Origin of the sequence: Lysinibacillus sp. 54212, assembly GCF_036662795.1 — a bacterium.
In the GTDB taxonomy this organism is placed as follows: domain Bacteria; phylum Bacillota; class Bacilli; order Bacillales_A; family Planococcaceae; genus Lysinibacillus_B.
The window spans coordinates 57,672-115,342 of the sequence record NZ_JBAFWZ010000011.1; the positions used below are offsets into that span (position 1 = coordinate 57,672).

Genomic DNA, 57,671 nt, shown 5'->3' on the forward strand with positions numbered 1-57,671 from the left:
GTATTGTCCAACCCATCCATCCTGTGCATACAGAGTTGTCAAAGCAATCCCCGCAACTGCTGTTGGCAGAGCAAAGGGTAAATCAATTAGGCCATCGATGATGCGTTTGCCAGGGAAGCTATAACGTACTAGCACCCAAGCAATCAAAAAACCAAAAAGGCCATTAAATAATGCTGCAGCAAACGAAGTTGCAAATGAAATTTTATAGGCATGCATCATTCGCGGGTTCGTAACAACTTGCCAAAACTCCGACCAACTAAGCTGCGAGGATTCTATAAATACCATTGACAATGGAATGAATATAAACAAAGAGATATACAACGTCGTTATCCCCATCGAAAGACCAAAACCAGGTAATACATTCTTTTTTCTATGCTTTTTCTTCATATGTTTTACCACCTAACTTAACGATCTCCACTACTCATAAATGGAGTCAAACACACCACCATCGTCGAAATGCTTTTCTTGCGCCTCTCTCCAGCTACCAAACTTTTCATCTATAGTAAATAGCGTAATTTCAGGGAAAATAGCCTTATACTTTGCAGCTACCTTTTCTGAACGAGGACGGTAATAATTTTTTGCAGCAATTTCCTGACCAACATCTGAATATAAATACTCTAAATAGCCCTCTGCAACTTCTCTTGTACCTTTTTTATCTACTACACTATCAACTACCGCTACAGAAGGTTCAGCTAAAATACTAGTTGAGGGTGAGACAATTTCGAATTCTTCTTTCCCGAGTTCATTCAACGCTAGGAATGCTTCATTTTCCCATGCGATCAAAACATCACCAATCCCTTTTTCAACAAAGGTTGTTGTAGAACCACGTGCGCCAGAATCTAATACCTCTACATTCCTATATATTTTCGTTACAAACTTCTGTGCCTTCTTTTCATCATTATTATATTTTTGGAGTGCATAGCCCCAAGCAGCTAAATAGTTCCAACGTGCACCACCAGATGTTTTAGGGTTCGGTGTAATAACTGATACATTTTTTTTCGTTAAGTCGTCCCAATCCCTAATGTTTTTTGGATTACCTTTCCGTACTAAAAAAACAATGGTCGACGTGTAAGGAGCTGAGTTATTTTCTAATCGTTCAATCCAGTCACGATCGATTAATGCTTGATCAGCAATAGCATCAACATCGTAAGCTAGAGCGAGTGTCGCTACATCTGCCTCCAAGCCATCTATAACCGAGCGCGCCTGACTGCCCGAACCTCCATGGGATTGCTTAACTGTGACCTCTTGCCCCGTTTTCTGCTCCCAATACGTAGCAAATTCTTCATTGAACTCTTGATATAGCTCCCTCGTTGGGTCATATGAGACATTTAATATCTCTACAGAATCAGACTTTGCTCCATTCACGCTTTTTGAATCCTGCCCACAAGCGGTTAATAACGCCAAAGAAGTTAATAGTACTGCTGCATGTTGAACAATCCCTCTTTTTTTCATATTGTTCCCTCCAGTTTTAAAATAGTGATTATCTCCATGTCTTTAGGTCATCTAATCAGCAAATAAATTAAACCTATTAGTAAAGTATGTTTTAAGAAAAATAAAAAACTGCCCAATTTCACAGTGGTAGACCCTCTGAGTAATTGAGCAGCCTCTAGTTTCTCTAGTGAGCTACTTTTAATTCTTAGTATTTTTATATGTATTATATTATTTTATCCCTTTTACTTTGTCAACATGGAATTTCAATTTTTCAGATAAATAAATAAGACCGAATTTTTTCGAATGCAAAGAAAAAACATCTGTATCATTAATGTTGGAGAAACACCAACCCTAGGGCTAATACAGATGTTAATTTATCTTATTATAAAAGAAATTTACTCAAATAAGCCTTCCATACTTAAATAGCGCTCGCCATTATCAGGCGCTATACATAATACGCGTTTCCCTTTCCCAAGTTTTTTAGCCTTTTGAATTGCTGTCCAAACAGCTGCCCCAGAGGAGGGTCCTACTAAGATTCCTTCTAGCCTAGCTAAATCACGAGTTGTTTGCAAAGCATCCTCATCCTCAACTCCAACAATTTCATCGTAAATATCGGTATTTAAAATTTCCGGGATAAAACCTGGACTAGTTCCGACAAGCTTATGGCTTCCAGGTAGTCCACCTGAAAGCACCGGAGAGCCTTTTGGTTCCACAACAATTACTTCTAAGTTAGGTAAATGCTCTTTTAACACCTCACCAGTTCCTGTAATCGTCCCTCCTGTGCCAGCAGTTGCAATAAATACATCTAGCTTCCCACCTGTTTGCGCTAAAATTTCTGGAGCGGTCGTTACTCGATGAATCGCAGGATTGGCTAAGTTTTCGAATTGCTGTGGGATAAAGCTATTAGAGATTCTACTATGCAGCTCAAGCGCTTTTTTTACAGCACCAGGCATTTTTTCAGCTGCTGGAGTTAATACAACCTGAGCACCATACGCCTTTAAAATAGCAATACGTTCCTTTGTCATATTATCAGGCATAACAAATATCGCCTTATAGCCTTTTGCAGCAGCATTCATCGCTAGCCCTATTCCGGTATTTCCACTCGTTGGCTCAATAATCGTCGCACCTGGTAGAATTAGTCCTTGTTTTTCAGCCGTATCGATTAAAGAATAGGCAGCTCGATCTTTGACACTGCCACTTGGATTAAAATATTCGACTTTTACTAATACTTCCGCACAATCCTCACCGACAAGCCGGTTTAATTTAATTACAGGTGTATTTCCAACAAGCTCGAGTATCGAGTTATATATTTTGTTTGACATATATGACACATCCTTATTCTAATGTAGTTTTCCTTATATTACATAAATCCTTACCTGTTTACAAGGTTTTAAAATTGCAGTATGTTATGAATAGTAATATCATATGGTAGGTTAATGTTTTCTAAATCTATGGAGGTTTTTTTATGAAGAATTTAAATTCTATTGAAGAATTCGAAGGACTGAAAAACGGAGAACGTGTGCTATTCGTTTTCTCAGCAGATTGGTGTGGAGATTGCCGTTTCCTAGACCCCATTTTACCAATAATTGAAGAAAAATATGCACAGTATGAATTTATTCAAATAGATCGTGATGAATTTATCGACCTATGTGTTAATATGGACATTTTTGGTATACCAAGCTTCGTTGCCTATGAAAAAGGAGTAGAGCTTGGACGATTTGTAAGTAAAGAACGAAAAACACAGCAGGAAATCGAAGCATTTATTGATAGCTTATAGGAATAGGAGATCTTCGCAAAAAGAGGTGATTTCGATTAAAAAGAATCTTATCATTTTTATCGTGCTTTTTGCATTTTTCCTATTTGCGCTTTATCCAGAACAGCCTCTACATCGAGTTAGTAATATCGCTCATCGTGGAGCTTCCTATTACGAAGTCGATCATAGCTTTGCAGCGTATGATTTAGCCCTCTCCCACAAAGCAGACTACCTTGAGCTTGATGTTCAAATGACAAAGGATGGAGTGGTAGTAGTTGAACATGATGAATCGCCTCCTTACGCTAAAGGTCGAATGATTTCTAGCTATTCCTATAAGGAGTTAGCCTCTTTAGAACGGAAAAACGATAAAGGATCAACGCCAATTTTAACCCTACGTGAAGTGATCGCTCGATACGGAACGTACCCCCTATACATCGAAACAAAAAATAGACGTCCGGGCATCGAGCAAGCGTTAATTGATGTATTAGTGGAGAGTGGTAGAATTAACGACCCTCAAACTTTACTTTTCCAATCCAAATCAGAGGAAAGCTTAAGAATTTTAAAGCGCCGATTCCCCTCTATTCCTACAATGAAGATTTTTTCAAAGGTAGAGAGCGAAAACCTAACAGTGGATGATTTACGTAAGGTTAAGCAATACGCGGATGGCATCATTGTGAACTACAAAACCTTCCCAATCGACCTCATCTCGATTGCACACGAGGAAAAATTATATGTTCATACTTATACGGTGAATAGTAAAAGTGATATGAAACGATTAATCCAACTTGGGGTCGATGGCATTATCACAGATCGACCGGATGTCTTGCGAAAATTATATAAATAGTACTGGAAGAAAAATGAAAGTATCGTTTATGTGCTAATTGTAAAAGCAGGCTACCCACTACGGTGTAGCCTGCTATAATAATTACGATAAACTTATCAGCATAAAATAAATAATTATCATTAAAATCAATACGATTAAAAAATAAGATATCCAAACAATATGTCTATTCGAAGGGATAAATACTTCATTTAATATTTGTTTTCTTTTTGTAGAATAATTAATTGTTGCTGTGAAAATAATTAATAGCCCAAATAAACAAGCGACCATACCGATCATTACTGATAACAAATCAACCCAGAAATGCCGAACAGTCCCTATAGTAAAGTGCAAGCTTGTTGCTAAGAAAGCAACACCTAATATTGAAATAGCCGTTCTAATCCATGCTAAATATGTTCTTTCATTGGCTAAATGTTGCTGGGCATACTTTAATTGCTTACTTATTGTTTCCTGATCTAATTCGTTATTTGTCATCCTAACACCTACTACCTCAATAAAGTCATATTTTTAGTTTAAAGTATACTAGTACTTATCATAAAATATGAAGCATTATCCTTCTGGCCATTTTATATTGAAATTAATAAGGTGCTTTCAACACAGCGGGATAATAAAAAATCGAGCGCGCTTTGCACTCGATTTTTGTAATTATCCGATAGAACCTTCCATCTCGAATTTGATAAGGCGGTTCATTTCTACTGCGTATTCCATTGGTAATTCTTTTGTGAATGGCTCGATGAAGCCCATTACGATCATTTCTGTTGCTTCTTCTTCAGAAATACCACGAGACATTAGGTAGAATAACTGCTCTTCAGATACTTTTGAAACTTTTGCTTCGTGCTCTAGTGATACGTTATCGTTAAGGATCTCATTGTATGGAATTGTGTCTGACGTAGACTGGTTATCCATAATTAATGTGTCACATTCGATGTTTGCACGCGCACCTGTTGCGTTTTTACCGAACTTCACTTGACCTAAATACGTTACCTTACCGCCTTGCTTTGCAATCGATTTTGAAACGATTGTAGAAGACGTGTTAGGCGCTAGGTGAATCATTTTTGCACCCGCATGCTGGTGTTGACCTTTACCAGCTAATGCAATTGATAATGTCATACCACGAGCACCTTCACCTTTAAGGATACATGCAGGGTATTTCATTGTCAGCTTAGAACCGATGTTACCGTCAATCCATTCCATTGTACCGTTTTCTTCAACGACAGTACGTTTTGTAACTAGGTTGTACACGTTGTTTGCCCAGTTTTGGATTGTTGTGTAACGGCAGTAAGCATCTTTTTTAACGATAATTTCTACTACAGCTGAGTGTAGAGAGTTTGTTGTGTAAACAGGAGCTGTACAACCTTCTACGTAGTGTACTGATGCGCCTTCGTCTACGATAATTAATGTACGCTCGAATTGACCCATGTTTTCAGAGTTAATACGGAAGTACGCTTGTAGTGGTGTATCTAATTTAACGCCTTTAGGCATGTAAATGAATGAGCCACCAGACCAAACTGCTGAGTTTAATGCAGCAAATTTGTTGTCAGTGTAAGGGATAACTGTACCCCAGTGCTTTTTGAAGATTTCTTCGTTTTCTTTTAACGCAGAGTCTGTATCTTTAAATACTACACCCATATCTTCTAAATCTTGCTTCATGTTGTGGTAAACTACTTCAGATTCGTACTGAGCAGATACACCAGCAAGATATTTTTGTTCTGCTTCAGGAATACCTAATTTATCAAATGTTGTTTTGATTTCTTCAGGTACTTCATCCCAAGAACGTTGTGTTGCTTCAGATGGCTTTACGTAGTACGTAATTTCATCGAAGTTTAACGATGCCAGGTCGCCACCCCATTGAGGCATTGGCATTTCGTAGAATTTTTCAAGAGCCTTTAAGCGGTAGTCAAGCATCCACTGTGGCTCTTCTTTCATATTTGAGATTTCACGAACGATTTCTTCTGTTAAACCACGCTCAGAACGGAAAATAGATACGTCCTTATCATGGAAGCCATACTTGTAATCGCCGATATCAGGCATTTTTTTAGCCATTTTTTCTCCTCCGTTCAGTTTTATTTACTTTCTTCATTTTTAACGCCTTTTTCCATCGCTTTCCAAGCTAGCGTTGCACATTTAATACGTGCTGGGAATTTCGCCACACCTTGAAGTGCCTCTACGTCCCCTAAATCATATTTATCCAAATCGAATTCTTCACCTAGCATCATTTTCGAGAAAATATCTGCTAGCTCAAGTGCCTCTTCGATTTTTTTACCTTTAACGATTTGTGTCATCATAGAAGCAGAAGACATTGAGATGGAACAACCTTCACCATCAAACTTTGCATTTTGGACAATGCCACCTTGGACTTGAAGCGTTAAATGAATACGATCTCCACACGTTGGGTTGTTCATGTCAATCGTTACGCTATTTTCCTCTAAAGACCCTTTATTTCGTGGGTTTTTATAGTGATCCATAATAACAGAACGGTATAATTGATCTAAATTATTAAAAGACATCGTTGAAATACTCCTTCGCTGTGCGCAGTCCTGCAACTAGACGGTCAATATCCTCTTCGTCATTATACATATAGAAGCTAGCTCGTGCCGTTGCTGTCACTTGTAGCCACTTCATTAGCGGCTGTGCACAATGATGACCTGCACGAACTGCGATACCATTCATATCTAGCACTGTCGCAACATCATGTGGATGTACATCATCTAAATTGAATGTAACAAGTCCGCAACGCTTCATCGGATCACGTGGACCGTAAATTGAAAGCCCATCGATTTTTTCCATTTCATCCATTGCGTACTGCACTAGCCTATGTTCATGAGCTTCGATTTTATCTAGACCAATCTCATTTAGATAATCAATCGCTGCACCTAAACCGATTGCTCCTGCAATGATTGGCGTACCACCTTCGAATTTCCAAGGTAGCTCCTTCCATGTTGATTCGTAAAGGCCTACGAAGTCAATCATTTCGCCACCAAATTCAACAGGTTCCATATTTTCTAATAGCGCCTTTTTACCATAAAGTACACCGATACCTGTTGGTGCACACATTTTATGTCCAGAAAACGCTAAGAAGTCACAGTCTAAATCCTGCACATCAATTCTCATATGTGGTGCGCCTTGAGCAGCATCGACTACCATAATTGCGCCATTTTCATGTGCAATCTTCGCCGTTTCTGTAATAGGATTAATCGTGCCCATAACGTTTGAAGCCATACCCATTGAAACAATTTTCGTTTGAGGCGTAATTGATTCACGAATTTTTTCAATCGATAATGTGCCATCAGCTTCAAGATCGATATATTTTAAAACTGCGCCTTTTTCTTTTGCAAGCTGCTGCCACGGAATAATGTTTGAGTGGTGTTCCATGTACGTAATGACAATTTCATCACCCTCTACAAGATATTGACGACCGTAGCCTAAAGCAACTGTATTTAAAGCCGTTGTTGTACCACGTGTAAAAATAACTTCCTGCGTTGAATTTGCATTGATAAATTTACGAACCTTTTCACGTGCACCTTCATATGAATCTGTTGCACGATTTCCTAACGTATGAACACCACGGTGTACATTTGAGTTATCGAGTTCATAATAGTTTTTTAATGCTTCAAGGACAGCAATAGGTTTTTGTGATGTCGCTGCGCTATCAAGATAAACAAGTGGATGCCCGTTTACTTCTTGATTTAGCACAGGAAAATCACGTTTAATAGCTTTTATATTCATTATCGAACTTTCCTTTCGATAACCTCCGTCAGCTGCTTTTTAACACCTTCGATTGGCAGGTTAGTAACAACTGGCGCAAGGAATCCATGAATTACAAGGCGCTCTGCTTCTGCTTTCGAAATACCACGGCTCATTAAATAGTAAAGCTGAGTCGGGTCTACACGTCCAACAGATGCTGCGTGTCCTGCTGTTACATCATCTTCATCAATTAATAGAATTGGGTTTGCATCACCACGAGCTTTTTCAGAAAGCATTAATACGCGAGATTCTTGCTCCGCGTTGGCTTTCGTACCACCGTGCATAATGTGACCAATTCCGTTAAAGATTGATTGTGCGGCATCCTTCATAACGCCGTGCTTTAAAATTTGACCGTCTGAGTTTTTACCCCATTGACGAATTAACGTTGTAAAGTTTAATTTCTGCTCGCCACGACCAACTGTTACCATCTTGAAATCAGAAGTAGAGTTGTCACCGATTAGGTTCGTTGTGTTTTCGTAAATTGTATCTGAGTCATTCATTAAACCTAATGCCCAGTCAATTTTGGCATCGCGTAATGCGTGCCCACGACGGTTTACATACGCAGTGAAGCCAGTTGCTAATGTATCTACCGCACCGAATGTAACTTGAGCATTATCTTTTGCAATAACTTCAGCAATAATATTTGCTTGTCCTTTTGCTTTTTCAAATGTAGAAATATATGTTTCTACATATGTTACAGCCGACGATTCTTCTGCAACGATTAATACGTGGTTAAATAGTGAAGCTTCTTCATTGTCGTTTACGAATACAACTTGAATTGGCTCTTCAATAATTACGTTACGTGGTACATAAACGAAAACCCCACCGTTTACAAGAGCAGCATGGTAGGCTGTTAATTTATGCTCATCAGCCTTTACAGCCGTTGTCATGAAATATTTTTCTACTAAGTCCGCATGATCACGAACTGCAGTTTGAATATCTGTAAAAATTACACCTTTTTTCACTAGTTCTTCTGAAACTTTAATGAAAGCAGGCGTGTTGTTACGTTGGATATAGAGGTTTTGTTGTCCTTCCTCATCAATGATTGCCTTTACTTCTTCTGGTAGTACATCAAGAGAAGCATAAGCAGCACTTTCCACCGTATGAACTGGGAAATCAACGAAGTTCCATTTTGTAATATTCGTTCTATCTGGCTTTGGTAACTGAATCGCAGTAGCTTTTTCTAATGCGCTTACGCGGAAATCAGCGAAAGCTGCTGGTTCATTGTTCATTTCAGAGAACGAGCGTACTTCTTGTGCTGATAACGCTAATTTTGTTTCAACCGTCATCTTATTCGTCCTCCTTAATTATGCTTCCTCTGTTACTGCGTCTGTGTCTTCGATTCCTAATTCTTGTTTAATCCATTCGTAACCTTCAGCCTCTAATTTATGAGCTAATTCTTGGCCACCAGATTTAACAACTTTACCTTGCATCATTACGTGTACGTGATCAGGTGTGATGTAGTTTAATAAACGTTGGTAGTGTGTAATCATTAGGCAGCCAAAGCCTTCGCCGCGCATTTCGTTAATGCCTTTTGATACAACCTTTAGGGCGTCAATATCTAAACCTGAGTCGATTTCATCTAAAATACCGAAAGTAGGCTTGATCATCATCAATTGTAAGATTTCGTTACGTTTTTTCTCACCGCCAGAGAAGCCTTCGTTTAAGTAACGTTGTGCCATCTCTTCTGGCATTTCTAAAAATGCCATTGTTTTATCTAATTCACGGATAAATTTCATTAATGAAATTTCATCGCCCTCTTCACGTCGTGCGTTAATCGCAGAACGTAAGAAGTCAGCATTTGTTACACCAGCAATTTCAGATGGATATTGCATCGCTAAGAATAGACCAGCTTTTGCACGCTCATCTACTTCCATTTCTAAAACGTTTTCGCCATCAATTAAAACTTCACCTTGTGTTACTTCATATTTAGGGTGACCCATAATTGCAGATGCTAACGTAGATTTACCTGTACCGTTAGGACCCATGATTGCGTGTACTTCGTTTGTGTTAATTGTTAGGTTTACACCTTTTAAAATCTCTTTTCCGTCGATTTCAACGTGAAGATCTTTAATTTCTAAAGTTGCCATTAAACTACCTCCATAAATTCATCGCATGGTTTTTCCATTGCTATTTTATTATCATAAACAATCTTAACTGAAATGAGAATCAGTTGCAAATAGTTTAGAATGATTTTAATTAAATTAATATGTTACATCGCTAGGAAACGTTATTACAACTTGAATTTTCTTAAAAAAACGGATTACTTTTTCAAGTTTCATATTTTCAATAAGTAATATTTAATTGAGAATCGATTTCAATAAGACTGATAATGCTATAAGTGAATACTCAAAAATCTCTCAACGTTGAAGCCCTTCATTTTAATTCATAGAAAAATCCTAAGAACACATTTATTGTGCCTTAGGACTTATTAAGCTTTTATATCCTGTTTGCATTCATTTGGAGCTCTTTCATATAGTAATCCACACTTGCTGCAACCGCGCGCCCTTCTTTTATCGCCCAAACAACTAAGCTTTGACCACGACGTGCATCTCCTGCTGCAAAAATACCCGGTACATTCGTTTCAAAATCTTTAATTGATGCACGGACACGGTTGTTTGCTACTTCAACACCAAAATGCGCTGGTAGTGCTTTTTCTACCCCTTCAAAGCCGATCGCTACAAATACGTGCTGAGCTGACCATACACGCTCTGTGCCAGGCAACTCTTTAAAGTAATGGAAGCCATCATCACCTAAAATCTTCTCCATTTCAATTGTATGGAGCTCCTTTACATGACCGTTCTCATCCTTTACAATCCTTTGAGTACTAATACAATATTCACGTGGATCATAGCCTTTTACATCATTTACCTCTGAGTATGCATAATCCAGCATAAAGACATTTGGATCCTTTGGCCATGGATTTTCATCCGTACGCGATATCGGCAAAGCGGGGTGTTTCCCGAATTGATGCACTGATTTACAGTTTTGACGAATCGCTGTTGCTACACAATCAGCGCCTGTATCACCACCACCAATAACGATAACATCCTTCCCTTTTACGTCTAACGCCTTACCATCTTTTAAGTTTGAGCGGAGTAAGCTTTTTGTTACGTCTGTTAAATAATCCATCGCTAAACTAATGCCTTGTGCGTCACTGCCCTCCATATGAAGCAGGCGCTGCTTTTGAGCACCGATACATAGCACAACTGCATCGTACTGCCTCTTTAATTCATCAGCAGAAATATCTACACCGACATCTACATTACATTTAAATTCAATACCTTCTAAATTTAATAAGTTTACTCGTCGCTCAATTACCTCTTTTTCTAGCTTCATATTAGGTATTCCGTACATTAATAAACCACCCGGACGATCACTACGCTCATAAACTGTTACTGAATGTCCCATTCTATTTAATTCGTCCGCTGCCGCTAAGCCCGCTGGACCTGAACCGATAATTGCCACTTTTCGACCCGTTCTTATTTGAGGCACACGGGGCACGACCCATCCATTTTCAAAGCCTTTATCAATAATTGTACGCTCAATCGATTTAATCGCCACGGCAGGATCTGTAATGGCTAAAGTACAAGAACCCTCACAAGGTGCTGGACAAACACGCCCCGTGAATTCTGGAAAGTTATTCGTCAAATGAAGACGATCTAGCGCTTCCTTCCATTGACCTTTGTATACTAAGTCGTTCCATTCAGGGATAACATTATTAATTGGGCAGCCTGCAGCCGTTCCGCGAATTTCAATTCCCATATGGCAGAACGGTGTACCGCAGTCCATACAACGCGCACCCTGCTCCTGAAGTGATTCATCTGATAGCCGTGTAGTGTACTCTTTCCAGCTTGAGACGCGCTCTAGTGTTGGCTTTTCCTTTGTTTTTTCTCTTCTATATTCCATAAATCCAGTCGGTTTACCCATCCTCTAGAACCCTCCTCTTATTTGAAAATCGCTAACTCTTTGCTACCAGTCTTTTCAACAAAAGCTTGCATCGCGGCATTCTCTTCTGTTAGGCCCTGTAATTTAAGATTATTAATTTTATCAAGCATATTTCTATATTCAGTAGGTACAACCTTTACAAATTCCGACACAGTTTGCTCCCATTTTGCTAATATATCAAGCGCTACTGAGCTATCCGTTCTTTCTAAATGCCCAATAATCATTGAACGAACAGATTCGATTTCATCTTTATCTACAAGTTTCGAAAACTCGATCATTTCTGTATTACATTGTGCCTTAAAAGCTTCTTTATTCGAAGGAAGCACATACGCAATACCACCTGACATACCTGCACCAAAGTTTTGACCAACATCACCTAATATAACGATACGTCCACCCGTCATGTACTCACAGCCATGATCCCCAATTCCTTCAACGACAATGTTCGCACCCGAGTTACGAACAGCGAAACGATGCCCTGCTCGCCCATTTATAAACGCCTGACCGCTTGTTGCACCATATAAGCACACATTCCCTGCAATTACGTTTTGCTCCTGCTCTCCTTTAATTGGTGCAATAGCAATGACCTTTCCGCCTGATAAACCTTTACCGAAATAGTCATTAACGTCACCAACACAGCTCATTGTCATTCCACGTGGGATGAAGGCACCAAAGCTTTGCCCAGCATGACCTGTAAAGCGTAAATGAATCAAATCCTCCGGTAAACCTTGCTCGCCGTATCGCTTCGATATCTCACTTCCGATAATTGTCCCCATTACACGATTTGTATTTTTAATTGGGAATTCTAACTCAATTTTTTCTTTTTCTCTTAAGGCTTTTTCAACTTTCGGCAATAAATGCACAGTATCAAAGCTTTCCTCAATATGATGATCCTGCTCTTGCTGCTTTGTCCGTGCGCCTTGTACTTGATGTAGTAGGGTCGTTAAATCTAACTGGCTCGCCTTCCAATGAGCTTTTGTTCGTTCAGAAATCGTTAATACATCTGTACGACCAACCATTTCTTCGATAGTTCGGAAGCCAAGAATCGACATATATTCACGTATTTCCCCGGCAATAAATCGCATAAAGTTCACTACATGGTCCTCATTCCCCATAAATTTCGCTCGAAGCTCTGGGTTTTGTGTCGCTACACCAACTGGACACGTATCTAAATGGCAGGCACGCATCATTACGCAACCCAATACAATTAACGGCGCTGTTGCAAAGCCATATTCCTCAGCACCAAGTAAAGCAGCCATCACGACATCTTTGCCTGTCATTAATTTACCATCAGTTTCTAAAACGACACGATCTCGAAGGCCATTTAACATTAATGTTTGATGTGCCTCTGCTAAGCCAAGCTCCCATGGCAGACCTGTATGCTTTATCGAAGTTTTTGGTGATGCACCTGTACCTCCGTCATAACCTGAAATAACAATAACATCTGCCGCTCCTTTTGCTACCCCAGCAGCAATCGTACCAACACCCGCCTTTGCCACAAGCTTTACAGAAATACGAGCGTGGCGATTTGCATTTTTCAAGTCATGAATAAGCTCTGCCATATCTTCAATAGAATAAATATCATGGTGTGGTGGTGGTGATATTAACCCTACACCCGGTGTTGAACCACGCACATCTGCTACCCATGGGTAAACTTTATTCCCCGGCAGCTGCCCGCCTTCTCCAGGCTTTGCACCTTGCGCCATTTTAATTTGTAATTCATCCGCATTGACTAAATAATGTGATTTTACGCCAAAACGACCTGAAGCAATCTGCTTAATGGCACTCCGACGATTATCTCCATTTGCATCTAGTGTATAACGAGCTGGGTCTTCTCCACCCTCACCAGAGTTCGAGCGTGCACCTAATTTATTCATTGCAATCGCCAACGTTTCATGCGTTTCTTTTGAAAGCGAGCCAAATGACATCGCTCCTGTTTTAAAGCGCTTCACAATAGAATTTACCGACTCCACCTCATCCAACGGTACAGGGCGATCAGCTTTTTTGAAATCAAATAAATTGCGTAAAAAACCGATTCTTTCATTATTAGCCATTTCAGCATACATACGATATAAGCCAATATCATTTTTTCGAGCCGCCCATTGCAGCGTATGAATTGTTTTTGGATTAAAGGCGTGGTGCTCACCGTCTGCACGCCACTGGAAATCACTTCCAGAATCTAACTCAGCACGTATAGATGCTAGCGCTTCTTCGTGACGACGTTTTGCTTCCTTACCAATTGTGTCAAGGTCAATCCCGTCAATTTGAGAAGCTGTACCTGTAAAATGCTCATCGATGACTTGCTTGCCTATACCCACTGCTTCAAATACTTTGGCACCTCGGTAGGACTGTACCGTTGAAATACCCATTTTCGACATTACCTTTACAACACCTTCTGCCGCACCTTTACGGAATTTCTTCACTGCCGTTGCGTAATCGATTGTTATATGCCCCTTTTCAATTGCCTCCCCAATCGTTGCATAAGCTAAATAAGGATGGATGGCCTCCACACCAAATCCTATTAAGGCTGCAAAATGATGTACTTCACGTGCTTCGCCACTATGAGCAATTAAGCTTACCTTTGTTCGAAGACCTTCACGTATTAAGAATTGATGTAGGCTGCTAACCGCTAGTAGCATTGGGAGTGTCGGTATCGATGCATCCTCCATAAAGTCCGTTAATACAAGCAGGGTTTTTCCTGCCTCGATTGCCTGTTGTGCCTCCTCACGAATTCGATCTAACTCACTATCAATACTCCCTGATAATTGAAGTGAAAGTATAGCCGATTGGAATTCTGGTTGGTTTAGTTCTAGTAATTTTTCAAATTCGCCATTCGTTAACACAGGCGTATCCAACATAATTCGACGAGCATTTTGAGAGGTCGGATGTAGTAAGCTGCCCTCTGCTCCAAGTAAAGTCATTGTCGAAGTGACTACATGCTCTCGAATCGAGTCAATCGGGGGATTTGTCACTTGGGCAAATAACTGCTTAAAGTAATTAAATAGCGATTGAGGTCGATTTGATAACACAGCTAGCGGTGTATCATTTCCCATAGAGCCTAGTGGATCCTTACCATCCTTCGCTAGTGGGACGATATATTTTTGCACATCCTCGAACGTATAGCCGTATATTTTTTGACGTAGCGTTAAGCTCTCCACTTTAACCGACTCTTCCTTCTGCACCTCTACCTTTAGCATATTTTCTTCTAGCCATTCTCTATAAGGCTGTGCTGCCGCCATTTCTGCCTTTAACTCATCATCAGAAATGATTTTACCTTGCTCTAAATCGATAAGTAGCATACGCCCCGGGCTTAAACGATCCTTATACAAAATATCTTCTTCCGCATAGTCAACTACACCCGTCTCAGATGAAAAGATGACATGATCATCCTTCGTTACATATAATCGACCCGGACGTAACCCGTTACGATCTAAAATAGCACCAATCTGTTTCCCATCGGTAAAGGAAATGGCTGTTGGACCATCCCAAGGCTCCATTAAGCTTGCATGATATTGATACAGTGCTTTACGTTCGTCTGAAATTCGTGGATTTTCTGTCCATGGCTCTGGAATCATCATCATTGCCGTTTGTGCAGGAGTTCTACCTGCTAACACGAAAAACTCAAAAGCATTATCTAGCATTGAGGAATCAGATCCCGTTGTATCAATAATAGGTAACAGTTTTTGTAAATCGTCACCGAATGCCTCTGAAATAAACTGCCTCTCACGTGCTCGCATCCAGTCTATATTGCCGCGAAGTGTATTAATTTCTCCGTTATGGATAATATAACGATTCGGGTGTGCTCGTTTCCATGACGGGAATGTATTTGTAGAATAACGTGAATGCACTAGGGCAAAAGCAGAAATAAAGCTTTCATCCTGTAAATCCTCATAGTAGTCACTAACTTCTTCTGGAGCTAATAATCCTTTATATACTATCGTTTGGCTTGACATGCTTGGGCAATAAAATTCATAACCTTGAGTGTTTGCCCAGTGCTCGGCTTGCTTACGAATACAATACAGCTTACGTTCAAAAGCTAAACGATCCTTTACGTTCGTCGCGCGAATAAACACTTGTCGAACAAGAGGTGCGGTTGATTTTGCTAAGTCACTTAAATTCCCTTTATTTGTAGGAGCAGTTCGCCAGCCGATTAACGTTTGCCCTTCTTGCTCAATAAGCTCATTAATTTTCGCTTCAATAGCTAGGCGCTCATCTTCTACCTCAGTAAAGAATAGCTGCCCTACAGCATACTCCCCTTTTTCCGGTAAGTTCCATTCCGTACAATTTAATTTGAAAAATGCATCTGGGATTTGCACCATAATTCCTGCACCATCGCCAGTTTTACCGTCTCCTCCACGTCCCGCGCGATGCTCTAGACGACATAACATTTCTAAGCCGTTTTTTACGATATCATGTGATGCACGCCCTTTAAAATTTGCGTACATTCCGATCCCACATGCATCATGCTCAAACTCTGGATTATAAAGACCTTGTGCTTCAGGTAATTGATGAAAAGTCATTAAAATTCCCCCCAAATCTTTCAATAGCGTATTTACATTTTAAAGTTTTCGAAATAATATAAACAATATATAGTTTGGATGGAATCAATCTACTTTTTAGATAAAAGGGGTGGAATTATTGGAACTACGCCAATTACGTTACTTTGTTGAGGTTGCGGAGCGTGAACATATTTCTGAGGCAGCTGAACATCTACACGTAGCACAATCAGCCATTAGTAGGCAAATTGCTAACTTAGAAGAAGAATTGGGGACTCCTCTTTTCGAAAGAATCGGAAGAAATGTAAAGCTAACGCCAATAGGTAAAATTTTTTTAGAGCATACAATTACCGCATTGAAGGCAATTGATTTTGCAGCAAAGCAGGTCGAGGAATTTTTAGATCCTGCAAAAGGAACGATAAAAATCGGTTTCCCAACTAGTCTAGCAAGCTATGTTTTACCGACTGTTATTTCTGCATTTAAAAAGGAATATCCTGATGTATCATTTCACTTAAGACAAGGCTCTTATAAATATTTAATTGAGGCTGTTAAAAATCGCGAGCTCAATTTAGCATTTTTAGGGCCACTTCCTCCAAAGGACGAACTTATTAATACGACGATTTTATTTAGTGAAAATGTGCATGCACTCTTACCTGCAAATCATTCTTTAGCTAAAAACGAAAAATTAAATTTAGTAGACTTACGAAACGATAATTTTGTTCTTTTCCCAGAAGGCTATATACTGCACAAAGTAGTACTAGATGCTTGTCGTTCAGCAGGCTTTGTTCCAACAATTACTTCTGAGGGTGAGGATATGGACGCATTAAAAGGCCTTGTTGCTGCAGGAATTGGCGTTACATTGCTACCCGAAAGCTCCCTTTATGATTCGACTGCTCGATTTACAGTGAAAGTACCAATTGCAATGCCAGCCATCCGCAGAACTGTTGGAGTGATTTCTCCTACAAATCGTGAATTAGCACCATCCGAAAAAGTATTTTTAAATTTTGTCACAAACTTCTTTTCACGTTTATCACAATTTCAATAAATAAACTTATTACTCTTATAAAATGGAGATTTCGTATATGAATCAAAAAGTTATGATTGTAGACAACGATCTTACATTCGCACAAAGTCTTCAAAATTTTTTAGTTGAACAGGATTTTGATGTAATTTTGGCAGCATCCGCAGAAGAGGCACAGCAAAAATTTCAAATAGAATATCCATGTATGATTTTGTTGGAGTTGGAATTATCCCAAATGTCTGGTGAAGTATTTTGCCATTGGGTACGAGAGCAGGATGTGCAGGAAGTGTCCATTATTATGGTGACACACAAGCATTTAATTGAGGATAAAATTAATGGATTAAAGATTGGGGCCGACGATTACTTAGTAAAACCAATACATTTTGAAGAGTTGCTTGCCCATATGGAGGCTGTATTACGTAGAACCGGACTATTTTGCCAAAAAATTATTCATAACGGGCTTTGCATTAAGCCACGTAAAAACGAGGTACTACTGAACGGTGAAATCGTTAGATTAACAAAGCATGAATTCCTATTGCTGTACTACTTTATGGAGCGCCCCCATGCATTAATTACTCGGGAGGATTTAATCACCTTCCTTTATCCGAATGTCGAAAAAGAAATACTTGACCGAACGATCGATGCACATATTAAAAAATTACGAAAAAAAATCGAGCACGACTCAAAAAATCCTGAGCGTATTATTACAATACGAGGCCTTGGCTATAAATTTATTCCATAAGAAAAGCGGAAGCGCATTGGTTAACCCCGACAAGCGCTGGATGCTAGACCATCCTCTAATTCAACAATTGTATACTTCCTTATAATTTCACGCGTGTTGATTTACCTCTTATTGTTAAAGAGAAAATTGGAATACGTTGATTTCCGCTACGGCTGACTCGCTTTCCGCAGGCACGGCTTCAACTAATTTCTTTCGGCTAATGCCGAAAGAAATGGATTTTCAGCTCGTGCTGTTCCTGCTGGAGTCGAGTCGCCTTCGCTCCAATCAACGAGCAAGCGCCTTTTTATTAATCATTTCACTAAAAAGCACGTTTACGATCTACTAGTATTTGTATAATCAACACATCTGTTATAATTTTAAAGAAGCCCCTCATATTAAGAGGGGCTCTTCTGTTTATTGGAAATCCTTTAATACTTCTTGCCAATTAATTGTTCCTTGCTGTGCTTGCTCTCGGCGCTCTTTCGTCATGATATCTGAAGGTTTGCCACCTTTCGGCCAATCTTTTTCATGGCCACCCCATTCAGGTCGATCCTGTGAAAGAATATATGCTGCTAAATCTGCCGCATCTTGATCTGTTAACGTTCCTTCCTGACCTAACGGCATATACGCTTGAATATAACCTGCCATTTTTGACATTCGCGCTAACCCCGCGCCATCGTTAAATGAATTTTCTCCCCATAGGGCTGGACCTGTATTCGCACCCGTCCCTGCACCATCTGCCGCATGACAGGCAATACAAGATTTTTCTGAGAATAGTCTTTCACCATCTGTCACGCTTGGTGTTGGTACTTGCTTCATATCAGCGGATTTCGCCCATGGTCGCTCTTCACCAATTTTTACACCTTTAGAGATGTACTTGAAATAAGCAACCATTGCTTCAAGCTCATCGCTACCGACATCAAACTTTTTGCCGTCCATACTACGAACCATACAGCCGTTAATTCGTTCCTCTATCGTTACAATATCTCCTGAACGCGCAATATACTTTGGATAATCTGCCATTACTCCAACAAGTGATGCATTTGAAGGTTCAAGCCCTGCCCCTGCATGACAGCTTGTACATGATAGCTGATTGCCAACATATTCTTCTGCATAAACATGTGTTTCATTTACTAAATTATAACCGAGTAAAATATCCTCTTTCATTTTGTTGTCATCTGGAATAGCGTCCATTGAAATTTCAGGGAAAATTTGACCTGTGCTTGCTACTTGCATCACCTGCTCAGAATTCTGGACAAGATTCTCCTTTACCGGTTCTGGATCATTTACCTGCACTAAATTTTGATTAATACCTACGCCAATAAGCACTGCAGCTCCAACTCCAATACCTGCTGCTATTATTTTCGATAAACTCATGCTCCTCAGCTCCTTTCGTTACCCTTATTGTATCGCTTATCCATTTACCTGAAAGGAATACCGAGAAACATTCAAATATCAGCCGTAACATTAAGGATTTTCTCTCAATATTTTCAAATTTTCTTCATATTTTCACATTGGTTTGAGATAATAAAAAAGTGCCCTAAAATTTAGGACACTTTTTGTTTATTATTTTGAAACTGGTACGACTGCACCCTTCCATTCTGCTAGGATGAAGTCTTGGATTTCTTTTGAATGTAATACTTCGATTAATTTTTTGATTCCTTCATTGTTTTCATCACCATTGCGTGTTGCAATTACGTTAACATACGGAGACTCAGAGCCTTCGATTGCAATTGAATCTTCAATTGGGCTAATGCCTGCATCAATCGCGAAGTTTGAGTTAATAACAACTGCGTCCCCTTCACCATTTAAGTAGTATTGAGTTAACATTTCTGGTACAGAGTTCGCATCAATTTTTAATTTTTTCGGATTTTCTACAATATCATCCACAGTTGCTTCAATTTTATTAATGCCATCTTTTAATTTAATTAATCCTTCTACTTCAAGCATTGATAAAATACGACCTTGATCTGTTACCGAGTTTGAAATAATGATTGTAGCTCCTTTTGGAAGCTCATCTAATGATTTATATTTTTGAGAATACACTGCGATTGGCTCAATATGAATACCACCCGCATTTACAAAATCGTAGCCCTTTTTAGCAATTTCATCTTCTAAATAAGGAATGTGTTGGAAATAGTTTGCATCTAAGTCGCCAGAATCTAAATCTTGGTTCGGCATAATATAGTCTTGGTACGGTTTAATTTCTAGCTCTACGCCTTGCTCCGCTAGGATTGGCTTCGCTTCTTTTAGAATAATTTCATGCAAACCATTTGAAGCTCCAACTACTAATTTTGTCGGTTCTGTTGCATCTTCTTTGTCGCCTGTTTCTCCACCACTTGATGTTTTCCCATCATCAGCAGTACCACAAGCTCCTAAAGCTAGTACGAATACTGATAAAAATAAAAATGATAAAAGCTTTTTCACGTTGTTCTCTCCCTTTCCTTTACACTTCTTTTTTATGCAAACGGCTCATTGCCAGATACATCTAACGTTTGTCTACTTTTGTAGCGATTGTATCCCCTATCCACTGAATAATGAATACAATAATTAAAATGATAATTGTCGCCATTAACGTTACATCAGTGCGAGTACGCATAAACCCTTCTATATATGCTAGGTTCCCTAAGCCACCAGCACCGATTACACCAGCCATTGCCGTATAACCAACAAGTGCAACGGCTGTTACTGTAATACCTGAAATTAGAGCTGGTAAACTTTCAGGAAGTAAAACTTTAAAAATAATTGTCGATGTTTTAGCGCCCATTGAACGCGCTGCCTCAATGACACCTTTATCAATTTCACGAAGCGCAATCAATACCATTCGTGCATAGAAGGGTGCAGCACCAATAATTAAGGCTGGTAGGGCTGCGTTTGTTCCACGAATCGTCCCGATTAAAAGCTTCGTAAATGGAATCAGTAAAATAATCAATACGATAAATGGAATTGATCTGAAAATATTTACGATTGAGCCCGTTAAAAAGTTAACAAGCTTATTTGCCCATATTTGATTTGGACTCGTTAAAAATAAGATAACCCCAATTGCCAATCCTAAAATAAATGTCGCTACTGTTGAAATGGCTGTCATATAAATTGTTTGATACGTAGCCTCAGCCATCGTATCCCAGTTCACATTCGGAAATAATTGATTAAGCATGCTCAATCACCTCCGTTTGAATTTCATGCCTCTTAAGAATCTGTAAAGCTATATCAACTTTGCTTTCATCACCATCTATATGAACAATTAATGTCCCGTAAGGTCCGCTCGTTGTATGTGAAATCGTTCCGTGTACGATATTAACATCCACACCATACTGCTGAATGATTTGCGAAATAATTGGCTGCTCTGTTTGTTGACCAATAAATGTTACTTTTACAAGCTTACCTGAAGGGTAATTGGCTAAGATTTGCTCGATAGACTCCTTCGTATCGCTTGTACCAGAAACCTGTGAAACAAATTTTTTCGTTATCTGTGCCTGTGGATTTTGGAATACGTGTAGAACATCTCCAGACTCTACTACCTTTCCAGCCTCCATAACAGCTACACGATGACATACTTTGCGAATCACGTGCATTTCGTGTGTAATAAGCACAATCGTTAATCCTAGACGTTTATTAATATCTAGCAGCAGCTCTAAAATTGAATCAGTTGTCTCAGGATCAAGTGCTGATGTTGCTTCGTCACAGAGTAGTACCTCTGGATTATTAGCAAGCGCTCGAGCAATACCGACACGCTGCTTTTGACCACCAGATAGCTGAGATGGATAAGCCTTACCACGACCAGCCAATCCGACTAATTCGATTAATTCCCCTACACGCTTTGATCGCTCCGCTTTTGGAACACCCGCAATTTCTAATGGGAACTCGATATTTTCCTCTACCGTACGTGACCACAATAAATTAAAGTGTTGGAAAATCATGCTTATTTTTTGCCGTGCTGCCCGAAGCTTACTGCCTGAAATTGCAGAAATATTTTGACCATTTACTACAACAGTCCCACTTGTCGGCTTCTCTAAACCATTTAACAGGCGAATCATTGTACTTTTTCCGGCACCACTGTAGCCGATAATGCCATAGATTTCTCCCTTTTGAATCTCTAAGCTTACCCCATCAACAGCCTTTAGCTCGCCGTTTTTCGTGCTGTAAACTTTCGTTATATTACTTAACTCAATCATAATTGACTCCTTTATAGTTTTAGACTTACTAAAAAAACCTTTCTACATAAGATAAGTAGAAAGGCTTTCGCACGAAAATATACGTTACCGTTCTCTCATCTTCCAAAGAATAACTTTGAGTGACTTGGCACCTTTTCACAATTGTGATGGTTGCCGGGCTTCGTAGGGCACTTCCCTCCACCGCTCTTAATAAGAGTAACAATATTAAATTTAGATTATTATGAATGTAAATGTACCATGCTTGCAATTGTCCGTCAATTACTTTTTCAATATTTCATACAAATTTAGTACGGATTGAAATGCATATACTTTTTGAGCTATTTCCCCATCCCGTGCAACAAGTAAACATGGGACACTTTCAATCTCGTTTTCATATGCTAAATCTTCCATAAAATTTAAATTCGCTTTCCCAACTGGGAGTAGTGGAAGAAGTTGCTCGACTACATCCATCATTTTAGAAGCCACCGCGCACGTGCCACACATTGGTGTGTATAAATAAAGTGCAGCTAACTCCTCATCCTCTACGACTCTCTCCCATTGTTGCTTTGTCCATTCTTTCAATTTTACTCATCCTATTTCATCATAAATTTTGCTTTACGGAGTATTTCTGTCAGTATGTCTGCTGGTGTTTTGGCAACCTCTAAATATTGCTTTGGTATCGTAAGTTGAGTTGCCTCACTGTAGCAGCGTTTCATCGTTTTGCGTAGCCGGTCACCAGATTTATCAGCATCAAATAATGTAAAAAGATCGCACTGCTCAAAGGGTTCAATAATATCAATTAATACTTCTTCATCTACTGTGCCATTCGTACAGACGATAGCCACATCCTCAGCAAATAGTGGGGCTATTTTTAATTTATCAGAGCGACCTTCAACAATTATACACTTTTCTGTATCCATGTGCTCCCCTCCTACTTTACGTTGCTTTCTAATTAAAAACGCCAAAACCCACTAACGGATTTTGACGTCTAAAGATTATTCTTGAATTAATTCTTCGTATGCTTCTGCAGATAGAAGTTCTTCAACTTCTGCTGGGTTCGAAAGCTCAACAACAATCATCCAAGCTTTTTCATATGGAGATTCGTTTACGAATTCTGGGTTATCAGAAAGCTCTTCATTTACTTCAACTACTTTACCTGAAACAGGTGCATATAATTCAGAGACAGTTTTAACAGATTCTACACTACCAAACGGCTCATTAATAGTTACTTCATCGCCTACTTCTGGAAGCTCTACGAACACGATATCGCCTAGTTCACTTTGAGCGAAATCTGTAATACCAATACGTACTTTTCCATCTTCATTTTTTACCCACTCATGTTCTTCTGAGTAGCGTAAATCTTTAGGAATACTCATCCAAAATCCCTCCAACTATATATATTACATTCACTTTTAGTTTGACATATTTCGTAGTTAAAAACAAGTTTCGATTACCTTTATTTCCACGATTCTAAGAAGTCAGACTCCTTAAAGCCAAGTGTAATTTTTTTACCGTCAGAAACTATTGGACGCTTAATTAACATACCATCCGAAGCTAGTAAATCTAGTTGCTCCTCCTCCGTCATATTGTCTAGCTTGTCCTTTAAGCCAAGCTCTCGATACTTTATTCCTGACGTATTAAAAAATTTCTTTAATGGTAAGCCACTTAGTTCATAGTATTCCTTTAGCTGCGCCTTTGTTGGCGTCTCATCTACAATATGAATTGCCTCGTAGGAAATATTATGTTGGTCTAACCATTTTTGAGCTTTTTTACATGTAGTGCATTTAGGATATTGAATTAATTTAAGTGACATGTCCGCTGCTCCTTTAATAATTATTTTCCCCTCTATTGTAGCGGATTTTGTCTAATATTGTTATTAAAAACAACATGCTTACTCAATTAATTAGATAGAATGGTGTACATTACTAATCACATTTTCACAAATTATACATTATTAAGATTCAGCACCATAAGTCGGGGTTGCTATATGCACCGCACACTGCACTCCGAGCGGACGCTTTCCGCAGGCTTGGCTTCAATCTCCTCGTTGCTCCTGACGCTACCGCTTTCGTCGCAAAATAAAATTTCACTACGTTACGTGTGCTAAAAATTGCAAAAAATAATTCCACCCCCATGAAAGCACGCTGCGTAACAGAAATCAACCCCAGTTTATGGTGAAGAGGCATTTTTATTCGATTAAAAAATCCAGGTGCAATGGGCACCTGGATTCTACATGTTACACTGTATATTTTTCAGCTTCGATTAATTTCGCTGAGGCTTCACGTTTTTTCGGGATTAGGTTATATGGGTTGTTACGCGTTAATTTACGTAGAGCTGATAACGTCATACGACCCGCGTCCCCTTCAACTGCCGCTAGGATTGTATCCTTTGCTTCCTTCTCGATTTCAGCAAAAGCTTCCTGACAGAAAATTTGTGTGTAAAGAATTTTTTGACCTGCTTTTTCTACTCCGTCACGCTCGATAGCTTTTTGAGTACGAAGCACTGCAGATTCCATAGCGTATAATTGGTTTGCAATGTTTGCAATGTTCACTAGCACCTCTTGTTCCACATCGAGCTTAGCACCAAATTTTTGTGCTGCTGTACCCGCTGCAAGAACACCAATTTTCTTTGCGTTCTTCACAAGATATTGTTCTTGTGCTAATGGCTCATCGCCAATTTCTTCAGGCATTAGCATTAATAACTCCTGCTGTAAGTCTTGTGCTACTTGTAGTAATGGTAACTCGCCTTTTAATGCCTTTTTCATAAATGTACCTGGAACGATCATACGGTTAATTTCGTTCGTCCCCTCGAAAATACGGTTAATTCGAGAGTCACGGTAAATTCGCTCTACCTCATACTCTGCCATGAAGCCGTAACCACCATGTAATTGAACAGCCTCATCCGCAATATAGTCTAGCGTTTCAGAACCGAATACCTTTGCAATTGAACACTCAATTGCATATTCTGCAACTGCCCCAGCAATTGCACGACCGTCCTTTTGCTCTTCGTCAGAAAGCTGATTTAAACGATCTTCGAAGTAGCCTACAGTGCGGTAATTTAATGACTCTGATGCATACAGATGAGACGCCATCGTTGCAAGCTTTTCTTTCGTTAAGTTAAAGCTTGAAAGTGGTGTTTTAAATTGTTGACGTTGGTTTGAGTACTGAATCGCTAATTCTAAAGCACGCTTAGAACCACCTACTGTACCTACCCCTAGCTTGTAACGACCGATATTTAAAATATTGAATGCGATAATATGACCGCGTCCAACCTCACCTAGTAAGTTTTCAGCTGGCACTTGTGCATCCTCTAAAATTAACGTACGTGTTGAAGATGATTTAATCCCCATTTTCTTTTCTTCTGGACCAACTGAAACGCCTGGGAATGAACGATCCACGATAAATGCAGTAAATTTATCGCCATCGATTTTAGCGTAAACAACGAAAACATCCGCAAAGCCTGCATTTGTAATCCATTGTTTTTCACCGTTTAATACGTAGTGAGTACCTGCTTCATTTAACTTTGCTACTGTTTTTGCCCCTAATGCATCTGAACCTGAGCCTGGCTCTGTTAGGGCATATGCAGCAATTAATTCTCCACTAGCAAGCTTCGGTAAGTATTGCTTCTTTTGCTCCTCGTTACCGAATAGAACGATTGGAAGGGAGCCGATTCCTACGTGTGCACCATGCGTAATAGAGAAACCACCAGCTACAGACATCTTTTCAGCGATTAGAGCTGAGGAAATTTTGTCTAAGCCTAAGCCTTCATACTCTTCTGGCACATCTGCAGCAAGTAAACCTAACTCTCCAGCTGATTTTAATAATCGTACCGAATGCTCGAACTCATGATTCTCTAGATTTTCTACAACCGGTAACACTTCATTTGCTACGTAGTCTTCCGTTGTTTTTGCAATCATTTTTTGCTCATCTGTGAAGTCCTCAGGTGTAATCACGCGATCTAATTCTACATCCTCGATTAAGAAGCCGCCGCCTTTAATGATGTTTGTTGTTTGTTCCATTGTAATTCCTCCTAAAAATTAGATTTTACACACCTTCTACGTAGAACATTTACTATGGCGTGGAAGAGTAAATGATAGACAGTTCAAATGCAATCTATAGAAAAGCTGGAAAGTACCTTTCGGAGGCATTGAGAGGTAACTTCCCTCGCTTATCTAGCAAAATTATAGTACTTCGAATACGCCAGCAGCGCCCATACCGCCGCCGATACACATTGTAACGACTCCGTATTTTTGACCGCGACGCTTTAATTCATGAATTAGTTTTAATGTTAGGATAGAACCCGTTGCACCAAGTGGATGACCTAATGCAATCGCACCACCGTTTACATTTACCTTCTCAATATCGATTCCTAAATGGCGGACAACTTGAATGGATTGTGAGCCAAACGCTTCATTGATCTCCCAAAGATCGATATCATCTTGTGATAACCCTGCAATTTTTAACGCTTTAGGAACAGCCTCTATCGGCCCAATTCCCATTACTTCTGGTGGTACCCCACCTACTGCAAAGCTTAAAAACTTTGCCATCGGTTTAAGTCCTTGTGCTTCTGCTTCTTCACGGTCCATTACTAGAACAGCTGCTGCACCGTCAGATGTTTGAGAAGAGTTACCTGCTGTAACAGAACCTTTTACATTGAAGGCTGGACGTAATTTCGCTAAGCCTTCAACTGAAGTACCTGGTCGAACCCCTTCATCTGTATCAAAGACGAATGTTTTTGATGCAAGCTTATTGTTGTGATCAACATAATGCTGAGTTACTTCTACAGGTACGATTTCATCCTTAAACTTACCTTCCTTAATCGCTTTTTCCGCTAACTCATGTGAGCGAACAGCGAATGCATCCTGGTCTTCACGGCTTACCTCATAGCGATTTGCTACTTCCTCGGCCGTATGCCCCATGCTCATATAATACTCTGGCGCCTCTTCAGCTAGCTTTGGGTTTAAACGGACAGTGTTGCCTGTCATTGGAATCATACTCATTGATTCAACCCCACCTGCAATAATCGCCTTTGAATGACCTAGCATAATTCGCTCTGCTGCATAGGCAATTGTTTGTAGGCCCGATGAACAGAAACGATTCACTGTTAGGGCAGGTGTTGTATCAGGTAATCCTGCTAGGGCACCGATATTACGAGCTACGTTCATCCCCTGCTCTGCTTCAGGCATCGCACATCCCATTATTAAGTCATCAATCTGTCCCTCATAGCCTGATCTATTTAACGCTTCCTTTACAACTAATGCTCCGAAATCATCCGGACGAACTGTTGCAAGTGAACCTTTTTTCGATTTAGCAATCGGTGTTCTAGCACCTGCTACAATTACGGCTTCACGCATAATGATGTCTCCCCCTTGTTTCGCTAGTAAACTAGCATCATCATTTATTAATCAATTACGCCTCAGTGTACTCCAGTCCAAATTTCGAATTGCGCTAGCGCAAATAACTCCTTTAGAAATTTGTGACATCCGCCAGAGGCTTTTACTTCATCAGATGGGATGTGAACCACATCTGAATGAAGTTAAAGTTTAGTTACGTAATGGCTTCCCTTTTACAAGCATGTGCTGCATACGCATTTGCGATTTTTGGTCAGCTACTAGCTGTAAAAATGCTTCTTTTTCAAGATTTAATAAATATTCTTCTGGCACTTCTGTTCCGTATGGGACTAAACCACCAGCAATAACATACGCAAGCTTTTTCGCAATTTTTAGATCATGTTCACTTATGAAGCCGGATTGGAACATACCTTGAGCACCAAGTACAAGTGTTGCATAACCTGGCGCGCCGACAACCTTCACTGGCTTTTTCACAGGTGGTGTATAGCCCGCCTCATAGAGAGCTAACGCCGCTTGCTTCGCATCGTAAATTAAGTGATCCGGATTTACAGATACACCGTCTGCAAAGTTTAAGAAGTTATTTTCACGTGCCTCTTCACCTGAAGTTGACACTTTTGCTAGAGCGACCGTTTCAAAAACCTTATTGGCGATATTTTGGTAGTCAACCTCAACACCATTCGGTAAACCTTTTAGGAACTTTTCATAAAGACCTAGATTACCTGCACCGCCTGGAATTAGACCAACTCCTACTTCAACAAGCCCCATATAAGTTTCAGCTGAAGCTTGGATATGTGCCGCTGGTAAGCAAACCTCCGCACCACCGCCTAATGTCATTTGGAATGGTGCCGCAACGACTGGCTTCGCTGAATACTTTATTCGACGCATTGCCTGCTGGAACGATTTAATTACGAAGTCAAGCTCGAAAATATTATCATCCTGCGCTTCCATTAAAATCATGCCTAGGTTTGCACCAACACAGAAGTTTTTCCCTTGGTTACCGATTACAAGCCCTTTATAATTTGCTTCTACTTCATCAATGGCAAAGTTTAGCATTTGAATAATATCTAAACCAATGGCATTGGATTGTGAGTGGAATTCTAGAAGAGCAACACCATCACCTAGATCGATTAAGCTTGCTCCACTATTTGATTTAATAACACCGTTCTTTTTCTTATAACGTTTTAAGTCAATTGCTTTTTCGTTTACTGGTACTTTTTCATACTCTGTACCGTTGTAGAACGCTAAGTCTCCATCGATTTCTGAATAGAATGTTTCGTAGCCCTTTTCTAAGAAATCTTTTACGAATGCTGGGATTTCACGGCCTTCCTCCTGCATTTTTGCAACGGATTGTTTTACGCCGATCGCATCCCACATTTCAAATGGTCCTTGAGCCCATCCGAAGCCCCATTTCATTGCATTATCAATTGCAACAATATCATCTGCAATTTCGCCTGTAAGCTGAGCAGAATATAATAGGGTTGGTGCGAAAATATTCCATAGCAGCTCACCAGTGCGGTCTTTTGCATAGACTAAGGTTTTCACTTTATTCGCTAGGCCACGTGCCTGTTTCGCCATTTCGATGGAAGGTGTGATGAGCTTTTTCATTGGCTCGTATACAAATGTATTTAAATTTAACTCATATATAATTTTATCCTTTTTAGAGAAGAAGCCTTGACCCGACTTAGCACCTAACCAGCCGTTTGCAATCATTTTCTTTAAGGTTGGATCCTCAGCAAACACTTGCCTCTCCTCACCTGTAGTATGGTCATACACATTTTTCGCTACATGTGCAAATGTATCTAACCCGACAACATCAAGCGTACGGAAAGTAGCTGATTTGGGACGACCAATTAACGGACCTGTCACCGAATCAACCTCACCCACTGAATAACCGCGCGCCATCATTTCCTTCATTGTGATGATTAATCCATATGTTCCAATGCGATTTGCGATGAAGTTTGGTGTATCCTTTGCTAGAACTACACCTTTTCCTAGCACATCTTCACCAAAAGTTTGCATAAAAGTAACAACATTTGGGCATGTTGAAGTTGATGGAATGACCTCTAGTAGCTTTAAGTAACGTGGTGGGTTAAAGAAATGCGTCCCTAAGAAATGTTTCTTAAAGTCTTCTGAGCGTTCTTCTGCCATTGCATTAATACTTACCCCTGAAGTATTAGAGCTAATAATTGTGCCCGGCTTGCGCACAGCATCAATTTTTTCCATTAACCCCTTTTTAATTTCTAAGTTTTCGACAATTACTTCGATTACCCAGTCGACGTCCTTTAACTTGTCGAAATCATCTTCAAAGTTACCTGGTGTAATTAACGCCATGTTTTTCTTTGAAGAGAGTGGTGCCGGTTTTTGCTTTAAAAGCTTTTGAAGTGCACCATTCACAAAGCGATTGCGTACAGCAGAATGCTCAAGTGTTAACCCCTTTGCTTGTTCTTCTGCTGTAAGCTCTTTTGGAACAATATCCAAAAGTAATGTCGGAATTCCGATATTCGCTAAATGTGCTGCAATACCTGAACCCATAACCCCCGAGCCTAATACGGCCGCTTTTCGAATTTTGTAAGACATGAGAAATCCCCCTTCTTCACGTTTCCCGAATGAATAACCATTCATTTTTTGATGAAAAAAAAACTCAAAACAGCTTTTCTGTTCTTAGTGTAGATTATTTTGTCATTTTTAGCAATCTTTTTTAACAGTATTTTCAATAAATTTATTATATTGCACTAGAAATGTTGATAAGACTAGCTTTATACTGAATGACTATTCATTACTATTATACTGATAAACCTTTAAAAGTGTTATAGTAATGTGCTAGTAAAGCAAAATTCTTTTCTAGGTCCCCTGAAATGTGTACACTAGCAATTAAGGAGCGTGATTAGTATGCAAGAAATTCTAACACTTGAACAATTTAATGAAATTATTTCAACTGACCAAAAAGTGATCGTAAAATTTTTCGCCGGCTGGTGTCCGGACTGCACACGTATGGATATGTTTATCGATCCAATCGTAGAAGAGTACAACGGCTACCAATGGTATTCGGCAAACCGCGATAACTTCCCGGAGCTTGCTGAAAAATATCAGGTAATGGGGATCCCTTCCCTACTTATTTTCCAAAACGGTGAGAAGTTAGCACATTTACACAGTGCAAATGCAAAATCTCCTGCACAAGTAACAGAATTTTTAAATGCACAAACGTTATAATGCATTTGGGCTCGTCATTAGGCGAGCTTTTTTTATTCGATGATCCCTTCCTAATTTTCTATAGTAGGAACATTTATCTTTCTGGAGGGAATGTAAAATGCGTGTATTTTTAAATGTAGAGGGAATGTCTCAATGGAGTGATGACGTACGATCTGAATATCATCCTTCAGCTTGCGGACCAACAACAGCCTTTGTTATATTAAACTACTTATGTATCGACCATACAATTCCCAAAAAGAGTGTGAATGATCTTTATAAAATATTAGGTGGAACGAAGATTGGTTTATTTAAATGGCGACTTATTAAAAACTTAAGAAAGGTTCTAGGTCCAAAATTTCACATCGCGAGCTGTCATTTACCCGAAGCGTTAGAACAGCTTCGGCTAGGTTATCCAGTTGCAATGAAATTCGATCAATATTTTTCGTTTCAATGGTTTTTAAAGAAGCGGCCTTTATTTAAATATCATTGGGTTCCACTAATTGGCTATGAAATAAAAGATGATGAGCTGTATTTAATAATTCATGATAATGGGGGTCCGAATCGTGAAAGCGAAATTCGTTCTTTTCGTTACGAGGATAGTCGTAGTGTAGTAAGCTTTGTAAAAATCGAGCCAAAAGCATAATGCCTTGGCTCGATTTTTAGGATGTGGATATCAAGTTCTATAATCCTAGCGATTTTGCATGCTTTACAATTAATCGCAAGCCTCTTTCTTGAAGCCTACCAAACGTATCCTCATCGTAGTTTGGCACAATAAGCTGATCTAAATCCGCTTCGATGGGTGCTTCGCAATGAATTTGTGCTAATTGATATGATAGCTTCAGCATCTCTTCATTTTCTCCAATTTTAATTCGTTGCCCTGGCTTTAATGTCGGTAAGGCCTCTAATACCCCATCAATCGACTTAAAATCTTGGATTAATTTTAAAGCTGTTTTCGGACCAATTCCTTTTACACCAGGATAGCCGTCACTTGCATCGCCCATAAATGCCTTCACATGGGCAAATTGCTTAGGCTGTATTCCATACTCCTCAATAAACCTGGCCTCATTGTACACATCATATTCCGAATAGCCTTTTTTCGTAAAAGCAATGGTCGTAGAAGGATTTAACAGCTGCAATAAATCCTTATCACCACTAATGACCGTAATCTTCGTGTCATCTTTCCATTTGGAAATCATAGAGCCAATAAGGTCATCTGCCTCCATACCTTTGATGCCAAAGTTTTGCCATCCAAGCATTGCAGAAACTTCCTTCGCCATATCAAATTGAGGCAGCATCTCTTCAGGAGGGGCTGGTCGGTTCGCCTTATACCCATCGAATAGATCATTGCGGAATGTATGCATCCCCATATCCCAACAAACAGCTATATGCGTTGGCTTCATAATATTTTGCGCTGTTAAGACGTGACGTGCAAAACCTTGTACCCCATTTGTTGGTGTACCGTCCTCTAGCCTAATAAATTGATTCATTGCTGCTGATGCAAAAAACGATCGGAACAAAAGTGCCATCCCGTCTATAATTAATAATTGCTTTGTCATTTTTTAATGCCTCTCTTTCCATCTTGCTTTCATTATAGCAAAATATAGAGAGATAAAGTTTGTCGGGATATGATTATGATTTTTGGTGGATTATTGTAGTGTAGTAGAAGTTTTGCGGAATAATATTAGACCTTTAAATAGTCTGTAATTGCTTCAATATCCTTCGATAAAATACGATCTTCTGTCATGGCTGGGGAGATTTTTCTAATTTCCTCCCACTTTCCACTTGTTTTTGGTGCTAATAGATGGTGTCCACGATATTGAGCGGCCTGCGTGGCACATATTGCCTCGATTGCTAGTACACACCGCGCATTTTGGATAATGCTATACGCATGCCTTGCACCAATTGTCCCCATACTAACGTGGTCCTCCTGATTCGCAGAGGACGGGATAGAATCTACAGAGGCAGGGTGTGCTAGTGTTTTATTTTCTGAGACAAGGCTTGCAGCTGTATATTGTAAAATCATTGCTCCAGACTGCAAGCCCCCAGACGCACTTAAAAACGGAGGTAATCCCTCATTCAAGCTTGGATTGACAAGCCTTTCAATTCGACGCTCCGATACATTTGCCAATTCCGCTATTGCGAGCTTTAAAAAATCCATGGCAAAGGCGATTGGCTGTCCATGAAAATTCCCGCCAGAAATAACAAGATTTCCTTCATCAAAAATGAGTGGATTATCGGTTGCAGCATTCGTTTCAATTTCAAGCTTTTCTTTTACATACGCGAGGACCTGCCAGCTCGCTCCGTGGATTTGCGGAATACAGCGAAGAGAGTAAGCGTCCTGCGTTCGAAGCTCACCTTGCTTTGTAATTAGCTTGCTCCCTTTTAACCATTCACACATCCGCTCCGCTACTTCACTTTGTTCCTTAAATCCTCGCGCAGCATGAACAGCTGGATGAAAAGCATCAATAATACCACGCATGCTTTCAAATGTCAGAGAGGCAATCCATTCACTATCGAGCGCTAATTTTTCCGCCTCAATATAATTAATGATTCCTTGTGCGGTCATTGCTTGAGTACCATTAATGAGTGCGAGCCCTTCCTTTGCCCGAAGCTCTATAGGTGTCAAATTAAGGCGCTTCCATAGTTGACTTGATTGGACACGCTTCCCCTTATATAACACCTCTCCTTCACCAATTATCGCCAGCACAAGATGGGCTAATGGGGCTAAATCTCCAGAAGCCCCTAACGATCCTTGCTGAGGAATGATCGGATGAATATGTTCATTTACCATAAGCAATAATCGCTCTAAAACGTCTAAACGAATCCCTGAAAAGCCTTTAAGTAATGCATTTAGCCTGAGAACAATCATGGCACGGCTAACAAGCTCTGGAAAAGGCTCCCCTACACCACAAGCATGGGAGCGAATTAAGTAAAGCTGCAGAGCATTCACCTCATGCTCTGCAATTTTAACATCACTAAATTTTCCAAATCCTGTGTTAATGCCATACACAATTCTCTCTTCTCTTACAATTTTCTCGACAGTTTCTCGACTTTTAATTACACGCTTCTTAGCCTCTTCGTCCAGAGTAATTTTACAGTTGTCATATAAAATGCTCTTCATCTGTTCGATTGTTAACCTACTTCCATTTAAGACAATCACATTTCCCTCTCCTCACCAGAAGATTTAACGGACAACCTGAATTCCCTTCTTCCATACTCCGTGCACGTGATTAATGCCAAACATATAATTTAGCTTTTGGTAGTTTGATACGTTCCAAATAACGACGTCGCCTCTCTTACCAACTTCAATTGAACCAATCTTATCCTCCATGCCAATTGCACAGGCAGCATTATACGTTGCGGCACAAATCGTTTCAGCTGGTGTCATGCGCATCATAATACATGCTAAATTCATAATAAGCGGCATCGATGTTGTAGGGGATGAACCAGGGTTGCAGTCTGTTGATATCGCCACAGGTACCCCTGCCTCAATCATGTCTCTTGCTCGTGCTGGCTGCTCTCCTAAAATAAGTGCAGTAGCAGGTAATAAACAAGCAATCACACCACTCTCTGCTAGCTTTTGAAAGCCTTCATCACTCGTTTTCAATAAATGATCCGCTGTAATAGCGCCAACTTTTGCAGCCAGCTCGGCTCCTCCATAGGCTTCAATTTCATCCGCATGCACTTTTGGAATTAGACCATGCTCCTTTCCTGCAAGGAGTACACGTTCAGCCTGCTCTGGTGTAAAAACGCCCTTCTCTAAAAAAACATCGCAAAACTTCGCTAAATTTTGCTGAGCTACTTTCGGAATCATTTCTTGAATCACATAGTCCACATAAGCATCCGCCCGACCTGAATAGTTTTCTGGTACCGCATGGGCCCCCATAAAGGTTGGAATAATTTCTACTGGATGTTTATCGTTTAATCGCTTCATTATTCGGAGCTGCTTCATTTCAGTTTCAAGATCTAACCCATATCCACTCTTACTTTCAAGTGTTGTAACACCATGTTGAAGGAAAGAGTCTAGACGGTGAGCACTATCATTATAAATTTGCTCCTCTGACACTTCACGCGTTTTTCTTGTCGTTGCATGAATACCTCCGCCCTTTTGCAAAATATCCATATATCCTTTACCTTGAATACGCATTTCAAACTCAAATTCTCGTGAGCCTCCATGCACGATATGTGTATGTGGATCAATTAACCCCGGCGTTACAATTTTCCCCGTAGCATCTACAATTTCTGCCTCGTGCGCACGTGGCATACAAATAGGAATCATTTGCTGCATCGTACCCACCGCTTTTATTACACCATTCTCAATCCAAACGCTGCCGCCTTCAATAATTGAAAGCTCTGACATCCCTTCTTTAATTCGAGGCCCCTTTTGATTTGAAGCTAGTGTAATAAGCTGTGCTGCATTTTGAATCCATACTGGTCTATGCTGCTCTTGCTCCGTATTTTGTACAATTATTTCCATCCCCATTGTATACACCCCTTCTTTTTCCCCTGTATTCAAATTTATTATTATCTATTAAATACTATTTTTCTAGTCGAAAAATCATGAATTTTCTCCGTTCTATCAGAGTGTAGAAGTATTTTGTTATATTAAAATACAAATAGTTTGTTTACAAGAATTTATATTTCCATGTTCTTTATCCATAATCCACTAGTATTTATTTTTCTAATAATAGTATTTAATTTTCAAAATTTTTAGGTAATATTTTAGGTCGGTTAGATGAAATTAAAGGGTTTTGCACTGAATGGAGTAAATTGATTTTCTTATGAGTAAGAAATTCAAAATATTGAGAAGGTGGCCGCGAAAAATTCACGACCACCTTCATTACATTTTTTTCATATTTCTTATTGCTTGAATCGATAAGCGGACGAGTAATATGGCGCATAGAAACAGCCCTAGGTATGCGGCTGTATTTAAATAGATTGCATAGGCAGTATGGATAAACTGTGAAATCGCAAGTAACGAAACGGAAATAATACCGAATGTAATTCCCACGAATAATAGAATAAACTGTGAAAATAGCTCTGTAACAAACTTCGCATTGGCTTTATCAGAAAAAATATCATGATGTAATATTATTTTTCCACTTTCGACCTTTTTCACAAGCTGATCAATTCGTCGAGGAATTCTTCGCAAGTTTGGCAGCAATAAAGCTAACTCCTCTTCAACTCGCTCCACTACTTGCATAGGCTCCTTAAACGGACGCTTAAAGCTCGATTTCACATAGTCACTCGAATAGTTTTTAGCCTCCTGGAAAATATCAAACTCCGGATCAATTATACGTAACGTTCCATCTAACGTAACAATCGCACGTAGCGCCACACTTACAGCCGGATAAAACTGTAGGCCGAACTCACGCACGATAGAAAAAATCGAATAGATAAGTTCATCTGTAGGAATTTGATCTACATACGATATTTTGAGCAGCACCTGGCTAATCGCCTGCTCTATATCATTTCGATCAACAGAGTGGGCATTTTCCACAAGCAACGTCACCCCATCAAATAAAATACTTGCATTATTTTGACTAATGCCGACTAAAAAGAGCTTTAGTCCCTCCTGCTGTGGTGCCGCTAAACGCCCAACTGCACCAAAATCAAGTAGGGTTGCAATACCTGAACGTCTATCCACATAAATATTTCCTGGATGTGGATCCGCATGAAACACCCCAGAAACAAGGAGCATATCTAAAAGGGAATATAATAAATTTTCCGCAAATTCATGGCGGTCAATATCGAGTTTATCAAATATCGCACTGGCATTTGTAACAGATGAACCATCTATGAAATCCATCACTATTAAATTTTCATTACTAAATTCAGTATATACACGTGGGATATGCACTTTCACGCTCGTCTTTTTCATCATATTCGTTACTTGCATCATATTCCGAGCCTCGGTGTTAAAATCAATTTCTTCGCGAAGAGCAGTAGCAAACCCCACCGCTAATTCCTTGAAGCCTAAGCTTTCTGCCCAAGTAGATTTACTCGATACCCATGTTGCAAACTCCACAAGAATACTAAGATCATTACGCATAATTTCCTTTACTTCTGGACGTAATAATTTCACAACAACCTGCTCATTTGTTCGCCGAAGGACTGCTTTATGTACTTGTCCGATGGAGGCTGCTGCCAATGGGACTTCACTAAAATAAGAGAAAATCTCATGGATTGGAGCCTTTAAATTATTTTTTAATATATTTTGGACTCTCTCATTCGGAAGGACAGGAGCATTTTGTTGAAGCTTCTCTAGCTCCTCGATAAAAACTGGCGAAAAAAGCTCCTTCCTTGTTGATAATACTTGACCAAACTTAATAAATATACCGCCACATTGCTCTAAAGTTAATCGCAAGGCAAGCGCTAATTCGCGTTCATCATCACGGTTTCTTACATAATTCATCGTCCGTGTGATGCCATTTGTCATTGCAATTTTTAACACTTGGCGAAGTCGCTTTTGTTGGCGCCAATAGGTTGCGATTCGTTGAAAGAAATTCCGCTTCCCTTTTATCCGCTCTCCGTTCTCGTTTAAGCCGATAGGGTCAAATAATTCAAAAAATAGATAAAGCAGCATAGAAATAAGCAGCATACTCCCAAACCATAGGAGTGTAGCAACATTTAGTACATTTTCTACTAAGCTATCAACATTCGTTCCATTATCTCGTAAATAAGTATACCAAAAAACGAATGTCGTAAAGGACACACTCATTACTACCGATAATACTCGTTTAGTTAAATTCACATTAGAACCTATTAAACGACCACTTATAATGAAAATAACGATAGCAGCAATGATCACCTGTATCGTTAAATGCAAACCGCTCATAACCCCCACCCCCTTTTATTCCAATGTTAACTGTAGGGAAATTTCGACATTCCCTCGGAGTGCCTTGCTTATCATACAAGTTCCTTCAGCTTTATGTGCTAATCGCTCGACCATTCTTCTATGCTTTTCGCTATCCTCCTCTAAACGAACAGATAGCTTATGAATGATTTGCCGATATGTAAATACACCATTAGTGACATCGACAATTCCATCTGATTCCATCGACAATTTTGCTTTGATTTTCAATCGCTCTAGCATTGCGGCTAGTGAAATAATATAGCACGTAGCAGCTGCACCAAGCAGCATTTCATCAGGATTTGTTCCGACACCAGGACCGTTCATCTCAGGTGGAATAGAAACTTTTGATTTTAAATTTTCCGCTTCAATCGTACCGACATCATTCCTCCCCCCATGCCAACTTGTTTGTAATGTAAAAATATGCTCTGTCATACGATCACCTTTTTCTTTTATACTTTCTATAATAAGTTGAGATGTTCTCAATCACAAATAAAATTCCCTAATTTATGTAATAGAGTTTTCTTCAAGTAAAATGACAAAAGCATAAGCAACTCCGCTTATGCTTATTACTGAATAAATTGCTCCGTATAAATGTGCCCAGACTGTACAAAGTGAACTCTCATAGGAGTCGGCTGATGATGGAGTACAATCCCATTTAACCGTCCCTTTGGATAAACAACCCCGCCATCAATGCCGATTTTCTTTTTACATGAGGAAATCCACACTTTACTGCTTTCATCCTCATTTAAATTCATCGTTGGCGTATGCCCAAATACAACTGTTTCTTTTGCTTCATGTGTGGCATGTGTAAAATCATCTCTAATCCATAGGAAATCATCACTCGTTGAACTTTCAGGGCGTTCTACCTCGGGATTGATTCCAGCATGTACGAAGAAATAGTGATGCCATCTATAATATAACGGTAGGGTCTTAAGCCAGTTCACTATAGAGGCATGCTCTGTTTTAATCGCTGCAACAAAAGCATCCAGACTTTCATTTTCTCGCATTTCTTTAGTCGACATACTTTCTATTGTCGTCGCTCCACCCATTTTGAGCAATAAATCTGTCGTACTATATGGTTCGTTCAACCACTCTAAAAACATTGCCTCATGATTGCCCATTAATGCAATGGCTCCATTGTGTTCGACAAGGCTCTTTATCGTCTGCAATACACTCAAGCTGTCCTTACCACGATTAATATAATCTCCTAAAAAAATTAATCTTTCTGTTTCTGAATCCCACCTTGTTAATAGTAGCTCCAGCTCCTGAAAGCTCCCATGAATATCTCCAATTACAAATACACGCTCCACAAAATCACCTCACTTTAATATATTCAGATATATTCCAATAATTCCTTATTGGTAGGCTAAAATATACATTAAAAATAAATAATCTTCCCAAATTTTATACTCTATGCTCTATCCGTTGAACAACATAGAATTAATTTGTTAATATTGCCTTATATTAGAAAAATAAACCTCGGAAAATCTAACGTGTGAAGGAGATTTCAATGTCACATTTTTATCAAAAATCATCCGAAGAAGTACTAGACGAGCTACAAGCATCTTTACAAGGATTAACAGAGCAGGAGGTACAGCAAAGACGTACCCAGTTTGGCTTCAATGAATTACAAGAAGGAAAAAGAAAAAATATTGTTAGCGTATTTCTCGAGCAATTCAAGGATTTCCTAGTTATCATCCTGATCTTAGCAGCCATTATTTCAGTTTTTTTAGGTGAGTTAGAAAGCTCTATCGTTATTATTGTTGTAGTTCTATTAAATGCAATTTTAGGCACTGTTCAACATGTAAAGGCAGAGCATTCCTTAAATAGCTTAAAGGAGATGGCCTCCCCGATAGCAAAGGTTTTTCGTGATGGTCAAATCATTGAAATCCCTTCGAAAGAAGTAGTCGTAGGAGATATTCTTCATGTCGATGCAGGAGACTATATCTCTGCAGATGGGAGAATTATTGAAAGCTATAGTCTTCAAATTAATGAAAGCTCACTAACAGGCGAATCACTACCTGTTGATAAGTTTATTGAAAGAATACAACAAAACGATGTTTCAATTGGAGACCAAAAAAATATGGTGTTTTCAGGAAGCTTCGTCACAAATGGTCGCGGGAAGGTGCTTGTTACTTCTATCGGCATGAAGACCGAAATTGGTAAAATCGCAAATTTACTGGAAAGTGCTAAAGAAAAGAAAACCCCACTTCAAGTAAATCTTGACCAATTTGGAAAAAAGCTCGCTTTAGGTATCATTCTCATTTGTATCGTAATTTTCACACTTGATCTATTTCGTGGTCGAGAGCTCGTAGATTCCTTTATGTTTGCTGTTTCACTAGCTGTTGCAGCCATCCCGGAGGCGTTAAGCTCTATCGTTACAATTGTACTTGCTTTTGGCACTCAAAAAATGGCGAAGGAAAATGCCATTATCCGTAAGCTTCACGCTGTTGAAAGTCTAGGAAGTATTTCTGTTATTTGCTCAGACAAAACAGGGACATTAACCCAAAATAAAATGGTCGTTCAAGAAGTTTATGTAAACCAAACTGTCATGCTACATGATGAACTGGATAAAGAGGACGAGCTGCAAAAAAACTTTGTTCTAATGGCGCTACTCTGCAATGACTCAGTCACACTTGATGATAAGGAAATCGGCGATCCGACAGAAATTGCACTTGTAAACTTTGGCGAGGAGTATAATCTTGACGAGCTTGCTATCCGCGAAGCGTATCCACGTGTTGGTGAAGTACCGTTTGACTCTGAACGTAAGTGTATGAGTACAGTCAACCGAATACAGGACGAGCTTATTATGATAACAAAGGGCGGGGTAGATGTACTTCTTTCGCGTATTTCAAAAATAGCCACTTCGAATGGAATTATTGATATTACTAATGAACATAAGCAAGCAATTGAGGAGACAAATCAACAATTTTCAATGAATGGCTTACGAGTGCTAGCCTTCTCATACAAAAAGGTTTCGAATGCTTCTATTACGATAGAAGATGAACATAACTTAACTTTTGTCGGACTAACAGCAATGATGGACCCACCACGAGAAGAAACAAAAGAGGCAGTAGAACAATGTAAACAAGCTGGTATAAAGCCCGTAATGATTACAGGAGACCATAAAATTACGGCTGCTGCAATTGCAAAAAAAATCGGCATATTAAATAATGCATCTGAGGCGATTGAAGGAAAGGAAATAGACAAGCTGACGGACACAGAGCTACAGCACTTAGTCGAGAGTATATCTGTGTATGCACGTGTATCGCCTGAGCATAAAATTCGTATCGTTAAGGCGTGGCAGGAAAAGGAAAATATTGTCGCAATGACGGGTGATGGTGTCAATGATGGACCTGCCCTAAAGCAATCCGATATCGGTGTAGCGATGGGCATTACTGGAACAGAGGTAGCTAAAGATGCATCCTCAATGATCCTAACCGATGATAACTTTTCGACAATTGTGAAAGCTATTTCGAATGGACGTAGCATTTATTCGAATATCCAAAATGCTATTAAGTTTTTACTTTCGGGTAATACTGGTGCTATTTTCGTCGTATTATTCGCTACACTATTTGCGTTACCAGCACCATTTGCACCGGTACATTTACTGTTTATCAATTTATTAACAGATAGCTTACCTGCCATTGCTATCGGGTTAGAGCCACACAATTCTAAAGTAATGCAGGAAAAGCCACGTGATATTCGAATACCTATACTGAATAAAACCTTTGCCATGGAAGTATTATTTGAAGGATTGCTCATCGGGATATCTACCGGTGCTGCATTTTGGATTGGATTATCGACTGGTGATTCAGTTTTAGCAAGTACGATGGCATTTGCTACATTATGCTTATCAAGACTCCTTCACGGCTTTAACTGCCGCTCAAAGGAATCGATTTTCAGCGTTGGACTATTTTCCAATAAACATAGCTGGCTAGCATTTGCTATCGGAGTTACGCTACTCCACATAGTTTTATTACTTCCTAATCTACAAGGTATTTTTGAAGTAGCAACACTTAGCGCAGCACAGCTCGGGACAATTTATACGCTTTCGCTAATACCGTTAGTGATGATTCAAGGGTGGAAGTTGGCTTCAAGAAAATAAGAAAAGCGCAAGCGCACCGTTTAGCCCCGACAAGCGCTGGAACCCTCGAATCGAAAGCATCCCTTCAGCTTTCGACCGAGGGGATGAAGCGACCTCGAGGGGCTGGGCGCTGGAGCTAGACAAATAAGAAAAGCAGAAGCGCACCGTTTGCTTAAAATACGACCCGAGCCCTGAATAATCAAGGCTCGGGCCGTTTTATCTTTAATGAAACGCTAATCTTTTTACGAAATTTACTTTACTTCGTTTCCTTACTTTCAAAATCACAAAACTCTATCCATTTTACAATAGCTAAAATAACTTCCTTAAACGCTAAACCATTAGGTGTCAATTCATATTCTACTTTTTTTATAGAAGAATCTATATATTTTTTTTCGACTAATCCCTCATTGACAAGTTCATTTAAACGTTCAGTTAGTAATCGATCGGATATCCCAGAAATTGTGGCATGAATTTCATGATACCTTTTTGGGCCAGATAGAAGCGTATATATAATCATTCCCATCCAGCGTTTTCCTATAAATTCAATCGCTTGATGATAGTTACTACATATATGTTTACAGTTCGGTTGCGTCATATTATAGCCTCCCGTTTAGTAAATTCATTTTCCTATTATTATAACATACAATATTTTTTATTTGACGAACAAACTTACTAATGGTAAGATTCTAATTATCAACTTATTATTAGTAAGTTTATAGGAGGAAATTATATGTTAACGACTACACAGGATCTATACACAATCATGCAAGAAAGAAAATCTGTACGAAAATACGATCCGACATTTAAAATAACGCAGGCACAGCTTGAGGAAATCATCTCAGAAGCGACTAGCGCTCCTTCTTCTAGTAACCTACAACCATGGAGATTCCTTGTTATTCAAGATGATGCAACAAAAAAGGAGCTTCGTGGGATTGCTAACGACCAAGAACAGATTGAAACATGTTCTGCAGTTATTGCCGTTTTAGGTGATGCGGAAATGTATAAAAACGTTGAAAAAATATATACACAAAATGTAGCAGAAGGTCATATGGGAGAAGAACAGAAAAATACGATGATTAAAAATACAAATTATCTGTACCCTTCTGCTCCATTAGAAATTTTAAAAAATGTTGCCACTTTTGATGCGGGTCTCATTTCAATGCAATTGATGCTTATTGCAAAAGAAAAAGGCTTTGATACGGTAACAATGGGTGGATTTGATAAAGAAAAGTTTACGAAAAGATTTGAACTACCCCAAAATCTTTTCCCAATCGTACTAATTGCAATTGGTAAAGGAGCTGCGCCAGCATATGGTTCATCTCGTTTACCTCTATCAGATATTGCTCGTTTTATCTAGAAATACAATTCTATAATTAGTAGCCACTATCCTACTATCACTAATGTCTTATGACTCATTAGATTAGAGTGATTTATTTACTAAAAATTAATTTTTATCGGTGCTTTATAATTATTAAAGTTAGTAAAATATGGTACAAAATGTACTTTGGAAATAATTTTCACTATGCTATTCTTTAGATATAAAATTGAATAGGCAAACCTAAAGAAATTTAGGGACGCAAAGCTATAGGGACTAAGGTTTATATAACTAAGTCAGCCAGTTGCCGAAGAGTACATTCTACTTTTTGTTTAGTAAGGCTCTATTAAAAACGAACCATTTTTCTGTGGAATTTTTTAATGATGCTCTTATATCAGATTAAGCTACTCTTTTTTGAGTAGCTTTTTTTATGTGCTTCTTAGGGATACATTCATCAGGAGGAATAGTATATGAAAGTTATTAAGATGGCATCCGTAGCGGCCTTGACTTTTAATTTAGTCGGTGGTCCAATAAATGTTTTAGCGAGTGATAGTACGAATGAAAGCATTGTCAATATGACAGCCCAAGCTAGTACCTCTACTGCTTCGGTTAAAAAATTTGATTTATATGGAAAAAACCTTTTACATGCCTACAATAATGTATTTAAAATGGCTCATACTAATATCAAATCTATCTCCAATAACGGTGGAAAATATTATAGCTCTACGGTTGATAAGGCTATAGATGGCGATATGAATACGCACTGGGAAACAGGTAAACCGAACAGTACTACATTCACGAATGAAGTCGTTATTAATTTTAACGAAACGACTACTTTAAATCGAATTGTCTATGCTGCCCGTCAAGAAAGTGCTAAAGGTAAAGGCTTTGCACAACAATTTGAAATCTATCGTTCTACTACAGAAACAGGTGATGATTTTACACTCGTTTCAGCTGGTGAGTATACAGGCTCTACTGGCGATATCGTGGAAATTCAGTTTAACCCTACACAATTTAAGCGTGTAAAATTTGTCTTCAAAAAAGCAAATCAAGACTGGGCAAGTGCAGCAGAATTTCAATTTTATAAAGAAGATCCTGTATCTGAAAAAATGGAAAAACTCTTTACAGATCACACATACAGTGCGGTCAGCGAAGCATTTCATACGATTGAAGCGCTAAATACACTAGATGCAGAATCACAGGGACATCCCCTTTACCCTCTATTTTATGAAGATATTGAAAATGCTAAAGTTCTAATAAATAGAGAAAATACTGAAGTAACGACAGCAGTAACGATGCCCTTTACCAACTACGCTAATGCAGCCTATTCAGCATTATTTAGAATGGACTATGGAAACATAAAAAGCATACGTAACAACGGAGGGCATTATGCGAGTGCTGTAATCGAAAATGCAATCGATGAAAATGTAAATACATATTGGGAAACGAATACGAGTAACTCTGCTCATTTTACGAATGAAGTGGAAGTAGAATTCAAAGAAGCAGTAACACTTAATCGAATTGTTTACGGCGCAAGACCTTCAGACCGTAAAGGATTTGCTGAAGAGTTTGAGATTTATAGTTCACAAACGTCTAAAGGTGATACGTACGAGCTTGTCTCAAAAGGCAAGCAGAATATGGTCACTGGATTAGTAGAGGCGAAGTTTGCCCCAGCTACATTTAAACGAGTGAAATTTAAGTTCAAAAAATCCAATCAAAATTGGGCTACTTTATCGGAATTAGCATTCTATCGTGAAGATCCTGTACAAGAAAAAATAATCAACCTATTCACGAACGGCTTAATGAATGAATTAAAGCCTGAATTTGCTTCATTAAGCGTCATCAATCAATTAGAAGCAGAGGCTGCTACACATCCATTAAAGGAACAGTTACAAGTACACTTACATATCGCAAAAGATGTACTTAATAACAGCAATGTTTCGACCGAGGCAATCGTCACTGCATCACAACGAGGGAACTCGAGTACAGAGGCAAGAGAGCATCAAATTGCTAGAACCTCTTTCTCTTTAGATACTTTTGGCAAATATGTCGTACCGGGTGAGACGATTCAAGTTTTTGTGGATGCCGATAAAAATGGCGTCATGCCGAACTTAGTACTAGGACAAATAGCGGATGATAAAAACGGCTGGATTAGAAGATATTCATTAAAACCAGGTTTAAATACGATAACGGCTCCTTCCTATGACAATATGAAACCTGCTGTTGTTTATATAGAAAATCCCGCGTTACCAAACCAGCAAGCTTATGCACCGAATGCACGATTAGTTGGTGGTACAGCCTTCCCTGTTTACTATCACGGAAAAACGGACCTTGCAGCATTCGAAAAAGAGCTAGAAGCATATGTCGCGAACATGAGTACAAATGATCAAGACTTTGCCAATGGCATCCCGAAAGGCGTTGTCTATAATGTGGCAGAGCTTGTTTCTGAAAATAATACAATCTCTACAACTGCTGCTGGTGCACTAAAAGGAATACAAGAATTAAAACCGACAGGAAAAACAGTAGCAGACACAATGAACGACTGGGAAAGCATGTGGAAAGAGTTCCAAACAATTAGCGGTTACACAGCAAATGATCGCCGCTTTAATGCGAAGTTTACTTCAAGGGTGTTTACTAAAGGACCTTATGCATGGTCTGATTGGGGATACACTGGATATAACGGTGGAAACTCTACAAGAAGAGATGATGGCTTCTTCAAACAAATCGTGAAACCATTTGGCGTTCCCGGTAATGATGGTTGGGCTTATTTCCATGAATGGGGCCATAACATTAATAACTCCTCGATGGAACACGGTGAAATCACGAACAATCTATACTCGGTCATATTAAGAAAGAAATTCGAAAACAGTAATAACGACCGAGTAGATTGGAACACATTATACAAAAGATTTTCAGGTGAAACAGTAAACCATGGCTTCTGGACTTACTTAGGCATACTAGAGCAAGTGCAATATTATTACGGAGAAGACAGCTATGGTAAGGCTTCTCGTATTGCTCGGGAAAATCCAGATGGTGTGATGAATGGCTTAGGAAGCAACTTGCAAAGATTAGTTGTAGGTTTATCTTTAGCAACAGAAACAGATTTAACAGTATTTTTCGAAGATTGGGGCTATGTAACGGCTACTGATAAGATGAAGGAAAAGGTAGCTCATTTACCTAAACCAAGTGTGAAATTACAATACATGCATAGTGTAGGACGAGGCTATGAAGGATCCGGATTCTCAAACGATGCGAATGTTACGGTACATGCTCTAAAAGCAAATAAAGAAAAGAATGAGATTACAATCACATATGATATCGATGCGGCCAATAAAGATGCTGCTATGGGTTATGAAATACTTCGAGATGGCAAGGTAGTTGGCTACACAACAAATCTGTCATTTGTTGATAAAAATGTAGATGTAACAACTCCCCATACGTATGAAATCGTAGCTTATGACAAAAAACTTAATAGTTTAAAGCCCGTTGAAGTGGAATCACAGCAACCTGCCTTATCTGCTGAGGAGCACGTAACACTCAAATTACATCAACCTTATGACCCGATGGATTATGTGAAAGCAGCCTCATATGCTGGGGATACTATAACAGAAGATGTCGTAATAGAATCGAATAATGTCAATGTTGCTAAAAAAGGGACCTATGAAATTGTTTACGAAGTAAAGAATGCGAATATTACAGCAACTAAAACAACAAAAGTGTCCGTAACAAGTGATTATGCCTATGTCTCCGATATGAATGCCAAATCGGCGAACATCCAATATGGAGGCTTGAAAAAGGATACAGCCACGCCTGGCACTCCTATTACACTCGTGAGACAAGGGTTAGATGCTTCTTATGACAAAGGAATTGGAACACATGCAAATTCAGAAGTTATTTATGACATTGAAGGCAAAGGCTTTGATTTCTTTGAAAGCTATATCGGCATAGACCAAAACGTAAAAGGAAAAGCCTCATCCGCCACATTTGAAGTGTGGGTAGACGGCGAAAAAAAATTCGATAGTAAAGTATTTAAATCCAACACTGAGCATGAATTTGTAAGAATTCCTGTAACAGGCGCGAAAGAAATAAAGCTCGTGACAACAGATGCAAATGAAAATGGTAATTCATTTGACCATACTGTATGGGCGGATGCGAAGTTTACGAAAGACTCTAGTATGCCGACTTTAACAGTTTCTGAAGACTTCTCAATGTTGAAGTTAAACAGTGACGTGGATCTTTTAGAATATGTGACAGCATCAGATATAGAAGATGGCGATTTAAAACAACAAGTCCAAGTAAATGCTAATGGCTTTACTACAAGCAAAACAGGTACTTACACAATCGAGTATGCTGTAACAGATAGCGATAACAACGTTGCTACGAAATCAAAAACGATTTATGTATACAGTGATGCGCAATTTGCATCCGATATTAATTGGACGTCTGCACAAACTACTTGGAGTAAGGTAAACAAAGACAAAGCTTCTTCAGGTGGCTCGCTTAAACTACTCGTGAATGGTGAGAAAAAAGAATTTGCCAAAGGAATCGGGACACATGCAAACTCTACCATCGTATATGATCTTGCAGGCAAAAACTACGACTACTTTGAAGCAATCGTTGGTGTAGACCAAAACATCGCTGCAAATAATAACTCCACTGTTACGTTCAAAATCGTAGCAGATGGTCAAGAAGTATATAATAGCGGCGTGATGAAATACAACACAGAAGCAAAATTAGTAAGAGTTCCACTGAAGGGTGTCAAAGAATTGACCCTTATTGCCAATGATTCAAGTAATGGAAATGCATCGGACCATGCGAACTTTGCTGATGCTAAGTTTTATATTTCAAATGGACTGCCACAGCTTTCGATTCCTAAAGATGTTGCTACGAAAGTCGGAACACCGATCAGCATCAACGGAAATTATTCTGCAACGGATGCCGAAGATGGAAATTTAACGGATGCTGTAAAAATAACTGGAGCCGATCACGTCAACTTTAATCGCACTGGAAAGTATGAGCTTGCCTATACAGTCAAGGATAGTGATGGCAATGAAGTGACAAAAACACGAACAATCTCTGTTGTCGATATGAATGACTATCATTACCTATCAGATTTCGACTGGCAATTTGTGCAGTACAGTTATGCTACACCTGTAAAGGACTTAGCCATTAGTCAAAAGAAAATCAGACTAACAGAAGAAGATGGTAGCGAAAAAGTTTACGAAAAAGGCATTGGTGCCCACTCCAACTCAACCATCGTCTATAATTTAACAAATACAGATGCCGATTACTTCACTGCATTTGTTGGCGTAGACCGTCAAATGTTTGGCTCAATTGGCTCTGTGACATTCCAAGTTTTTGTTGATGGCGAAAAACAATTTGACAGTGGCTTAATGGCTTCGAGAAATCCACAAAAGTTCATTGAAGTCAATATTAGTGGTGCAAAAGAGCTGAAGTTAGTCGTCACTGACGGAGGAAATGGCAACGGCTCTGACCATGCATCATGGGGAGATGCTAAATTGCATTTCGCAAACCCAGACCGCGTGTTCACACAAGATTTAGCACTAACGATTGAAGAAGCAAAAGCCATTAACGCTGAAAACTACACAGCTGAAAGTATGGAGGCTTTACGAGCTAGCATGGCACAAGCGGAAGAGCTACTTACCCATCCACAAGCAACTCAAGCAGCGATTGACCAAGCTGTAGAAACGCTCAAACAAGCAATAGCTTCATTAGTAGCTATCGATTTCGATCAAGTTATTACAATACAAGATTACAATCTGAAGAAGGCAATCCAGCAGACACTCGGGCTTACAGGAGAAATTACATTACGTGATATGTACAAACTGACGAGCCTAAGTAGTCCATCTAATCGAATCTCAAGTTTAGAAGGCTTACAATATGCTAAACATTTAGTTTCACTAAACATTTCAGGAAATGCAATTACTAATTTCTCACCATTAAAAGATTTACGTAAATTAGAAACTGTCACCGCACACCCACAAATCGTAGAAGTAAAAAGCTTAACGGGACCCGTAACGACAGTGCAAAACTTAGTAAAAAGCTTAGATGGTCACTATGTAAACCCTTATCAAATTGGGCTAAGACATACGAAAACGAACAAAGAAATATTCGTAGATGTTCAGCAGCTTGCACCAAATGCTGAGCAATTTACAATCGATCTTTCAAAAGAAGATAAAGGAATGTATTTACTAGTTATGGCTTATAAGTTAAACGAAGATTCTATTATCCAATTAACTTACTATGTAAATAATCAATACGATTTGTAAAGAGCATTATTAAAAGCGGCTTACATCCTTTTAAAGGGATGTAGCCGCCTTTTCATTATCGTTATTCGCAAATAATAACCTGTCTTGTAAAGCTCCCTTTCCGTATGACACAGCGATCAATAATTTGAAAGTCGGCTTCTGTAATCACTTCATCTAATGGCTCCACCGTTACAAACACCGCGCGATTTGCAATACGACGAGCAGATCTGACTATGCTTATCTGACTTTCTAACGAGCTATGTGTAAATACGTTATAGGGCATATCAATAATTGCTACATCGTACCGGCCCTCTATCTCCTCTATTTTGCCCAGCTGTACCTCACCTTTGTAGCCAAAATGAGCAATATTTTTTCGCGACCCTGACGTTACGAACCAATTCATATCCCGTCCTAAAATGTAAATACCCATCGAAAGCGCCTCAATTAGTACTGTTCCGATACCGCAGCATGGATCAATTACTCGCACCCCTTCAATTTGTGGTACTGCGATATTTACGATAGCTCTTGCAACCTTTGTGCTAAGCGCTGTCGAATACTCCTGGGGCCGCTGCTGGTGCTTTAACCAAACCGCTTCCCCTTGGATTAGCTCACCAAAATACCAGCGATTCTCTAAACGAACAATCCCATATAATGTACCTGGATGCTCTAAATCTGGTTCAGCCTCAATTGTTACACCGATGTTCCGCTCCACTTCTCGTCGTTCCTGGTGGCTCATTTTCGGCTCCATTGCAAGCACTGTATGATTTAGGCAAATAACTTTAAATGTATCCTCATAAATTGTAAGCTGTGAGGTCGCCCGACAAATCTCTTCAATACTCCCACCTTCAAATAAAATATGAAGGCGTTCTTTAATAAATGGGCTTCTATTAGGTAAAATCCCCTTATCACTAATTAGCACATTAGAATCCGTATCCTTACCAAAAAAACTACGCATTTCTAGTCGACATAGCTCGGCTTCATCATGCCTATAGCCATATGTATATAAATAATGCCCTACTATCATTTTCTAAGCTCCTTACGTAATCAAAAAATTCTATTGTCCAGTGTATCATAACAAATTGTTTAAGTACGCTACTTCTACTAGAGGCACTCCAATATTTCCAGGAAAAATTATTTACTATTTGTCATCTCTACCTTCTAATCTAGTCAAATACATAAGCACTAATGAGTTCTTTTCATATAAATAAAAAAAGGAGGGAAGTGTTGTATAGATGATTTTCCATGACCAAAAGGGAAAGCGTTGGCTTATTATTAAATATTGCATTTTTGTCTGCTTACTAATGTTAGTTACTTCTATAACGATGTATATCCTCCATGAAAATAAATTAGCTAATTTCCCTTGGATGAAAACTTATAGTGCTAATTTGCTTCATTGGGCTGTCATCCTTTTTGTTTCTTACCTTATTTTATCCATTGCAATAGGATTCTTTCGCATGGTTATACTAATCTACTTTAGCATTAAGCAATATAGACGAAATAAAATTCTCTACAAATATCGCGCAATTAATCAAGATTATTTTAAAGCGTTTAGACCTCGTGTCACAGTGATTATACCTGTCTATAACGAAGAGGTTGTCATTCGGAGAACGATACGAGCGATTATGAAAAGCGATTATCCTATCACTGAAATTCTGATAGTAGACGATGGCTCTACAGATAGCACAGCAGAAATTGTCACTAAAATATTTTCGTTCTCACATAAAGTTACTTTAATTCGAAAAATTAATGGAGGTAAAACATCTGCCCTGAACTTAGGCATTCAACACGCGATTGGGGATATTATCATTACAATTGACGCAGACACCGTATTCCAAAAATCTACAATTTCTCGTTTGGTCGAAAACTTTACAGACTCTACAGTTGCCGCAGTTTCAGGTAACTGTAAGATTGGCAATATGATGAATCCAATTACGTTATGGCAGCATATTGAATTTGTCACTGCTAACCAACTGGATAAAAGAGCACTGGATGAACTAAATTGCATTACAGTTGTTCCAGGATCTAATAGCGCATGGAGAAAGAGTGTTATACAGGAGGTTGGCTACTATCACCATGACACTTTAGCTGAGGATGCAGATTTAACACTACGTATCTTAAATGCTGGCTATAAAATTATCTACGAAGATCGTGCCATCTCTTATGAAGAATGCCCTGAAACATTAAAAGATTTTATACAGCAGCGAATTCGGTGGTCGTATGGTACTCTTCAGGTTATTTGGAAGCATAAAAAACATATACTCACTTCTCCTAATAAAGGATTAAAATTTTTCGCGATACCCAGTCTATTGTTTTCTTATTTCCTGTTCTTAACCTCTCCGATAATCGATATCGTATTTATCATCTCAATTTTCAAGGGTACGACTTCAATTTTTTTATTCTCACTACTGTTTTACCTAACCGATTTACTAAACTCTTTTATTGCTTTTAAACTGGGGAAAGAACGAATGAAGCCTCTCCTTTGGCTCATAGTTCAGCGATTAGCATATCGATATTTACTAGCTTACGTAACATGGAAAGTCGTTTTTAAAGCTATAAGAGGCAATCACGTCGGCTGGGGAAAATTAAACCGTACCGGAAATAACAAATATTAATTACAAAGTGAAGGAAAAATTATGAAAATAGCCATTCATCAGCCTAATTATTTACCGTGGATAGGGTTTTTCGATAAGTTAGATTGTGTAGATACTTTTGTTCTTTTAGATAAAGCCGTACATTCGAAAAGCGGCTATACGAATCGCTCAAAAATAAAAACTCCAAATGGAAGTCTACTACTAACAGTTCCATTAAAAAATAAGGAAATACCAATTAACGAATTAACAATAGCACAAGACAGAAATTGGTCCATTGCTCATTGGAAGGCAATAGAGGCGAACTATAAAAAAAGTAAGTTTTGGTCGCTTTATAAGGACGGCTTTCAAGCGATATTTTCAAAACAATGGACACATATTGCCCCATTAAATATTGCGTTAATCCATCATATAAAATGGTTGTTACAGATTCCGACTAAAATTATATTAGAATCAGATTTTAATCAAGATTTTGGTAGCAAAAATGAGCGAAATGCTAAAATTGTTTCCCACTTAGGTGGAGATATTTATATATCTGGCACAGGTGCAAAAGTCTACAATGACGAAAACTATTTTAATGAACGTCAAATCCAGCTAATCTATCAAAATTTTAAGCATCCAAATTATCAGCAGCTCTTTGGAGACTTCCTACCAAATCTTTCAATCATCGATATGCTTTTTCATTGTGGTCCAGAAACGATTGAAATTATTCGCAAACAGAGACTTATGTAAAATTCAAAGGAGGTGAATTCATGATTACAACAGGAAAGGAAAGAATTTTAATCATTGCTCCCCATGCTGATGATGAAGTGCTCGGATGTGGAGGATTAATTGAAAAGGGGTGTCGATTTAAAAATCAAGTTAAAGTAGTTGTCATCGCCGTTGGAGAAATAACTCACCCTCATAGTCATGAAACGGTAACCGCTGCCACTCGTATAAATGAACTGAAAGAGGCATTAGAAATACTTGGTTGTCTTGATTTTGAAGTCTTGTACCACGATAAAGATTCACTACTTGATACGATGCCTAAAAACGAACTTATTTCAAAGCTAGACAAAATTTTAAATGATTTCAAGCCTACTATGGTGTTTATTCCTCTGCCAAGCTATCATCAAGATCATGTCGTTTTATTTGATACTTGCTTTGCAGCGCTCAGACCTAAACCAGGTCAACTCATCAAGCTCATTGCCATGTATGAATATCCTCTTATTTCTTGGCAATACCAAAAATTCTGGAATACTGGGGAGCTATACTTGGATCTATCTAACACAATTCAAATGAAAGTGGATTCATTTCTAAAGCATAAATCCCAAAGGCGTCCTCCTAATCATTTAATTTCCCCAGAAAGTGTAAAAAAATGGGCAGAAATGCGAGGGTTAGAAATCGGACTTCCTTATGCAGAAAAATACTATATATTACGCTCACATATCCTTTAATACGGATTAGTTTTCTCATAAATTACGTAACGCCCCTTCGCCAAGGGAGTTTTTTTATTGGGTATCAGTATATCAATAACAAAAATACCTTATATTCACACATATGCTATAATAAGAGTAACAATAGTTTCGAGGAGTGAGCCCTATGAGAGAACAAAGCAAAGTAGCAACTCAAGTTTTAGTTAAGCATAAGGAACAGCAAACAGTTTATGAATTTGCAACAACACTCGAAATAATCGCACAAAAACTAAAGGAAAATGGACAATTCACCTTTGTTCAAGGTACTGAACAGGTAGAAATAAGTCCATCCGATCAAGTTAAAATCGAATACGAATATACAGTAAAAGGTGATAAACATTCCTTTGAAATCGAATTTGACTGGTACACAGGAGAACGAGAGCCGAAGAGAATGGGAATTCAATAATAATAAAAGATATACCCCATTGCAGTGAATGGGGTATATCTTTTTATACTACCTCTACTTCTTTCATTAATCCGTCTACAAAATTATACACAGCTTCAATTGACTGTTGTATTGTTTGTGATGGTTCATAATCCTTTATACCATCTAATGTTAGGTTAATTTCCCAAAGGCCATCTTCCCCAGAAAACATCGCACCAAAAATGGCATCCTCCGTTAACTCTTGCTTTAAATATGCTTGGATTGCTGGACCAAATTTTTTCTGTAGCTTTAAGCCAAATAGTGCCATTGGTTTTTTAAACGCCTCGTCAAATTCCAAAACGAGTGCATCGATTTTTATCTCATTAAATGGAGACGCTTCGATATATAAAAACTGTTCTGGATGCTCCTCAACATATTGAACTGAAGTATTTAATAAGCTTACATCACCAACAGAAATGAGCTCCTCCGATTCTTTATGACAAATTTCAAATACATCTAACTTCATTTATTATCTCTCCTTATCTAAGTCTTATATTATCATGTTCATACGTTCTATAGTTTATAAAAAAATAATGATAAAAGCATATCTCGCTCAAAAAGGGGCGAGATATGCTTTCAATATTTCTCTATTAATTTTTCCAAACTACTTTGACTGACTGGTCCGACAATTCTTTCTACTTCATTGCCGTCTCTGTCCAAAATGACAGTAGTTGGTATTGTAATAACTTGATACGACTTCCCTACCGTATCATCCCTATCCATCAAAATCGGATAAGTGACCTCGTATTTTTCTAGAAATTCATCGAGTGCCTCTTGGCCATTATCACGAGCAGTCAAATTCACACCTATCAGCTCCACGCCCTGGGGTAAATCGTTTGCAAAGGCTTGTAAATGTGGCATTTCCGCATTACAAGGCGGGCACCATGTTGCAAAGAAATTAACAACTGTGAAGTCATTACTTTGTTGCTTTAGGTCATAAACTTCCCCAGCTGTTGTTTCTAAAGCGATGTCGATATACTCTTGTGCTTCTATCTTTTGCTTTAGCCTAAAATCATTCATTGAAAATCCGATTAGCCCTATGATCAAGGCAAACGCAATAAATTGTTTTCTTTGCTCATTCGATTTATTCAAAATAAATACTACAAAAAACAGACTAAAGGCTATAACTATAGAGGCGCTCCATGTATATTGCCATAACAGCAGTAGCCACCCAACCATCCATAGTAGCGAGTATTTTTTCCACTTTAAAAGGATAAAGAATCCAACCCATAAGCTAGCTAACAGCCACTGCTCCGTGAACCCAGCGAAAATCATTTGATAAACCGCGATAAATTTTAGCCATACACTCCATAAATCCACAATTGATACATGTTCTCGTCTCAACCATATGTGAATACATAGCACAATTAATGCAAGTATATGCCCTTTTAGACCACCATCAAAATAAAGCAGGGATAGAGGGGATTCGATGAACATTTCCCAGAAAAATACTATATAGCTTCCCTTCCAAAGGGCAATATAAATCCATAGAAGTGAATCGAGTACCTTTTTCGTGTTAGGGTCTAATTGTTTACTTCGCCAATCGCTCACAAATGCAGCAACAAAAAACGCAATCCAGGCAATCGGTACACTTATTGAGCCAATTGATAAATAATCCATTCCTACCCCCTATCAGCCTAGCTTATTTAAAATTATATCGTGTCATAATCGGGTCACGATTTCCAACCTGATCTCGGTAATATTCATATAAAGAAATACCTAGGAATGAACCTGAAATATTCCACACATTTTCATATCCACTATTTTCCAGAGCCATAACAGCATTATAGCTGCGTTGTGATGAACGACAATGTAAATAAACCGGTACATCCTTTGGTATTTCATGCATACGTTCACGGAATCGGCTTAACGGAATATTTTTCGCACCTTTTAGATGGCCGTTCTCAAATTCATTTTCCTCACGTACATCGATAATAACTGCATGGGATTCGACTAAATCACGTACTTCACTCACACGAACTTGCTTAAAACGCCCCTGCATAATATTAGTAGCAACTAGAGCTGCTAGGTTTACAACGTCCTTTGCTGTACTAAACATCGGTGAATAAGAAAGCTCAAGCTCTTTTAAATCCTCAATCGTACCATTCATTGTGATAAGTGTTGCAATTACGTCGATACGTTTATCAGCATTTCCTTTACCAATAGCTTGAGCACCTACAACACGAGCAGTTGGAACTTCATAGATTAGTTTAAAGTGTAGTGGATTACTGTCAGGCATTAGGCCTACTTTATCCGGTGCAATAATATAAACAGCATCCACATTCATGCCAATTTGCTTTGCTGTACGTTCGTTCAAGCCAGTAGAAGCAGCTGCAAGGTCAAAAACTCTAATGCTTGATGAGCCGATAACGCCTTTATTTGTCGTTGGCATACCGTAAATATGATCAGCCACTGCACGTGCTTGACGCTGTGCTGGACCTGCAAGTGCTAAGCGCGTTTGTTTGTGCATTAAGCGATGATACACTTCAATTGCATCACCAACAGCATAAATATGGCGATCCTTTGTTTGGTAGTATTGATTTACTTTTATCGCGCCAGTTTCACCGATTTCAAGCCCTGCTTCAGCAGCAAGAGACGTTTCTGGACGGACACCAATAGCTAGGACGACAATATCTGCGCTAATTTCTTTTCCTGAATTTAACGTAATGCTAGTCTCTGTAATTTTAGCTAGCCCATCATTTACAACAAGCTCAACACCATGATCTGTCATTTCCTTATGCAGAATTTGTACCATATCCTCATCAAACGGCGTTAAGATTTGTGGTGCAAACTCCACTAAGGATACATTTCGGTTGGCTATGCGAAGATTTTCTGCTACCTCGACACCGATAAAGCCACCGCCAATTACGGCAATGTTTTTTGCATCCTTCTCGATGATTGCTTGCTGCAAACGTTCAATATCTACTACATTACGCACTGTAAACACATGCGGTAAGTTGACACCTTCTAGTTTTGGTACAATTGGACTTGCACCAGGAGATAAGATTAATTCATCGTAAGTTTCTTCATATGTTTCATTTGTAGCAAGATTTTTTACTAGAACTGTTTTTTCCTCACGGTTGATTTTAATGACTTCACTTTCAACACGTGCATCGATATTATATTTCGATTCGAATGAATCAGGGTTCATCAGTACTAAACGGTTACTATTTTCTACAATTCCACTTAAATGATACGGTAAAGAACAGTTCGAGAACGATACATGTGGTCCTTTCTCAAACATGACAATTTCTGCTTCTTCGTCTAAACGACGAATACGTGCAGCAGCAGAAGCACCACCTGCTACGCCTCCAACAACTACGATTTTTTTCATCTTAATTCCCCCTTATTCTTCTATAATAGACAGCCATCTGGACCACAAACGTCTGCTCCACCAGACATTTGGAGCTTACTGTCTGCAACTTCCTTTGCTTGTTTCAACGTTTTTACAAATACTTCAAGTGGCTCTGCTCCAATAATACCATATTTATTTTCGAATACGAAAAATGGAACACTTGATACTTGTAGCTGCTGCTGATCGTAATTATCTTTCGCTAGCTCTTCCTTAAACTGATCACCTTCTAGCACACTCTTCGCTGATGCTTCATCAAGTCCAAGTCCCTTTACAATTTGTAAAAGCTCCTGATGATCGTTTACGTTTAATCCTTTTGTGAAATAATGATCCATCGTAGCTTCAATAAACTCAGCTTCTTTTCCATGTGTTCGAGCCCATTTCGCTAAACGGTGTGCATTTTCAGTGTTTCCAATTAACATTGCATCAAAATTGTATGTTAAACCTACTTCTGCAGCACGCTGACCAATTGATGCAGCCATGGTATCAATATCTTCACGAGAGGACTCATATTTTTCCATTAAAACGTCAAGAAATGGAGCAGCCTGATCCTTTGAAGCCTCAGGATTTAATTGGTATGCCTTATATTCAATTTCAATATCCTCATAGCCTACCTCTTTAATCGCTTGCTCTAATCGTTTCTTCCCAATGTAACAAAACGGACATGCGAAGTCCGAA

Annotated in this window: 48 protein-coding genes and 2 riboswitches (2 of these 50 cut by a window edge); of the genes, 14 read left to right on the plus strand and 34 right to left on the minus strand. The window is 39.0% G+C overall.

The window, feature by feature from the left end; genetic code table 11:
• The 3 genes from cysT to cysK all read right to left on the minus strand — a co-directional run.
• A protein-coding gene (cysT, locus tag V4T18_RS09770; RefSeq protein WP_332649015.1) for a sulfate ABC transporter permease subunit CysT crosses the window boundary here: on the minus strand, positions 1–387 show its 5' portion. 453 nt of this gene lie to the left of the window's left edge; only the first 387 of its 840 coding nucleotides appear in the window; its start codon is at positions 385–387; its stop codon lies beyond the left edge, outside the window.
• Between the two features lie 30 nt (positions 388–417).
• Positions 418–1,452, minus strand: a complete 1,035-nt coding sequence (locus tag V4T18_RS09775; protein ID WP_332649016.1) for a sulfate ABC transporter substrate-binding protein — start codon at positions 1,450–1,452, stop codon at positions 418–420.
• A gap of 374 nt (positions 1,453–1,826) precedes the next feature.
• On the minus strand, positions 1,827–2,753 hold the full coding sequence (gene cysK, locus V4T18_RS09780; protein WP_332649017.1) for a cysteine synthase A: 927 nt from the start codon (positions 2,751–2,753) through the stop codon (positions 1,827–1,829).
• A 143-nt stretch (positions 2,754–2,896) separates the two neighbouring features.
• On the opposite strand from cysK, the gene V4T18_RS09785 reads away from it, so the two are divergent.
• Together V4T18_RS09785 and V4T18_RS09790 are read left to right on the plus strand one after the other, a co-directional pair.
• On the plus strand, positions 2,897–3,208 hold the full coding sequence (locus V4T18_RS09785; protein ID WP_332649018.1) for a thioredoxin family protein: 312 nt from the start codon (positions 2,897–2,899) through the stop codon (positions 3,206–3,208).
• Positions 3,209–3,233: 25 nt separating this feature from the next.
• On the plus strand, positions 3,234–4,028 hold the full coding sequence (locus V4T18_RS09790) for a glycerophosphodiester phosphodiesterase family protein (protein ID WP_332649019.1): 795 nt from the start codon (positions 3,234–3,236) through the stop codon (positions 4,026–4,028).
• 81 nt (positions 4,029–4,109) lie between these two features.
• Here the strand turns inward: V4T18_RS09790 and V4T18_RS09795 are convergent, their stop codons facing one another.
• From V4T18_RS09795 to gltB, 8 genes are all read right to left on the minus strand, one after another.
• A complete protein-coding gene (locus V4T18_RS09795; RefSeq protein ID WP_332649020.1) occupies positions 4,110–4,499 on the minus strand; it encodes a YidH family protein in 390 nt (129 codons plus the stop codon).
• A gap of 171 nt (positions 4,500–4,670) precedes the next feature.
• Entirely contained in the window at positions 4,671–6,068 is a 1,398-nt protein-coding gene (gene sufB / locus V4T18_RS09800) for a Fe-S cluster assembly protein SufB (protein ID WP_332649021.1), read from the minus strand.
• A 20-nt stretch (positions 6,069–6,088) separates the two neighbouring features.
• A complete protein-coding gene (gene sufU / locus V4T18_RS09805) occupies positions 6,089–6,532 on the minus strand; it encodes a Fe-S cluster assembly sulfur transfer protein SufU (RefSeq protein WP_332649022.1) in 444 nt (147 codons plus the stop codon).
• The gene (locus V4T18_RS09810) at positions 6,522–7,751 is read right to left on the minus strand and encodes a cysteine desulfurase (protein ID WP_332649023.1); all 1,230 of its coding nucleotides are present in this window, start codon (positions 7,749–7,751) and stop codon (positions 6,522–6,524) included. Before V4T18_RS09810 ends, sufU begins: the two co-directional genes overlap by 11 nt.
• Positions 7,751–9,058 (minus strand): Fe-S cluster assembly protein SufD, encoded by a 1,308-nt coding sequence (gene sufD / locus V4T18_RS09815; protein ID WP_332649024.1) that lies wholly within the window; start codon positions 9,056–9,058, stop codon positions 7,751–7,753. Before sufD ends, V4T18_RS09810 begins: the two co-directional genes overlap by 1 nt.
• Positions 9,059–9,076: 18 nt before the next feature.
• A complete protein-coding gene (gene sufC / locus V4T18_RS09820; protein ID WP_332649025.1) occupies positions 9,077–9,859 on the minus strand; it encodes a Fe-S cluster assembly ATPase SufC in 783 nt (260 codons plus the stop codon).
• Positions 9,860–10,208: 349 nt separating this feature from the next.
• Positions 10,209–11,699, minus strand: a complete 1,491-nt coding sequence (locus V4T18_RS09825; protein WP_332649026.1) for a glutamate synthase subunit beta — start codon at positions 11,697–11,699, stop codon at positions 10,209–10,211.
• 17 nt (positions 11,700–11,716) lie between these two features.
• Positions 11,717–16,237, minus strand: coding sequence for a glutamate synthase large subunit (gltB, locus tag V4T18_RS09830; RefSeq protein WP_332649027.1), 4,521 nt, complete (start codon positions 16,235–16,237; stop codon positions 11,717–11,719).
• 118 nt (positions 16,238–16,355) lie between these two features.
• Here gltB and V4T18_RS09835 point away from each other — a divergent pair, with 118 nt between their 5' ends.
• The 3 genes from V4T18_RS09835 to V4T18_RS09845 all read left to right on the plus strand — a co-directional run bounded on the left by V4T18_RS09835 (position 16,356) and on the right by V4T18_RS09845 (position 18,301).
• Entirely contained in the window at positions 16,356–17,258 is a 903-nt protein-coding gene (locus V4T18_RS09835; RefSeq protein WP_332649029.1) for a LysR family transcriptional regulator, read from the plus strand.
• Positions 17,259–17,295: 37 nt separating this feature from the next.
• Positions 17,296–17,976: a response regulator transcription factor gene (locus tag V4T18_RS09840; protein WP_332649030.1), complete on the plus strand. Its 681-nt coding sequence runs from the start codon at positions 17,296–17,298 to the stop codon at positions 17,974–17,976.
• Between the two features lie 199 nt (positions 17,977–18,175).
• On the plus strand, positions 18,176–18,301 hold the full coding sequence (locus V4T18_RS09845; RefSeq protein ID WP_332646047.1) for a hypothetical protein: 126 nt from the start codon (positions 18,176–18,178) through the stop codon (positions 18,299–18,301).
• A 68-nt stretch (positions 18,302–18,369) separates the two neighbouring features.
• Here the strand turns inward: V4T18_RS09845 and V4T18_RS09850 are convergent, their stop codons facing one another.
• From V4T18_RS09850 to V4T18_RS09900, 11 genes are all read right to left on the minus strand, one after another.
• On the minus strand, positions 18,370–19,332 hold the full coding sequence (locus V4T18_RS09850; protein WP_332649031.1) for a c-type cytochrome: 963 nt from the start codon (positions 19,330–19,332) through the stop codon (positions 18,370–18,372).
• 189 nt (positions 19,333–19,521) lie between these two features.
• Positions 19,522–20,382 (minus strand): MetQ/NlpA family ABC transporter substrate-binding protein, encoded by an 861-nt coding sequence (locus tag V4T18_RS09855; protein ID WP_332649032.1) that lies wholly within the window; start codon positions 20,380–20,382, stop codon positions 19,522–19,524.
• A gap of 61 nt (positions 20,383–20,443) precedes the next feature.
• Positions 20,444–21,112 carry a methionine ABC transporter permease gene (locus V4T18_RS09860; RefSeq protein WP_332649033.1) on the minus strand — a complete coding sequence of 223 codons (669 nt, stop codon included), beginning with the start codon at positions 21,110–21,112 and terminating at the stop codon, positions 20,444–20,446.
• Positions 21,105–22,130 (minus strand): methionine ABC transporter ATP-binding protein, encoded by a 1,026-nt coding sequence (locus V4T18_RS09865; protein WP_332649034.1) that lies wholly within the window; start codon positions 22,128–22,130, stop codon positions 21,105–21,107. Before V4T18_RS09865 ends, V4T18_RS09860 begins: the two co-directional genes overlap by 8 nt.
• A gap of 92 nt (positions 22,131–22,222) precedes the next feature.
• A riboswitch (SAM riboswitch) is annotated at positions 22,223–22,326 on the minus strand.
• A 62-nt stretch (positions 22,327–22,388) separates the two neighbouring features.
• Complete coding sequence (locus V4T18_RS09870; protein WP_332649035.1) at positions 22,389–22,691, minus strand: thioredoxin family protein; 303 nt, start codon at positions 22,689–22,691, stop codon at positions 22,389–22,391.
• An 11-nt stretch (positions 22,692–22,702) separates the two neighbouring features.
• Positions 22,703–23,029 carry a toprim domain-containing protein gene (locus V4T18_RS09875; protein ID WP_332649036.1) on the minus strand — a complete coding sequence of 109 codons (327 nt, stop codon included), beginning with the start codon at positions 23,027–23,029 and terminating at the stop codon, positions 22,703–22,705.
• A gap of 75 nt (positions 23,030–23,104) precedes the next feature.
• Positions 23,105–23,485, minus strand: a complete 381-nt coding sequence (gene gcvH, locus V4T18_RS09880; protein ID WP_332649037.1) for a glycine cleavage system protein GcvH — start codon at positions 23,483–23,485, stop codon at positions 23,105–23,107.
• Positions 23,486–23,565: 80 nt separating this feature from the next.
• Complete coding sequence (locus V4T18_RS09885) at positions 23,566–23,922, minus strand: arsenate reductase family protein (RefSeq protein ID WP_332649038.1); 357 nt, start codon at positions 23,920–23,922, stop codon at positions 23,566–23,568.
• 423 nt (positions 23,923–24,345) lie between these two features.
• On the minus strand, positions 24,346–26,127 hold the full coding sequence (locus V4T18_RS09890; protein ID WP_332649039.1) for an acyl-CoA dehydrogenase family protein: 1,782 nt from the start codon (positions 26,125–26,127) through the stop codon (positions 24,346–24,348).
• A 162-nt stretch (positions 26,128–26,289) separates the two neighbouring features.
• Entirely contained in the window at positions 26,290–27,462 is a 1,173-nt protein-coding gene (locus V4T18_RS09895) for an acetyl-CoA C-acetyltransferase (protein WP_332649040.1), read from the minus strand.
• 189 nt (positions 27,463–27,651) lie between these two features.
• Positions 27,652–30,036: a 3-hydroxyacyl-CoA dehydrogenase/enoyl-CoA hydratase family protein gene (locus V4T18_RS09900; protein ID WP_332649041.1), complete on the minus strand. Its 2,385-nt coding sequence runs from the start codon at positions 30,034–30,036 to the stop codon at positions 27,652–27,654.
• A 312-nt stretch (positions 30,037–30,348) separates the two neighbouring features.
• Here V4T18_RS09900 and V4T18_RS09905 point away from each other — a divergent pair, with 312 nt between their 5' ends.
• Both V4T18_RS09905 and V4T18_RS09910 read left to right on the plus strand, forming a co-directional pair.
• Positions 30,349–30,669, plus strand: coding sequence for a thioredoxin family protein (locus tag V4T18_RS09905; protein WP_332649042.1), 321 nt, complete (start codon positions 30,349–30,351; stop codon positions 30,667–30,669).
• A gap of 97 nt (positions 30,670–30,766) precedes the next feature.
• The gene (locus tag V4T18_RS09910) at positions 30,767–31,291 is read left to right on the plus strand and encodes a hypothetical protein (protein ID WP_332649043.1); all 525 of its coding nucleotides are present in this window, start codon (positions 30,767–30,769) and stop codon (positions 31,289–31,291) included.
• Positions 31,292–31,328: 37 nt separating this feature from the next.
• Here V4T18_RS09910 and V4T18_RS09915 read toward each other — a convergent pair whose 3' ends face one another.
• From V4T18_RS09915 to V4T18_RS09940, 6 genes are all read right to left on the minus strand, one after another.
• Positions 31,329–32,204, minus strand: coding sequence for a 5'-3' exonuclease (locus V4T18_RS09915; RefSeq protein ID WP_332649044.1), 876 nt, complete (start codon positions 32,202–32,204; stop codon positions 31,329–31,331).
• A gap of 125 nt (positions 32,205–32,329) precedes the next feature.
• A complete protein-coding gene (gene hutH / locus V4T18_RS09920; RefSeq protein WP_332649045.1) occupies positions 32,330–33,808 on the minus strand; it encodes a histidine ammonia-lyase in 1,479 nt (492 codons plus the stop codon).
• A gap of 24 nt (positions 33,809–33,832) precedes the next feature.
• Positions 33,833–35,131: an imidazolonepropionase gene (gene hutI, locus V4T18_RS09925; RefSeq protein ID WP_332649046.1), complete on the minus strand. Its 1,299-nt coding sequence runs from the start codon at positions 35,129–35,131 to the stop codon at positions 33,833–33,835.
• A 357-nt stretch (positions 35,132–35,488) separates the two neighbouring features.
• A complete protein-coding gene (locus V4T18_RS09930; protein WP_332649047.1) occupies positions 35,489–37,486 on the minus strand; it encodes an ABC1 kinase family protein in 1,998 nt (665 codons plus the stop codon).
• 15 nt (positions 37,487–37,501) lie between these two features.
• On the minus strand, positions 37,502–37,936 hold the full coding sequence (locus V4T18_RS09935; protein ID WP_332649048.1) for an OsmC family protein: 435 nt from the start codon (positions 37,934–37,936) through the stop codon (positions 37,502–37,504).
• Positions 37,937–38,070: 134 nt separating this feature from the next.
• The gene (locus V4T18_RS09940) at positions 38,071–38,814 is read right to left on the minus strand and encodes a metallophosphoesterase family protein (protein ID WP_332649049.1); all 744 of its coding nucleotides are present in this window, start codon (positions 38,812–38,814) and stop codon (positions 38,071–38,073) included.
• Positions 38,815–39,014: 200 nt separating this feature from the next.
• On the opposite strand from V4T18_RS09940, the gene V4T18_RS09945 reads away from it, so the two are divergent.
• A complete protein-coding gene (locus V4T18_RS09945) occupies positions 39,015–41,612 on the plus strand; it encodes a cation-translocating P-type ATPase (RefSeq protein ID WP_332649050.1) in 2,598 nt (865 codons plus the stop codon).
• Positions 41,613–41,847: 235 nt separating this feature from the next.
• On the opposite strand, the gene V4T18_RS09950 is transcribed toward V4T18_RS09945, so the two are convergent.
• Positions 41,848–42,186 (minus strand): winged helix-turn-helix transcriptional regulator, encoded by a 339-nt coding sequence (locus V4T18_RS09950; protein ID WP_332649051.1) that lies wholly within the window; start codon positions 42,184–42,186, stop codon positions 41,848–41,850.
• A gap of 135 nt (positions 42,187–42,321) precedes the next feature.
• Here V4T18_RS09950 and V4T18_RS09955 point away from each other — a divergent pair, with 135 nt between their 5' ends.
• Together V4T18_RS09955 and V4T18_RS09960 are read left to right on the plus strand one after the other, a co-directional pair.
• Entirely contained in the window at positions 42,322–42,948 is a 627-nt protein-coding gene (locus V4T18_RS09955) for a nitroreductase family protein (protein WP_332649052.1), read from the plus strand.
• A 184-nt stretch (positions 42,949–43,132) separates the two neighbouring features.
• Positions 43,133–43,218, plus strand: a riboswitch (cyclic di-GMP riboswitch).
• Positions 43,219–43,376: 158 nt separating this feature from the next.
• The gene (locus V4T18_RS09960) at positions 43,377–49,196 is read left to right on the plus strand and encodes an NPCBM/NEW2 domain-containing protein (protein WP_332649054.1); all 5,820 of its coding nucleotides are present in this window, start codon (positions 43,377–43,379) and stop codon (positions 49,194–49,196) included.
• Between the two features lie 61 nt (positions 49,197–49,257).
• On the opposite strand, the gene V4T18_RS09965 is transcribed toward V4T18_RS09960, so the two are convergent.
• On the minus strand, positions 49,258–50,199 hold the full coding sequence (locus V4T18_RS09965; RefSeq protein WP_332649055.1) for a TRM11 family SAM-dependent methyltransferase: 942 nt from the start codon (positions 50,197–50,199) through the stop codon (positions 49,258–49,260).
• Positions 50,200–50,539: 340 nt separating this feature from the next.
• Here V4T18_RS09965 and V4T18_RS09970 point away from each other — a divergent pair, with 340 nt between their 5' ends.
• The 4 genes from V4T18_RS09970 (at position 50,540) to V4T18_RS09985 (ending at position 53,623) form a co-directional block, all read left to right on the plus strand.
• The gene (locus tag V4T18_RS09970; protein ID WP_332649056.1) at positions 50,540–51,787 is read left to right on the plus strand and encodes a glycosyltransferase; all 1,248 of its coding nucleotides are present in this window, start codon (positions 50,540–50,542) and stop codon (positions 51,785–51,787) included.
• 21 nt (positions 51,788–51,808) lie between these two features.
• Positions 51,809–52,495, plus strand: a complete 687-nt coding sequence (locus V4T18_RS09975) for a WbqC family protein (protein WP_332649057.1) — start codon at positions 51,809–51,811, stop codon at positions 52,493–52,495.
• A 20-nt stretch (positions 52,496–52,515) separates the two neighbouring features.
• Positions 52,516–53,199 (plus strand): PIG-L deacetylase family protein, encoded by a 684-nt coding sequence (locus V4T18_RS09980; protein WP_332649058.1) that lies wholly within the window; start codon positions 52,516–52,518, stop codon positions 53,197–53,199.
• Between the two features lie 145 nt (positions 53,200–53,344).
• Positions 53,345–53,623 (plus strand): amphi-Trp domain-containing protein, encoded by a 279-nt coding sequence (locus V4T18_RS09985; RefSeq protein WP_332649059.1) that lies wholly within the window; start codon positions 53,345–53,347, stop codon positions 53,621–53,623.
• A gap of 43 nt (positions 53,624–53,666) precedes the next feature.
• Here V4T18_RS09985 and V4T18_RS09990 read toward each other — a convergent pair whose 3' ends face one another.
• The 4 genes from V4T18_RS09990 to V4T18_RS10005 all read right to left on the minus strand — a co-directional run.
• A complete protein-coding gene (locus V4T18_RS09990; protein WP_332649060.1) occupies positions 53,667–54,107 on the minus strand; it encodes a hypothetical protein in 441 nt (146 codons plus the stop codon).
• A 110-nt stretch (positions 54,108–54,217) separates the two neighbouring features.
• Positions 54,218–55,261, minus strand: coding sequence for a TlpA family protein disulfide reductase (locus V4T18_RS09995; protein ID WP_332649061.1), 1,044 nt, complete (start codon positions 55,259–55,261; stop codon positions 54,218–54,220).
• Positions 55,262–55,283: 22 nt separating this feature from the next.
• Positions 55,284–56,975 (minus strand): FAD-dependent oxidoreductase, encoded by a 1,692-nt coding sequence (locus V4T18_RS10000; protein WP_332649062.1) that lies wholly within the window; start codon positions 56,973–56,975, stop codon positions 55,284–55,286.
• A gap of 20 nt (positions 56,976–56,995) precedes the next feature.
• Positions 56,996–57,671 carry the 3' portion of a DsbA family oxidoreductase gene (locus tag V4T18_RS10005; RefSeq protein ID WP_332649063.1) on the minus strand. Its footprint extends 17 nt past the window's final position, so only the last 676 of its 693 coding nucleotides appear in the window; the start codon falls outside the window, past its right edge; the stop codon is at positions 56,996–56,998.

Excerpts from the sequence above, each read along its gene's own strand:
- V4T18_RS09845 (WP_332646047.1), top strand. The coding sequence starts at position 18,176 with ATGCCGAAAGAAATGGATTTTCAGCTCGTGCTGTTCCTGCTGGAGTCG.
- V4T18_RS09985 (WP_332649059.1), top strand. The coding sequence starts at position 53,345 with ATGAGAGAACAAAGCAAAGTAGCAACTCAAGTTTTAGTTAAGCATAAG.
- V4T18_RS09915 (WP_332649044.1), bottom strand. The coding sequence starts at position 32,204 with ATGACAAAGCAATTATTAATTATAGACGGGATGGCACTTTTGTTCCGA.
- V4T18_RS09965 (WP_332649055.1), bottom strand. The coding sequence starts at position 50,199 with ATGATAGTAGGGCATTATTTATATACATATGGCTATAGGCATGATGAA.
- V4T18_RS09895 (WP_332649040.1), bottom strand. The coding sequence starts at position 27,462 with ATGCGTGAAGCCGTAATTGTAGCAGGTGCTAGAACACCGATTGCTAAA.
- sufC (WP_332649025.1), bottom strand. The coding sequence starts at position 9,859 with ATGGCAACTTTAGAAATTAAAGATCTTCACGTTGAAATCGACGGAAAA.
- V4T18_RS09850 (WP_332649031.1), bottom strand. The coding sequence starts at position 19,332 with ATGAGTTTATCGAAAATAATAGCAGCAGGTATTGGAGTTGGAGCTGCA.
- V4T18_RS09785 (WP_332649018.1), top strand. The coding sequence starts at position 2,897 with ATGAAGAATTTAAATTCTATTGAAGAATTCGAAGGACTGAAAAACGGA.
- V4T18_RS09900 (WP_332649041.1), bottom strand. The coding sequence starts at position 30,036 with ATGTCTTACAAAATTCGAAAAGCGGCCGTATTAGGCTCGGGGGTTATG.
- V4T18_RS09955 (WP_332649052.1), top strand. The coding sequence starts at position 42,322 with ATGTTAACGACTACACAGGATCTATACACAATCATGCAAGAAAGAAAA.
- V4T18_RS09980 (WP_332649058.1), top strand. The coding sequence starts at position 52,516 with ATGATTACAACAGGAAAGGAAAGAATTTTAATCATTGCTCCCCATGCT.
- V4T18_RS09865 (WP_332649034.1), bottom strand. The coding sequence starts at position 22,130 with ATGATTGAGTTAAGTAATATAACGAAAGTTTACAGCACGAAAAACGGC.
- gcvH (WP_332649037.1), bottom strand. The coding sequence starts at position 23,485 with ATGAGTATTCCTAAAGATTTACGCTACTCAGAAGAACATGAGTGGGTA.
- V4T18_RS10000 (WP_332649062.1), bottom strand. The coding sequence starts at position 56,975 with ATGAAAAAAATCGTAGTTGTTGGAGGCGTAGCAGGTGGTGCTTCTGCT.
- hutI (WP_332649046.1), bottom strand. The coding sequence starts at position 35,131 with ATGGGGATGGAAATAATTGTACAAAATACGGAGCAAGAGCAGCATAGA.
- V4T18_RS09950 (WP_332649051.1), bottom strand. The coding sequence starts at position 42,186 with ATGACGCAACCGAACTGTAAACATATATGTAGTAACTATCATCAAGCG.
- V4T18_RS09890 (WP_332649039.1), bottom strand. The coding sequence starts at position 26,127 with ATGGAACAAACAACAAACATCATTAAAGGCGGCGGCTTCTTAATCGAG.
- V4T18_RS09810 (WP_332649023.1), bottom strand. The coding sequence starts at position 7,751 with ATGAATATAAAAGCTATTAAACGTGATTTTCCTGTGCTAAATCAAGAA.
- V4T18_RS09905 (WP_332649042.1), top strand. The coding sequence starts at position 30,349 with ATGCAAGAAATTCTAACACTTGAACAATTTAATGAAATTATTTCAACT.
- cysK (WP_332649017.1), bottom strand. The coding sequence starts at position 2,753 with ATGTCAAACAAAATATATAACTCGATACTCGAGCTTGTTGGAAATACA.
- V4T18_RS09995 (WP_332649061.1), bottom strand. The coding sequence starts at position 55,261 with ATGGATTATTTATCAATTGGCTCAATAAGTGTACCGATTGCCTGGATT.
- V4T18_RS09775 (WP_332649016.1), bottom strand. The coding sequence starts at position 1,452 with ATGAAAAAAAGAGGGATTGTTCAACATGCAGCAGTACTATTAACTTCT.
- V4T18_RS09945 (WP_332649050.1), top strand. The coding sequence starts at position 39,015 with ATGTCACATTTTTATCAAAAATCATCCGAAGAAGTACTAGACGAGCTA.
- V4T18_RS09825 (WP_332649026.1), bottom strand. The coding sequence starts at position 11,699 with ATGGGTAAACCGACTGGATTTATGGAATATAGAAGAGAAAAAACAAAG.
- V4T18_RS09860 (WP_332649033.1), bottom strand. The coding sequence starts at position 21,112 with ATGCTTAATCAATTATTTCCGAATGTGAACTGGGATACGATGGCTGAG.
- V4T18_RS09970 (WP_332649056.1), top strand. The coding sequence starts at position 50,540 with ATGAAAACTTATAGTGCTAATTTGCTTCATTGGGCTGTCATCCTTTTT.
- V4T18_RS09795 (WP_332649020.1), bottom strand. The coding sequence starts at position 4,499 with ATGACAAATAACGAATTAGATCAGGAAACAATAAGTAAGCAATTAAAG.
- V4T18_RS09910 (WP_332649043.1), top strand. The coding sequence starts at position 30,767 with ATGCGTGTATTTTTAAATGTAGAGGGAATGTCTCAATGGAGTGATGAC.
- sufB (WP_332649021.1), bottom strand. The coding sequence starts at position 6,068 with ATGGCTAAAAAAATGCCTGATATCGGCGATTACAAGTATGGCTTCCAT.
- sufD (WP_332649024.1), bottom strand. The coding sequence starts at position 9,058 with ATGACGGTTGAAACAAAATTAGCGTTATCAGCACAAGAAGTACGCTCG.
- V4T18_RS09840 (WP_332649030.1), top strand. The coding sequence starts at position 17,296 with ATGAATCAAAAAGTTATGATTGTAGACAACGATCTTACATTCGCACAA.
- V4T18_RS09975 (WP_332649057.1), top strand. The coding sequence starts at position 51,809 with ATGAAAATAGCCATTCATCAGCCTAATTATTTACCGTGGATAGGGTTT.
- V4T18_RS09990 (WP_332649060.1), bottom strand. The coding sequence starts at position 54,107 with ATGAAGTTAGATGTATTTGAAATTTGTCATAAAGAATCGGAGGAGCTC.
- V4T18_RS09885 (WP_332649038.1), bottom strand. The coding sequence starts at position 23,922 with ATGTCACTTAAATTAATTCAATATCCTAAATGCACTACATGTAAAAAA.
- V4T18_RS09960 (WP_332649054.1), top strand. The coding sequence starts at position 43,377 with ATGAAAGTTATTAAGATGGCATCCGTAGCGGCCTTGACTTTTAATTTA.
- gltB (WP_332649027.1), bottom strand. The coding sequence starts at position 16,237 with ATGACTTTTCATCAATTACCTGAAGCACAAGGTCTTTATAATCCAGAG.
- sufU (WP_332649022.1), bottom strand. The coding sequence starts at position 6,532 with ATGTCTTTTAATAATTTAGATCAATTATACCGTTCTGTTATTATGGAT.
- V4T18_RS09935 (WP_332649048.1), bottom strand. The coding sequence starts at position 37,936 with ATGACAGAGCATATTTTTACATTACAAACAAGTTGGCATGGGGGGAGG.
- V4T18_RS09930 (WP_332649047.1), bottom strand. The coding sequence starts at position 37,486 with ATGAGCGGTTTGCATTTAACGATACAGGTGATCATTGCTGCTATCGTT.
- V4T18_RS09875 (WP_332649036.1), bottom strand. The coding sequence starts at position 23,029 with ATGGATACAGAAAAGTGTATAATTGTTGAAGGTCGCTCTGATAAATTA.